The 54,938-nt window shown below is 72.5% G+C and carries 57 protein-coding genes (1 of these 57 only partly in view); 21 read left to right on the forward strand and 36 right to left on the reverse strand.

Annotation, left to right across the window (positions count from 1 at the left end):
* A protein-coding gene (locus AB0C12_RS26860) for a fructose-bisphosphate aldolase (RefSeq protein WP_360552511.1) crosses the window boundary here: on the forward strand, nucleotides 1–343 show its 3' end. It extends 551 nt beyond the left edge of the window; 343 of the gene's 894 nt are visible here — the last part of the coding sequence; the start codon falls outside the window, past its left edge; the stop codon is at nucleotides 341–343.
* Nucleotides 344–355: 12 nt separating this feature from the next.
* Nucleotides 356–871, forward strand: a complete 516-nt coding sequence (locus AB0C12_RS26865) for a flavodoxin domain-containing protein (protein ID WP_360552513.1) — start codon at nucleotides 356–358, stop codon at nucleotides 869–871.
* A gap of 19 nt (nucleotides 872–890) precedes the next feature.
* Here the strand turns inward: AB0C12_RS26865 and AB0C12_RS26870 are convergent, their stop codons facing one another.
* Nucleotides 891–1,889: a zinc-binding alcohol dehydrogenase family protein gene (locus tag AB0C12_RS26870; protein ID WP_360552515.1), complete on the reverse strand. Its 999-nt coding sequence runs from the start codon at nucleotides 1,887–1,889 to the stop codon at nucleotides 891–893.
* A 348-nt stretch (nucleotides 1,890–2,237) separates the two neighbouring features.
* On the opposite strand from AB0C12_RS26870, the gene AB0C12_RS26875 reads away from it, so the two are divergent.
* From AB0C12_RS26875 to AB0C12_RS26915, 9 genes are all read left to right on the forward strand, one after another.
* Nucleotides 2,238–2,459 (forward strand): DUF1918 domain-containing protein, encoded by a 222-nt coding sequence (locus AB0C12_RS26875; protein WP_360552517.1) that lies wholly within the window; start codon nucleotides 2,238–2,240, stop codon nucleotides 2,457–2,459.
* Entirely contained in the window at nucleotides 2,456–3,349 is an 894-nt protein-coding gene (locus tag AB0C12_RS26880; RefSeq protein ID WP_360552519.1) for a universal stress protein, read from the forward strand. Before AB0C12_RS26875 ends, AB0C12_RS26880 begins: the two co-directional genes overlap by 4 nt.
* Before the next feature lie 38 nt (nucleotides 3,350–3,387).
* Nucleotides 3,388–4,569: a hypothetical protein gene (locus AB0C12_RS26885; protein WP_360552521.1), complete on the forward strand. Its 1,182-nt coding sequence runs from the start codon at nucleotides 3,388–3,390 to the stop codon at nucleotides 4,567–4,569.
* 24 nt (nucleotides 4,570–4,593) lie between these two features.
* A complete protein-coding gene (locus AB0C12_RS26890) occupies nucleotides 4,594–5,583 on the forward strand; it encodes a nitroreductase (RefSeq protein ID WP_360552523.1) in 990 nt (329 codons plus the stop codon).
* A 139-nt stretch (nucleotides 5,584–5,722) separates the two neighbouring features.
* Nucleotides 5,723–7,393, forward strand: a complete 1,671-nt coding sequence (locus tag AB0C12_RS26895) for an NAD(P)-binding protein (RefSeq protein WP_360552525.1) — start codon at nucleotides 5,723–5,725, stop codon at nucleotides 7,391–7,393.
* Nucleotides 7,390–10,977, forward strand: coding sequence for a pyruvate:ferredoxin (flavodoxin) oxidoreductase (gene nifJ, locus AB0C12_RS26900; protein ID WP_360552527.1), 3,588 nt, complete (start codon nucleotides 7,390–7,392; stop codon nucleotides 10,975–10,977). The genes AB0C12_RS26895 and nifJ overlap by 4 nt, the downstream gene beginning before the upstream one ends.
* Nucleotides 10,974–12,119: an NAD(P) transhydrogenase subunit alpha gene (locus AB0C12_RS26905; RefSeq protein ID WP_360552529.1), complete on the forward strand. Its 1,146-nt coding sequence runs from the start codon at nucleotides 10,974–10,976 to the stop codon at nucleotides 12,117–12,119. Before nifJ ends, AB0C12_RS26905 begins: the two co-directional genes overlap by 4 nt.
* Complete coding sequence (locus AB0C12_RS26910; RefSeq protein ID WP_360552531.1) at nucleotides 12,116–12,412, forward strand: NAD(P) transhydrogenase subunit alpha; 297 nt, start codon at nucleotides 12,116–12,118, stop codon at nucleotides 12,410–12,412. Before AB0C12_RS26905 ends, AB0C12_RS26910 begins: the two co-directional genes overlap by 4 nt.
* Entirely contained in the window at nucleotides 12,409–13,824 is a 1,416-nt protein-coding gene (locus AB0C12_RS26915) for an NAD(P)(+) transhydrogenase (Re/Si-specific) subunit beta (protein ID WP_360552533.1), read from the forward strand. The genes AB0C12_RS26910 and AB0C12_RS26915 overlap by 4 nt, the downstream gene beginning before the upstream one ends.
* Nucleotides 13,825–13,845: 21 nt before the next feature.
* Here AB0C12_RS26915 and AB0C12_RS26920 read toward each other — a convergent pair whose 3' ends face one another.
* From AB0C12_RS26920 to AB0C12_RS26940, 5 genes are all read right to left on the reverse strand, one after another.
* Nucleotides 13,846–14,325, reverse strand: coding sequence for a GyrI-like domain-containing protein (locus AB0C12_RS26920; RefSeq protein WP_360552535.1), 480 nt, complete (start codon nucleotides 14,323–14,325; stop codon nucleotides 13,846–13,848).
* A 62-nt stretch (nucleotides 14,326–14,387) separates the two neighbouring features.
* On the reverse strand, nucleotides 14,388–14,903 hold the full coding sequence (locus AB0C12_RS26925) for a DsrE/DsrF/DrsH-like family protein (RefSeq protein ID WP_360552537.1): 516 nt from the start codon (nucleotides 14,901–14,903) through the stop codon (nucleotides 14,388–14,390).
* A 15-nt stretch (nucleotides 14,904–14,918) separates the two neighbouring features.
* A complete protein-coding gene (locus AB0C12_RS26930; protein ID WP_360552539.1) occupies nucleotides 14,919–15,233 on the reverse strand; it encodes a TusE/DsrC/DsvC family sulfur relay protein in 315 nt (104 codons plus the stop codon).
* Complete coding sequence (locus tag AB0C12_RS26935; RefSeq protein ID WP_360552541.1) at nucleotides 15,230–16,480, reverse strand: FAD/NAD(P)-binding oxidoreductase; 1,251 nt, start codon at nucleotides 16,478–16,480, stop codon at nucleotides 15,230–15,232. Before AB0C12_RS26935 ends, AB0C12_RS26930 begins: the two co-directional genes overlap by 4 nt.
* Nucleotides 16,481–16,528: 48 nt before the next feature.
* Nucleotides 16,529–17,425, reverse strand: coding sequence for a universal stress protein (locus AB0C12_RS26940; RefSeq protein ID WP_360552543.1), 897 nt, complete (start codon nucleotides 17,423–17,425; stop codon nucleotides 16,529–16,531).
* A gap of 226 nt (nucleotides 17,426–17,651) precedes the next feature.
* Here AB0C12_RS26940 and AB0C12_RS26945 point away from each other — a divergent pair, with 226 nt between their 5' ends.
* Genes AB0C12_RS26945 through AB0C12_RS26955 form a run of 3 tightly spaced genes read left to right on the forward strand, consistent with a single transcriptional unit; the run spans nucleotide 17,652 to nucleotide 19,927 of the window.
* A complete protein-coding gene (locus tag AB0C12_RS26945; protein ID WP_360552545.1) occupies nucleotides 17,652–18,800 on the forward strand; it encodes a hypothetical protein in 1,149 nt (382 codons plus the stop codon).
* Between the two features lie 45 nt (nucleotides 18,801–18,845).
* Complete coding sequence (locus tag AB0C12_RS26950; RefSeq protein WP_360552547.1) at nucleotides 18,846–19,484, forward strand: hypothetical protein; 639 nt, start codon at nucleotides 18,846–18,848, stop codon at nucleotides 19,482–19,484.
* On the forward strand, nucleotides 19,481–19,927 hold the full coding sequence (locus AB0C12_RS26955) for a hypothetical protein (protein WP_360552549.1): 447 nt from the start codon (nucleotides 19,481–19,483) through the stop codon (nucleotides 19,925–19,927). The genes AB0C12_RS26950 and AB0C12_RS26955 overlap by 4 nt, the downstream gene beginning before the upstream one ends.
* Here AB0C12_RS26955 and cydC read toward each other — a convergent pair.
* From cydC to AB0C12_RS26980, 5 genes are all read right to left on the reverse strand, one after another.
* Complete coding sequence (gene cydC / locus AB0C12_RS26960; protein WP_360552551.1) at nucleotides 19,896–21,560, reverse strand: thiol reductant ABC exporter subunit CydC; 1,665 nt, start codon at nucleotides 21,558–21,560, stop codon at nucleotides 19,896–19,898. The genes AB0C12_RS26955 and cydC overlap by 32 nt on opposite strands.
* Complete coding sequence (gene cydD, locus AB0C12_RS26965; RefSeq protein WP_360552553.1) at nucleotides 21,557–23,167, reverse strand: thiol reductant ABC exporter subunit CydD; 1,611 nt, start codon at nucleotides 23,165–23,167, stop codon at nucleotides 21,557–21,559. Before cydD ends, cydC begins: the two co-directional genes overlap by 4 nt.
* Nucleotides 23,164–24,186, reverse strand: a complete 1,023-nt coding sequence (cydB, locus tag AB0C12_RS26970) for a cytochrome d ubiquinol oxidase subunit II (RefSeq protein ID WP_360552555.1) — start codon at nucleotides 24,184–24,186, stop codon at nucleotides 23,164–23,166. Before cydB ends, cydD begins: the two co-directional genes overlap by 4 nt.
* 11 nt (nucleotides 24,187–24,197) lie before the next feature.
* Entirely contained in the window at nucleotides 24,198–25,589 is a 1,392-nt protein-coding gene (locus tag AB0C12_RS26975) for a cytochrome ubiquinol oxidase subunit I (RefSeq protein WP_360552557.1), read from the reverse strand.
* 211 nt (nucleotides 25,590–25,800) lie between these two features.
* Entirely contained in the window at nucleotides 25,801–26,691 is an 891-nt protein-coding gene (locus tag AB0C12_RS26980) for a slipin family protein (RefSeq protein ID WP_360552559.1), read from the reverse strand.
* Nucleotides 26,692–26,984: 293 nt separating this feature from the next.
* On the opposite strand from AB0C12_RS26980, the gene AB0C12_RS26985 reads away from it, so the two are divergent.
* From AB0C12_RS26985 to AB0C12_RS26995, 3 genes are all read left to right on the forward strand, one after another.
* On the forward strand, nucleotides 26,985–27,608 hold the full coding sequence (locus AB0C12_RS26985; RefSeq protein WP_360552561.1) for a hypothetical protein: 624 nt from the start codon (nucleotides 26,985–26,987) through the stop codon (nucleotides 27,606–27,608).
* A 244-nt stretch (nucleotides 27,609–27,852) separates the two neighbouring features.
* Complete coding sequence (locus AB0C12_RS26990; protein WP_360552563.1) at nucleotides 27,853–28,350, forward strand: nitroreductase/quinone reductase family protein; 498 nt, start codon at nucleotides 27,853–27,855, stop codon at nucleotides 28,348–28,350.
* 108 nt (nucleotides 28,351–28,458) lie between these two features.
* Complete coding sequence (locus AB0C12_RS26995; protein ID WP_360552565.1) at nucleotides 28,459–29,622, forward strand: site-2 protease family protein; 1,164 nt, start codon at nucleotides 28,459–28,461, stop codon at nucleotides 29,620–29,622.
* Here AB0C12_RS26995 and AB0C12_RS27000 read toward each other — a convergent pair.
* From AB0C12_RS27000 to AB0C12_RS27055, 12 genes are all read right to left on the reverse strand, one after another.
* A complete protein-coding gene (locus tag AB0C12_RS27000; RefSeq protein ID WP_360552567.1) occupies nucleotides 29,579–29,986 on the reverse strand; it encodes a universal stress protein in 408 nt (135 codons plus the stop codon). The two genes, AB0C12_RS26995 and AB0C12_RS27000, sit on opposite strands and share 44 nt — an antisense overlap.
* Nucleotides 29,983–30,609 (reverse strand): V-type ATP synthase subunit D, encoded by a 627-nt coding sequence (locus AB0C12_RS27005; protein ID WP_360552569.1) that lies wholly within the window; start codon nucleotides 30,607–30,609, stop codon nucleotides 29,983–29,985. Before AB0C12_RS27005 ends, AB0C12_RS27000 begins: the two co-directional genes overlap by 4 nt.
* Nucleotides 30,602–31,996 (reverse strand): V-type ATP synthase subunit B, encoded by a 1,395-nt coding sequence (locus tag AB0C12_RS27010; protein ID WP_360552571.1) that lies wholly within the window; start codon nucleotides 31,994–31,996, stop codon nucleotides 30,602–30,604. The genes AB0C12_RS27005 and AB0C12_RS27010 overlap by 8 nt, the downstream gene beginning before the upstream one ends.
* Complete coding sequence (locus tag AB0C12_RS27015) at nucleotides 31,993–33,729, reverse strand: V-type ATP synthase subunit A (protein WP_360552573.1); 1,737 nt, start codon at nucleotides 33,727–33,729, stop codon at nucleotides 31,993–31,995. Before AB0C12_RS27015 ends, AB0C12_RS27010 begins: the two co-directional genes overlap by 4 nt.
* The gene (locus AB0C12_RS27020; RefSeq protein ID WP_360552575.1) at nucleotides 33,726–34,244 is read right to left on the reverse strand and encodes a hypothetical protein; all 519 of its coding nucleotides are present in this window, start codon (nucleotides 34,242–34,244) and stop codon (nucleotides 33,726–33,728) included. The genes AB0C12_RS27015 and AB0C12_RS27020 overlap by 4 nt, the downstream gene beginning before the upstream one ends.
* Nucleotides 34,241–34,459 carry a hypothetical protein gene (locus AB0C12_RS27025; RefSeq protein ID WP_360552577.1) on the reverse strand — a complete coding sequence of 73 codons (219 nt, stop codon included), beginning with the start codon at nucleotides 34,457–34,459 and terminating at the stop codon, nucleotides 34,241–34,243. The genes AB0C12_RS27020 and AB0C12_RS27025 overlap by 4 nt, the downstream gene beginning before the upstream one ends.
* 2 nt (nucleotides 34,460–34,461) lie before the next feature.
* Entirely contained in the window at nucleotides 34,462–34,884 is a 423-nt protein-coding gene (locus AB0C12_RS27030) for an ATP synthase subunit C (protein ID WP_360552579.1), read from the reverse strand.
* Nucleotides 34,869–36,284 (reverse strand): V-type ATPase 116kDa subunit family protein, encoded by a 1,416-nt coding sequence (locus tag AB0C12_RS27035; RefSeq protein WP_360552581.1) that lies wholly within the window; start codon nucleotides 36,282–36,284, stop codon nucleotides 34,869–34,871. The genes AB0C12_RS27030 and AB0C12_RS27035 overlap by 16 nt, the downstream gene beginning before the upstream one ends.
* Nucleotides 36,271–37,203 carry a hypothetical protein gene (locus AB0C12_RS27040; protein WP_360552583.1) on the reverse strand — a complete coding sequence of 311 codons (933 nt, stop codon included), beginning with the start codon at nucleotides 37,201–37,203 and terminating at the stop codon, nucleotides 36,271–36,273. The genes AB0C12_RS27035 and AB0C12_RS27040 overlap by 14 nt, the downstream gene beginning before the upstream one ends.
* Nucleotides 37,200–37,649 (reverse strand): hypothetical protein, encoded by a 450-nt coding sequence (locus AB0C12_RS27045; protein ID WP_360552585.1) that lies wholly within the window; start codon nucleotides 37,647–37,649, stop codon nucleotides 37,200–37,202. Before AB0C12_RS27045 ends, AB0C12_RS27040 begins: the two co-directional genes overlap by 4 nt.
* A gap of 85 nt (nucleotides 37,650–37,734) precedes the next feature.
* A complete protein-coding gene (gene sulP, locus AB0C12_RS27050) occupies nucleotides 37,735–39,441 on the reverse strand; it encodes a sulfate permease (RefSeq protein ID WP_360552587.1) in 1,707 nt (568 codons plus the stop codon).
* Between the two features lie 7 nt (nucleotides 39,442–39,448).
* Nucleotides 39,449–39,937 carry an adenosine-specific kinase gene (locus AB0C12_RS27055; protein ID WP_360552589.1) on the reverse strand — a complete coding sequence of 163 codons (489 nt, stop codon included), beginning with the start codon at nucleotides 39,935–39,937 and terminating at the stop codon, nucleotides 39,449–39,451.
* A 162-nt stretch (nucleotides 39,938–40,099) separates the two neighbouring features.
* On the opposite strand from AB0C12_RS27055, the gene AB0C12_RS27060 reads away from it, so the two are divergent.
* A complete protein-coding gene (locus AB0C12_RS27060) occupies nucleotides 40,100–40,960 on the forward strand; it encodes a universal stress protein (RefSeq protein ID WP_360552591.1) in 861 nt (286 codons plus the stop codon).
* 242 nt (nucleotides 40,961–41,202) lie between these two features.
* Here the strand turns inward: AB0C12_RS27060 and AB0C12_RS27065 are convergent, their stop codons facing one another.
* The 5 genes from AB0C12_RS27065 to AB0C12_RS27085 all read right to left on the reverse strand — a co-directional run bounded on the left by AB0C12_RS27065 (nucleotide 41,203) and on the right by AB0C12_RS27085 (nucleotide 44,675).
* Nucleotides 41,203–41,652, reverse strand: coding sequence for a spore germination protein GerW family protein (locus AB0C12_RS27065; protein ID WP_360552593.1), 450 nt, complete (start codon nucleotides 41,650–41,652; stop codon nucleotides 41,203–41,205).
* 143 nt (nucleotides 41,653–41,795) lie between these two features.
* Complete coding sequence (locus AB0C12_RS27070; RefSeq protein ID WP_360552595.1) at nucleotides 41,796–42,086, reverse strand: hypothetical protein; 291 nt, start codon at nucleotides 42,084–42,086, stop codon at nucleotides 41,796–41,798.
* A gap of 44 nt (nucleotides 42,087–42,130) precedes the next feature.
* Complete coding sequence (locus AB0C12_RS27075; protein ID WP_360552597.1) at nucleotides 42,131–42,868, reverse strand: ABC transporter permease; 738 nt, start codon at nucleotides 42,866–42,868, stop codon at nucleotides 42,131–42,133.
* Between the two features lie 2 nt (nucleotides 42,869–42,870).
* Entirely contained in the window at nucleotides 42,871–43,611 is a 741-nt protein-coding gene (locus AB0C12_RS27080) for an ABC transporter ATP-binding protein (protein ID WP_360552599.1), read from the reverse strand.
* A gap of 179 nt (nucleotides 43,612–43,790) precedes the next feature.
* Nucleotides 43,791–44,675 (reverse strand): universal stress protein, encoded by an 885-nt coding sequence (locus tag AB0C12_RS27085; protein WP_360552601.1) that lies wholly within the window; start codon nucleotides 44,673–44,675, stop codon nucleotides 43,791–43,793.
* 271 nt (nucleotides 44,676–44,946) lie between these two features.
* On the opposite strand from AB0C12_RS27085, the gene AB0C12_RS27090 reads away from it, so the two are divergent.
* Nucleotides 44,947–45,201, forward strand: coding sequence for a hypothetical protein (locus AB0C12_RS27090; RefSeq protein WP_360552603.1), 255 nt, complete (start codon nucleotides 44,947–44,949; stop codon nucleotides 45,199–45,201).
* Between the two features lie 339 nt (nucleotides 45,202–45,540).
* Here the strand turns inward: AB0C12_RS27090 and AB0C12_RS27095 are convergent, their stop codons facing one another.
* From AB0C12_RS27095 to AB0C12_RS27115, 5 genes are all read right to left on the reverse strand, one after another.
* Entirely contained in the window at nucleotides 45,541–46,443 is a 903-nt protein-coding gene (locus AB0C12_RS27095) for a universal stress protein (RefSeq protein WP_360552605.1), read from the reverse strand.
* Complete coding sequence (locus tag AB0C12_RS27100; RefSeq protein WP_360552607.1) at nucleotides 46,440–46,658, reverse strand: DUF1918 domain-containing protein; 219 nt, start codon at nucleotides 46,656–46,658, stop codon at nucleotides 46,440–46,442. The genes AB0C12_RS27095 and AB0C12_RS27100 overlap by 4 nt, the downstream gene beginning before the upstream one ends.
* Nucleotides 46,659–46,782: 124 nt before the next feature.
* On the reverse strand, nucleotides 46,783–47,046 hold the full coding sequence (locus AB0C12_RS27105) for a thioredoxin family protein (protein ID WP_360552609.1): 264 nt from the start codon (nucleotides 47,044–47,046) through the stop codon (nucleotides 46,783–46,785).
* 25 nt (nucleotides 47,047–47,071) lie between these two features.
* Entirely contained in the window at nucleotides 47,072–48,127 is a 1,056-nt protein-coding gene (locus tag AB0C12_RS27110; RefSeq protein ID WP_360552611.1) for a permease, read from the reverse strand.
* 249 nt (nucleotides 48,128–48,376) lie between these two features.
* A complete protein-coding gene (locus tag AB0C12_RS27115; RefSeq protein WP_360552613.1) occupies nucleotides 48,377–50,677 on the reverse strand; it encodes a heavy metal translocating P-type ATPase in 2,301 nt (766 codons plus the stop codon).
* A gap of 562 nt (nucleotides 50,678–51,239) precedes the next feature.
* On the opposite strand from AB0C12_RS27115, the gene AB0C12_RS27120 reads away from it, so the two are divergent.
* Nucleotides 51,240–51,926, forward strand: coding sequence for a DUF2202 domain-containing protein (locus AB0C12_RS27120; protein WP_360552615.1), 687 nt, complete (start codon nucleotides 51,240–51,242; stop codon nucleotides 51,924–51,926).
* 32 nt (nucleotides 51,927–51,958) lie between these two features.
* Nucleotides 51,959–52,351 carry a DUF302 domain-containing protein gene (locus AB0C12_RS27125; protein WP_360552617.1) on the forward strand — a complete coding sequence of 131 codons (393 nt, stop codon included), beginning with the start codon at nucleotides 51,959–51,961 and terminating at the stop codon, nucleotides 52,349–52,351.
* A 51-nt stretch (nucleotides 52,352–52,402) separates the two neighbouring features.
* Here the strand turns inward: AB0C12_RS27125 and AB0C12_RS27130 are convergent, their stop codons facing one another.
* From AB0C12_RS27130 to AB0C12_RS27140, 3 genes are all read right to left on the reverse strand, one after another.
* Nucleotides 52,403–52,672, reverse strand: a complete 270-nt coding sequence (locus AB0C12_RS27130; protein ID WP_360552619.1) for a metal-sensitive transcriptional regulator — start codon at nucleotides 52,670–52,672, stop codon at nucleotides 52,403–52,405.
* 83 nt (nucleotides 52,673–52,755) lie between these two features.
* The gene (locus AB0C12_RS27135; RefSeq protein ID WP_360552621.1) at nucleotides 52,756–54,135 is read right to left on the reverse strand and encodes a HAMP domain-containing sensor histidine kinase; all 1,380 of its coding nucleotides are present in this window, start codon (nucleotides 54,133–54,135) and stop codon (nucleotides 52,756–52,758) included.
* Nucleotides 54,125–54,817 (reverse strand): response regulator transcription factor, encoded by a 693-nt coding sequence (locus tag AB0C12_RS27140; protein ID WP_360552623.1) that lies wholly within the window; start codon nucleotides 54,815–54,817, stop codon nucleotides 54,125–54,127. The genes AB0C12_RS27135 and AB0C12_RS27140 overlap by 11 nt, the downstream gene beginning before the upstream one ends.
* Between the last annotated feature and the right edge of the window lie 121 nt (nucleotides 54,818–54,938).

Below are 54,938 nucleotides of genomic sequence, written 5' to 3' on the forward strand. Positions count from 1 at the left end.
GCACTACGCGGCCCGCACCGCCAGCGAGCTCGGCGCCGACGTCGTCAAGGTGAACTTCCCGCACCCGGAGAAGCACACCGATGTGCCGGCCCCGTACACCGCGGACTTCAGCAGCCAGCAGGCCATCGACGCCGTCGTGCGCGCCGCGAACCGCACCATGGTGCTCGTGTCCGGCGGTTCCCGGGCCGGCGACGACGCGATGATCGAAAAGGCGGCGGAGTCCATGTCCGCCGGGGCGACCGGGCTCATCTTCGGCCGCAACGTGTGGCAGCGCGATCACGACGAGTCCCTGCGTTTCGTCGATCGGCTGCGCGAGATCCTCGCCAAGTACCCGACGCCCTGAGGGAGGATCGTCATGAAGGCACTCGTCGTCTATGAATCGATGTTCGGCAACACCGAGAAGGTCGCCCGGGCCGTCGCCGACGGACTCGGCGAGCGACTCGAGGTCACCTTGGCCGACGTCGGCACCATGCCGCGCGCCTTCGGCACGGATCTGCTCGTGGTGGGTGGACCGACCCACGCGTTCGGCATGAGCCGGCCGTCCACCCGGGAGCAGTCCGCTCAGCAGGGCGAGGTCCGGTCCGGCGCCGTCGACGTGGGGGTGCGTGAGTACCTCGACTGCTCACCGTCGCTGACGGGCATGTCCGCCGCCGCGTTCGACACCAGGATCGACAAACCGTTCCTGCCGGGCTCGGCCGCGCGCCGGATCCAACGGCATCTGCGCCGGCTGGGCTGCCACATCGTGCTACCCGCGCAGAGCTTCCTGGTCAGGGGGACGACCGGGCCGCTCGAAGTGCTTGAGGAGAAGAACGCCCGTCAGTGGGGCGCGTCGCTGGCGGCGACCGTCACGGCTGCGCGGCAGACGGCCTGAGCGGTGCACCGTCCAGCTCTCAGGCGATGAGGACGGCCGCGCCGTTGACGCGGTCGGCGGCCAGGTCGGCGAGGGCGATGCCGGCCTGCGCCATCGGGTACGGGTTCACGGCCACGGTCAGTCTGTGGCCGGCGGCGAAGCTGAGCAGCTCCCGGCCGTCCTCGCGGGTGTTCGACGTGACGCTGCGCAGCGTGCGCTCCTGGAACAGATCACGCTCGTAGTCGAGGGTGGGGATGTCACTCAGGTGAATCCCCGCCACGGCCAGAGTGCCGCCCCGCTCCAGTGCCTGCAGCGCCACCGGGACGAGGTCGCCGACCGGCGCGAACAGTACGGCGGCGTCGAGCGGCTCCGGCGGAACGTCGTACGCCCCGCCCGCCGACGCGGCCCCGAGGTCGAGAGCCAGCTTCTGCGCCTGCGGTGACCGGGTCAGAACGTGCACCCGGGCACCCTGCGCGAGAGCCACCTGCGCGGTGAGGTGCGCGGAGGCTCCGAAGCCGTAGATGCCGAGCCGCCCACCCGGCGGCAGCTCCGCGCGGCGTAGAGCGCGGTAGCCGATGATGCCGGCGCAGAGCAGTGGTGCCAGCTCAGCGACGGAGTATCCGTCCGGCAGGGCATAGGCGAAGTCCGCGGGCACCGTGGTGCAGTCGGCATAGCCACCGTCGGCATCCCAGCCGGTGTACCGCGACTGCGGGCACAGGTTCTCCGCGCCCGACCGGCAGTACCGGCAGGCCCCGCAGGTCTCGCGGAGCCAGGCGACGCCCACCCGGTCCCCCGGCCGGAACCCGGTCACGCCGGCCCCGAGCTCCAGGACGTGACCCACCACCTCGTGACCGGGCACGACCGACGCCCGGTGAACGGGCAGGTCTCCCGCGGCGACATGCAGGTCGGTGCGGCAGACCCCGCAGGCGTCCACCGCCACGAGCAGTTCTCCCGGTGCGGGCCGGGGCACCACCACGGGCACGCGCCGCAGCGCCTGCGAGAGGTCGGAACCCGGGGACCGCACCTGCCATGCCAGCATGATGACCGCTCCTTGCGCGCCGAGGGCCGTACGTATCGCTGTCGATGGTCGCTCGTGGTGGTCCCGCCGGACCAGGGCCACCCGGCCCGGCCGAGGCGGTCGGGCGGCGCCGCGGCAGCAGACCCGGCGCGGGACCAACGGCCCTGTCAGCAGGCCGCCGCGGGCGCGATGCTTTCCCTGACGCCCACCGGATGTCCATCAGCACCGCAGCGGCCGGGAGACAAGGACATGGCCTGCGGACCATCAGACCCACCGTCGTCAAGACGGGCACCGGCCGACACGGCGGGACAGCCGGTGGGCGTCCCGAGACCGGTACACGACCCGGATCGCATCCGCGGGAGGCCCGCCATGAAGGCTCACATCGGTGACCGGCTCGTCCTCGAGGGCACCCACCTCGGCGACGGCCGGCGGACTGCCGTCGTCACCGCCTTGCATCACCGCGACGGCACGCCGCCGTACGAGGTCCGGTGGCTCGACGACGGCCGGACCACGCTGATCTTTCCTGGACCCCAGGCCCGGATCGAGCCGGCCACGCAGCCGGGGACCCCGATGACGGAGCCGGGGTCATGACCGCCGTGGCCGGGGTCCCGGTCGTCGTGGGGGTCGACGGCTCCCGGCGCAGCCTCGACGCGGTCGAGGCAGCCGCCGCCGAAGCGGTCCTGCGGCACCGCCCGTTGCGCATAGTGCACGCGTTCGTCTGGCCCACCGTGGGCGTCGCGGTCTCGCCCGGGCTGGCCGGGCCGTCCCTGCAGGCCTTCCGTGACCAGGCGGAGGAGATCCTCGTCGAGGCTCGGCAGCTCGCCACGAAGGTGGCACCCGACACCCCCATCACCGCCCGGATCCTGAACGGCGGACCCGGTCAGGTCCTGCGGGACGAGAGCAGACAGGCGGTCCTGCTCGTCCTGGGCGACCGCGGGCTCGGCGGATTCACCGAGCTGCTGATCGGCTCCGTCGCCGTGCAGACGGCCTCCCACGGCGCCTGTCCCGTCATGGTCGTCCGCGGCGATCGGCACAGCGCCGGCCCGATCGTGGTCGGCGTCGACGGGTCCGCGGTCTCGTTGCGGGCCCTCGACCACGCCGTCGAGGAGGCAGCGCTGCGCGGCGCTGAACTGCTGGCCGTGCACGCGTGGACCGGTGACGCAGCCACCGAGCTCAACGACACCCTGCCGATCTCCTACGAGTTCTGGTCCGGTGACCAGGAGGAGAAGCGGGTCCTGGCGGAGGCGCTCGCCGGCGTCGCCCAGCGGTGTCCCGACGTGCCGGTCCGCCGCGAGGTGGTCAGGGGATCCGCCCGCCGCCTGCTCGTCGAGCACTCGCGGACGGCCCAGCTCGTCGTCGTCGGCGATCGCGGCCACGGCGGTGTCGCCGGGCTCGTGCTGGGCTCCGTGAGCCAGCACCTCATCCACCGCGCGGCCTGCCCGGTCGTGGTGGTCCGGCCGGCACCGCAGGACCGATCCTGAGCGGCGGGCCCGGCCGCGGCAAGCGTTGGAGGTGCACGATGTCCGATCAACCCACGATGCAGCTCCCACCTGAGCGGGAGCCCGGGCCCGGCACGGGGCACAACCGCGCACTGCGCACTGCCCTCATCGCCGCGCTGACCACCTTCGTCCTGGTCCTGCCGGTGGCTGTTCTCCTGTTGGTGCGCTACGGCGGCGACACCACCGGGCCGGGCACGTCCCAGCCGGCCACGCCCGCCGTCACCACCCCGCAGACCAGTGGCGGCAGCACACCCGCGGCACCGGCAACGACCTCGGCGCCCCGGCCACCGGACGGGCGCATCGCACTCGGCACGCTGCGCGAGGCCACCCTGACCATTCCCCGCTGGCCCGCCGACAACGTCCAGGGCCCGCACGGCAGGCTCCGCTTCCACCACGGCATCGTCAGTATCGCGCCGAAGCCGGCCGTCACCGGGAAACCACCGGTGGGCGGTGAGATCGTCATCCTCGCGGTGACCTACGGCGACCTCGACCGCGACGGCGCCGAGGAGACAATCGCCGAGATCGGCTGCCTGATCGAAGGCGGCAGCAAGCAACTGGTCGCCTTCGACCGCGACCCGGCCGGCCAGATCGTCACCATGGGGACCGTCGTCGCCACGACCGGCGAAATCCGGGACATCGCGTCCGACAGTGCCACGGTGCGCCGCGACGGCACGATCGCCGTACGGCTCAGTGATTATCAGCGCTGCTGTGACGACCGGACCCCGCAGGTCTGGCAGACCCGGGGCTACGGCTGGGACCACGGCCGGTTCCGGCAGGTGAGCGGCCCGGCGAGGCTGCCGGCCAATCCCGCGGTGACGCAGACCTCCCTGTCGGCCGGTGATCTGATTCTCGGACCCGCCGTCGACGGCTACCGGTACGGCACGGTGACCGTGACCCTCGCCCACCGATGGGGCGCGCGGCCCAGGCACCTGGTGGTGACCTTCTACCCCGAGGCCGGACTCGAACGGGCCGGCACGGCATGGCCGCCCGTCACGGCGCAGCAGGGCTCGTTCTCCGTGATCCTCGACCCACCCGCCGTACGGGGCTCGAAGACGGTGAGTTACGCCTTCCGTCGTCCCGCCGCGACACCCGGCGGCCACCTGGACATCGACGTCTCCGGACTCTCGGCCGGCAACGCGCCGCTGAGTGAGGCGATCCCGTTCGACAACATCGCCACGGCCGCGATCCGCACCGTGAACTGACGCCCTGAGGAAGGACGACCCGCCGTGTCTTTGTCCGCGCCGGCCCGCCGGCTGCGCGCAGCCGCCCGATCGGCGTTGCACGCGCCGTCGGTGTTCAACAGTCAGCCCTGGAGCTGGCGGATCAATGGTGACACCCTGCTGCTGTACGCCGATCGCAGCCGGCAGCTCCACAGCATCGATCCTGACGGCCGGCTGCTCATGATCAGCTGTGGTGCGGCCCTGCACCACGCCCGTACCGCTCTCGCCGCGGACGGGTGGAGCGCCGAGGTCGAGTGCCTGCCCGGCGCCGGTCATCCCGATCTGCTCGCGCGGATCCGCCTGGGCGCCGCCGTCCCGCCCGGCCCGCGGACACGCCGGACGGCCGGGGCGATCAGGCGCCGCCGCACCGACCGGCGGCCCTTCGGTGACCGCGCCGTCCCCGAAAACCTGCTCACCCGGCTGCGCCGCTGCGTCGAGCTGGAGGGGGCGTACCTGCACGTCGTGCGCCAGGATCAGGTGCCGGCCCTCGCTGTCGCGTGCGAGCACGCCGCCGGCGCGGAGCACGAGGATCCGGCCTACCTCGCCGACCTCGATCGCTGGACCGACCGGCCGGCCTGGCGGGGAGATGGTGTCCCGGCCGGGACCGCGGTGCGGCCGGCCCTGCGGCGGGTGCCGGTCCGGGACTTCGCACCCGGAGGAACCGCCGGGCTGGTGACCGGTACGGGCGTCGACAAGGGCGCCGCCTACGTCATCCTGTTCGGATCGGCGGACCAGCCGGGTGATCTGCTCCGCGCCGGAGAGGCCCTGTCGGCCCTTCTGCTGCTGGCCACCGCGGAGGGCCTCGCCAGCGCGACGCTCAGCGAAGCGGTCGAGGTGTCCTGGCCCCGGCTGTTGCTGCGCGATCTGCTGTCCGGGCTCGGCGAGCCGTACCTGGCGGTCCGGCTGGGCTACCGGGTGTCCGGCCAGCCGGTGCCCGCGACGCCGCGGCGGTTCCCGGCCGAGGCGATCAAGGTCGTGGCACCGCGGAGCGGCTGAGCGGCATGGACGGACGTGCGGGGGAAGGCCGCCTGGTGGCCGGCTCCGGGCGCATCGGCCCGGGCGGTCGCGACCATCGGCCCTCGCCGTGCCACGGCCGGGCGGCTCAGGCTGGTCGTATCCCGTCGAGGAGGTCCCCATGACCGCGGAGCGGCACGACGTGACACCCCTGCCGGACCTGTTGCACGGGCAGGCCCGCGGCGGCCCGGCCCGTGAGCGCCGACCGGTCTATCTGGACCTGCTGCCACCCTGCAATGCGGGTTGCCCCGCCGGCGAGAACATCCAGGCCTGGCTGGCGCCGGCCCGGAGCGGCGATCACGAGGCCGCCTGGCGCATCCTGGTGGCCGACAACCCGTTCCCGGCGATCCACGGCCGCGTCTGCTATCACCCCTGCGAGGACGTCTGCAACCGCGCCCACCTGGACAGCGCCGTCTCCATCCACGGGGTGGAACGTTTCCTGGGCGACCTCGCCATCGAGCGGGGCTGGTCCCTCGATCCGCCGCGAGCCGCGACCGGCCGGCGCGTGCTGGTCGTCGGCGCCGGTCCCAGCGGTCTGTCGGCGGCCTACCACCTGGCCCGGCTGGGGCACGAGGTGGAGATCCGCGACGCCGGCGCCGAGCCGGGCGGCATGATGCGGTACGGCATTCCCGCGTACCGCCTCCCCCGTGACGTGCTCGCCGCCGAGATCGACCGGCTCATCCGGATGGGCATCACGATCACCCTCGATCATCCGGTACACGACCTGGCCGTCGAGCGCCGCGACGGGGGCTTCGACGCGGTCTTCGTGGCGGTCGGCGCGCACCTGTCCAAGCGGACCGAGATCCCGGCCCGCGAGGCGAGCCGCATCCTCGACGCGGTGAGTTTCCTGCGCGACGTCGCCGCGGGCGAGCGCCCGGCGATCGGTCGCCGCGTCGCCGTGTACGGCGGCGGCAACACCGCCATGGACGCCGCGCGCGTGGCCCGGCGGCTGGGCGCCGAGGACGCGCTCATCGTCTACCGGCGTACCCGCGGCCAGATGCCCGCGCACGCCGAGGAGGCCGACGAGGCCGAACGCGAAGGCGTCAAGATCAACTGGCTGCGCACCATCCAGGCCGTCGACGGGCCGGTCGTCACCGTCGAGGTGATGGAGCTGGACGGGTCCGGCCGCCCCGTGCCCACCGGCCGCACCGAGACCCTGGCCGCCGACACCGTGATCCTCGCGCTGGGCCAGCGCGCCGAGACGGCGTTCCTGCACACCGTGCCGGGCATCGAGTTCACCGCGGACGGCACAGTCGTCGTGTCGGCGTCGTTCATGACCGGTTGCCCGGGAGTGTTCGCCGGTGGCGACATGGTGCCCGCCGAGCGGACCGTCACCGTCGGCGTCGGGCACGGCCGCAAGGCCGCCCGGCACATCGACGCCTACCTGCGCTCCGGAACGTTCACCGCGCCCGCCAAGCACCCCACGGCCGAGTTCGGACTGCTGCATCCCTGGTACTTCGGCGACTCCGGCCGCCGGCATCAGCCGCAGCGGGACCCAGCCGCCCGGATCACCGACTTCACCGAGGTCGTCGGCGGGCTGGACGCCGCGGCCGCGACGTTCGAGGCGGGTCGTTGCCTGTCGTGCGGCAACTGCTTCGAGTGTGACGGCTGCCTCGGCGCCTGCCCGGAGGACGCCGTCATCAAGCTGGGACCCGGCAACCGCTACCGCTTCGACTACGACCGCTGCACCGGTTGCGCCACGTGCTTCACCCAGTGCCCGGTGCACGCCATAGAGATGGTTCCCGAGCATCCGGGGCCGGCGGCGGGCACTCCCGAGGAGGCGACGACATGATCCGCCGCACGGTCGACGGGAACGAGGCCGCCGTGTCGGTGGCCTACCTGCTGAACGAAGTGTGCTGCATCTATCCGATCACACCGTCCTCACCGATGGCCGAGCTGGCCGACGAGTGGTCCGCCGCCGGGCGCCCGAACATCTGGGGGTCGGTGCCGACCGTCGTGGAGATGCAGAGCGAGGGTGGTGCGGCCGGTGCCCTGCACGGCGCCCTGCAGAGCGGCGCACTGACGACCACCTTCACCGCGTCGCAGGGCCTGTTGCTGATGATTCCGAACATGTACAAGATCGCCGGAGAGCTCACTCCCGCGGTCCTGCACGTGGCGGCCCGGTCGCTGGCCGCGCAGGGCCTGTCGATCTTCGGCGACCATTCCGACGTCATGGCGGTCCGCGCGACCGGCTTCGCCATGCTCGCGTCGGGCTCGGTGCAGGAAGCCCAGGATCTCGCTCTGGTGGCGCAGGCGGCGTCCCTGCGCACCCGGGTGCCGTTCGTGCACTTCTTCGACGGCTTCCGCACGTCGCACGAGCTCAACACGATCGAGGTGCTGACCGACGACGACCTGCGGGCGCTGGTTCCGGCCGAGCTGGTCCGGGCCCATCGCGGGCGCTCGATGTCGCCGGAGCGGCCCTTCATCCGGGGCACCGCGCAGAATCCCGACGTCTACTTCCAGGGCCGGGAGACCGTGAACCCGTTCTACACGCGCGTGCCGGACGCGGTTCAGGACGCCATGGATCAGCTCGGCGACCGCACCGGCCGCCGACTCGGCGTCGTCGAGTACTCCGGCGATCCCCGGGCGGACCGGGTCGTCGTCCTGATGGGATCGGGCGCCGAGACCGCCCGGGAGACCGCGGCCCATCTGGTCGCGGCGGGAGAACGGGTCGGGGTGCTCCAGATCCGGCTGTTCCGGCCGTTCCCCGCCGCGGCGGTGCTGGCCGCCCTGCCACCCGCCGCCCGCCGCATCGCGGTGCTCGACCGGACCAAGGAGCCGGGATCGCAGGGCGAACCGCTGTTCCTGGACGTGCTGGCCGCACTCGCCGAGAGCGGCCGGCCCACCATGCCCACGGTGATCGGCGGCCGGTACGGTCTCGGTTCCAAGGAGTTCACCCCCGCCATGGTCGCCGGCGTCTTCGCCGAGCTCGGCCGCGAACACCCACGACCGCGGTTCACCGTCGGCATCGTCGACGACGTCACCGGCGCCAGCCTGCCCTACGACGACGCACTGGACATCGAACCTCCGGACACGGTGCGCGCGGTGTTCTTCGGACTCGGCTCGGACGGCACCGTCGGCGCCAACAAGAACACGATCAAGATCCTCGGCGCCGATCCGCGGCTGCACGCCCAGGGCTACTTCGTCTACGACTCGAAGAAGTCCGGCTCGATGACCGTGTCGCACCTGCGCTTCGGTCCCGCCCCGATCCGAGCGCCGTATCTGGTGGGCAAGGCCGATTTCGTCGCCTGCCACCACATGAGTCTGCTGGAACGCGTCGACGTGCTGGCCCGGGCCGCGGACGGCGCGACGCTGCTGCTGAACTGCCCGACGCCGGCCGCCCAGGTGTGGGATGAGCTGTCCCTGCCCGTCCAGCGGCAGATCCTCGCCAAGCGCCTGACGGTGCACGTCGTCGACGCCGACCGGGTGGCCGAGGAGTCCGGCCTGCCCGGCCGCACCAACACCGTGCTGCAGACGTGCTTCTTCGCCGTCTCCGGCGTTCTGCCGTCCGGCGAGGCGATCGAGAAGATCAAGGAGAGCATCACCAAGACGTACGGCCGGCGCGGCACTGAGGTCGTCGCGAGAAACCACGCCGCGGTCGATCACGCTCTCGAGGCGTTGCACCGGGTGCCGGTGCCGGATCGGGCCACAGCCTCCCGTGGCCTGCCACCGACCGTCCCGGCCGACGCGCCGGAGTTCGTGCGGACCGTCACCGCCGCCATGATGGCCGGTCACGGCGATCAGCTACCGGTCAGTGCGTTGCCGGTCGACGGCACCTATCCCGGCGGCACCACCGCGTACGAGAAGCGCAACATCTCCGATTTGGTCGCCCGCTGGGATCCGCAGCTGTGCATCCAGTGCGGCAACTGCAGCTTCGTCTGTCCGCACAGTGTGATCCGGTCCAAGTTCTACGACCTCAAGGAGCTGGCCGGGGCACCCGACGGCTTCCCGTCCGCGCCGCTGGAGACCCGCGGTCTGCCTGATTCGCGGTTCACCCTGCAGGTCTACCTCGAGGACTGCACCGGCTGCGGCCTGTGTGTCGAGGCATGCCCGGTCAGCGCGCCCGCCGCGCCGGCGCGAAAGGCCATCAATCTGGCCGCCCGGGAGCCACGGCTGGACACCGGCCGCGCCGACATCGCCTTCTTCGAGACCCTGCCCACGGCCGACCGGACACGCGTCGATTTCGGTACGGTTCGCGGCGCCCAGTTCCTGCAACCGTTGTTCGAGTTCTCCCTGGCCTGCGCGGGATGCGGCGAGACGCCGTACCTGAAGGTGATGTCGCAGTTGTTCGGCGACCGCCTGATGGTCGCCAACGCCACCGGCTGCTCCTCGATCTACGGTGGGAACCTGCCGACGACCCCGTGGACGCACAATGCCGAGGGTCGGGGGCCGGCCTGGTCGAACTCGCTGTTCGAGGACAACGCCGAGTTCGGGCTCGGGTTCCGGCTCGCCGCTGACCTGCACCGGGACTTGGCCGCCGATCGGCTGCGCCGGCTGCGTGACCGGCTCGGCCCCGACCTGGTCGACGCGATCCTGTCGGCGCCCCAGCAGCGCGAGTCCGAGTTCGCCGCCCAGCGGACCCGCCTCGCGGAGCTGAACCACCGGCTCACCGGCCTGGACGACGAGCCGGCCGTCGTCGATCTGCGCAGTGTCCTGGATCATCTGGTACGGCGCAGCGTGTGGATCGTCGGTGGTGACGGCTGGGCGTACGACATCGGCTCGGGCGGCCTCGACCACGTGCTGGCCACCGGGCGTGACGTCAACGTCCTGGTCCTGGACACCGAGGTCTACTCCAACACGGGCGGCCAGATGTCCAAGGCCACCCCGCTCTCCGCGGTCGCCCGGTTCGCCGCCGGCGGCAAGACAACGCCCAAGAAGGACCTGGCGCTGCAGGCCATCGCCTACGGCAATGTCTACGTCGCACGCATCGCCATGGGTGCCGACCCGCAACAGACGCTGACGGCCCTGCGAGAGGCCGAGGCGTACGACGGGCCGTCACTGATCATCGCGTACAGCCACTGCATCGCCCACGGCATCGACATGCGGGACGGCATGAACCAGCAGCACCGGGCCGTGGCCACGGGCTACTGGCCGCTGATGCGTTACGACCCTGTGCTGCGGGCCGCGGGCCGGAATCCGTTCCTGCTCGACTCGCCGCGGCCGCACCTGCCCCTCACCGAGTTCACCGAGCGTGAGCTGCGCTTCCGGCAGCTGCGGGGCAGCGATCCGGCGGAGGCGCGGCGGCTGGCCGTCCTGGCCCAGGAGGCCGTGGACCAGCGATGGCAGGTGTACGAGGAGATGGCCACCCGCGGTCCCGAGCACTTCCCCGCCGACGCCCGGTCGGTCCGACCCGCGCAGCCACAGGAGGCACCATGACCACGACGATCGGCGTCGTCCGGGAGACCGCCCCCGGGGAACGCCGGGTGGCGCTCACCCCCGACGGCACCGGGCGCCTCACCACGAGCGGCTTCCAGGTCCTGGTCGAGAAAGGCGCAGGGCAAGGGGCCTGGTTCGACGACGACGAGTACGCCGCCGCGGGTGCGACGGTGTGCACACGCGATGACGTGTTCGCCGACAGCGACGCCCTGCTGTGCATCGACGCGCCGCCGGAGCCCGGCGCGCTGCACACCGGCCAGTTGCTCATCGGTCTGCTCTCCCCGCTCACCGAGCCGGACCTGATCCGGTCGCTGGCCACGGCGGGCGTGACGGCTGTTAGCCTCGACCTGCTGCCCCGCACCCTCGGCCGGGCCCAGGCGATGGACGCGCTGACCTCGCAGGCGAACGTCGCCGGATACAAGGCCGTCCTGCTCGCGGCCGCGGCGTACGCCGGCTACTTCCCGATGTTGATGACCGCCGCCGGAACCACCCGGCCCGCGCAGGTCCTCGTCCTCGGTGCCGGGGTCGCGGGACTGCAGGCGATCGCCACCGCCCGTCGGCTGGGTGCCCTGGTGACCGGCTACGACGTCCGGGAGGCGGCCCGGTCCGACCTCGCCTCCACCGGTGCGACGGTGCTGGACCTTCCGGGACCGGCCGGGACCGGCACCGGCGGCTACGCCCGCGAGCTCACCGGGTCCGAGGCCCAGGCGCAGCAGCAGGCCCTCGATGCCGCCGTCGCCCGGTTCGACGTGGTCGTCACGACCGCGCAGGTGCCGGGGCGGCGCCCGCCGGAGCTCGTCTCACCGGACGGCCTGGCCGCCATGCGACCGGGCTCGGTGGTGGTGGACCTCGCGGCGGGCCCGCGCGGCGGCAACGTCGCCGGGTCGGTCCCGGACGCCACGATCGTCACCGCCCGTGGCGTCACCGTGATCGGGGCGGGCAACCTGCCCGCCACCGTGCCGCACGCCGCCTCGACCGCGTACTCGCGCAATGTGTGCGCTCTGCTCGCCTGCCTCGCCCCGGGCGGCGTCCGCACCGTCGACCTCAGCGACGAGGTGCAGGCCGCTGTGGTCGTGACCCACGGCGGCCGGATCATCCACCCCCTCGTGCCGGGGGTTCTCGACGAGGAGGTCACCCCATGAGTCCGCTCCTGCTGGCCGACATCACGGTTTTCGTACTGGCCCTGCTGGTCGGCTTCGAGGTCATCAGCAAGGTCCCGGCCACCCTGCACACGCCCCTGATGTCCGGTGCGAACGCCATCCACGGCGTCATCCTCGTCGGCGTGATGATCCTCGCGGCCACCACGACGACCACGGTGGGATATCTGCTGTTGCTCATCGCCGCGGCGTTCGCGGCCATGAACGTGGTCGGCGGCTACATCGTGACCGACCGGATGCTCGCCATGTTCCACGCCCGGCGGGAGAGCCGGTCATGAACACCGTCGACACCGTCGTGCACCTGGTCTACCTCGCCTGCGCGACGTGCTTCGTGCTCGGCCTGCATCTCATGAACGCACCCGCGACGGCCCGCCGCGGCAATCAGCTGTCCGCCGCCGGAATGGCCACCGCCGTCGCCGCCACCGTGGTGGTGCTCGCCCGGCAGCACCGGATCACCGCCGTCGCCGTCGTGGTACTCCTCGTCGGCGTGCTGGGCGGCGCGATTGCCGGTCTCGTGACCGCACGCACGGTCAAGATGACCGCCATGCCGCAGCTGGTCAGTCTCTTCAACGCGGTCGGCGGCGGCGCCGCCGCGCTGGTCGCCCTGGGCGATGCCGTCGAGCGCAGCGACGTGCCGGCGGCCCTGCCGCTGCGGACCACCACGACGATCGTGCTGGACCTGTTCATCGGCGGGCTCACCTTCAGCGGATCGCTGGTGGCCTCCGGCAAGCTCGCGGGCAAGGTGCCCGGCCGGCCGGTCGTCGTCGCGGGCGGCCGCGGCCTCGTGGTGCTGCTCGGTCTCAGCGCGGCCGCGGTGGCCGCGCTGTTCCTGACCGGGCACGGCGGCATCGCGGCCCTGTCCGGCGTCACGATCGCCGCGCTCGCGGTGGGCGTCCTGGCCACGCTGCCGATCGGTGGCGCCGACATGCCGGTGGTCATCTCACTGCTGAACGCGTGCACCGGAACGGCCGTCGCCATGGCCGGCTTCGTCCTCGGCAGCACCGTCCTGATCATCGCCGGCGCGCTCGTCGGGGCGGCTGGTGCCATTCTGACCAAGTTGATGGCCGACGCCATGAACCGCTCGATCACCGCGATCGTCGCGGGCGGTTACGGCACCGGGGACGAGCAGACCGGCGGACCGGCGACGGCCGCGCACGGCACGGTCCGGGAGACCACCGTCGACGACGCCGCCGTGCAGCTCGCCTACGCCGGCAAGGTGGTGATCGTGCCGGGGTACGGCCTCGCCGCGGCACAGGCTCAGCACGAGGTCGTCGCCCTGGCCCAGGCACTGAGTGAGCGCGGGGTGGAGGTGAGCTACGGCATCCATCCGGTCGCCGGGCGCATGCCGGGCCATATGAACGTGCTCCTCGCCGAGGCGAACGCCCCGTACACCCAGCTCAAAGACCTCGACGAGATCAATCCGGAGTTCGCCCGGACGGATGTGGTCCTGGTCGTGGGGGCGAACGACGTCACCAACCCGGCCGCGCGCCGGCCCGGCAACCCGGTCTCCGGGATGCCGATCCTCGACGTGGACAAGGCGAAGAGCATCATCGTCGTCAAGCGCTCGCTCGGGCACGGCTATGCCGGCATCGACAACGAGTTGTACACCGATCCGAAGACCGCGATGCTCTTCGCGGACGCCAAGGTCGGCCTCCAGGCCCTCATCACCGGTCTGCACGCCTATGCCTGAGGCCGGCCGCCGCGGCGTCGATCAGCGCAGCGGGTAGACGACCCGGGTGCGGTACTCGCTCTCAGCCACCGAGCCCGGCCCGACCAGGTATTCCTCCCACATCATGGCCGGCGGCAGCAGCTTGCGCCGGGCGAACCAACGGCTCAGCTCCGCGTAGGTCTGCGGCAAGGTCTCGTAGGAGCCGACGTGCACCGCGCGGGCCGCCGGGCCCGCGGGCAGGACCTCGCGGACCAGCGCGTCGGTGGACGTCGGTGCCTCGGCCACCGGGAATCCCACGGTCACCTCGAAATGGCCGGCCTCCTCGTTGCGGTACACCGCGACCGGCGGGCCGGCCGGGTGCGTGCCCGCCCGGGCGAGCTCGCCGGCGACGGCCGGGACGGCCCGGGCGAAGAATGCGCCCAGCTCCGTCAGGGCCACGCGCTGACGCAACCCGACCACCACGCGCGGATCCAGGGTGACTCGTTCGACGCCGTCCACCGGGTGATCCGTGACGGCGTTCAAGCCTGACGGGTGCACAGTGACCTCCTCCGGGTCTCCGATCCTCGTGACAGGGCGCCCGGCTCTCAGATGAAGAGCAGCTGGGCGCCGTCGGTCTTCTCGATGAAGTCGGCCGCACTGATGATCGCTTCCACACCCTCGTACAGGTCGGTCTCGTGCAGATGCATCATGTCCGCGGACATGCGGCAGGCCCACAGGTGGCCACCGGAGTCGACGATCTGCGCGAGGAAGTCCGGGACGTCCGGCACTCCGACGTCGTGGATCTGCTTCCTCATCTGCCGGGTCGCCATGGCTGTCACTCCGGGCAGGCCGCCGAGGCCCTGCGGGACGTGCGTGGCGGTGTTGCCGAGCATGGTGAACTTGAGATCGGCCATCCGGGACTTCGTGATCATGTCGAAGCCCCAGAACGTGAAGAACAGATGGGTCTCGACGCCCTCGCCGAGGGCGGCGTTGGCGAGGATCAGCCCGGGGTAGGCCATGTCCAGGTTGCCCTTGGAGCAGATGATCGCCAGCTTGCGGCCGGCGGTGGCGCTGTCACCGAAGTCGGGGATGATCGCCGACGCGGTGGTCTCGGATGTCATGGCGGTGCCGTCCTCTCACACGCAGCCGTGCGGCTTGGGCAGACCGGCGACGTAGGCCATCTTCTTGGCCGGCTTGCCGGGGAACAGCTGGAAGAGCTGCTTGATGGGTATACCGGCGAGCGTGGACACGCGGCGCAGCGTGGCGGTCTCGCCCTGAGCCGGGAAGTCGTCGCGCAGGAATCGGATGGCCTTCCAGTGGGCGTCGGTCATCTCGATGCCGATCATCGCGGCCAGCTGCCGGCCCAGCGCCTCGTCCCACTCGGCGTACTCGGTGAGGAAACCCTCGGCGTCGACGTGCACCCGGCTCTCGCCGATGGTGGCGACGGTCATGACTGCCCCTCCTTCGCGGGTTGGTGTTTGCCGGCCATGGACATGTGCGCCGGCAACGGGATGCGGCGCCCGCGCAGCAGCAGGTGCCAGTAGATCCAGCGGAACGCGAGCTTGCCCCAGTGGTTGCGGGCGTTCTCCCGCAGCAGCCCGAACGGTCCGATGATGGGCAGCGGATAGGTGCCGGTCAGCGGTTCGGTGTCGTAGTTGAAGTCGATCAGCAGACCTTTGCCGTCGCCGGACTCGATGAAGCAGTTGGCGTGCCCGTCGAAGCTGCCGGTCATCGGCTCGCCGGCGAGGTGCCGGCAGAAGTCGTCGGTGAAGACCTCGACGGAGAAGTGCGCGACCGAGCCGGCCTTCGAGGTGGGGATGTCGTTCGCATCCCCGAGGGCGAAGACGTGCGGGTGCCGGGTCGACTGGAACGTGTGCCTGTCGACCGGGACCAGATTCAGTTCGTCGCCCAGCCCGGAGCGGCCGACGAAGTCGGCGCCCATGTTCAGGGGCACGGTGACCAGCAGGTCGAACGGGACCTCGCGCTCGTCGTACGAGATCAACGCCTTGGCGTCGTCGTCGATGCGCTCGACGAGGAAGTCGGGCTCGACGGTGATCTTCCGCTCGTCGAGCATCGTGCCGAGGTGCGCGGCGGCGATCGGCTTGGTGAAGGCACCGGGCAGCGGCGTCACGTAGACGATCTCGACCCGGTCACGCATACCCCGCCGCCGGAAGTACGCGTCGGCGAGGAAGGCGAACTCCAGCGGAGCGACCGGGCACTTGATCGGCATGTCGGTGATGTGCACGACGAGGCGACCGCCGTCGAAGTTCTCCAGGGCCGTGCGCAGGGCGGTCGCTCCCTCGAGGGTGAAGAAGTCGAAGATGCTGTGCCGCCACTGCGGGCCGAGCATGCCGGGAGTCTGATCGGGACGCGGGGACACCCCGGTCGCGATGATGAGCTCGTCGAAGGGCAGCTCTCGCTCGTCGCTGAGCACGACCGTTCCCGCTGCGACGTCCACCCGGGCGATGTCGCCGAGGACGAGGTCCACGCCGTCGGGCAGGAACCGTTTGCGGGGCTTGACGAGGTCCGTGCCGCGATAGGCACCGAACGGGATGAACAACAGTCCCGGCTGGTAGACGTGTTTGTCGTCCCGGTCGACGACGGTGATCTGCCAGCTCTTGCGATCGAGCCGGCGAACCAGCCGATTGGCCACCATGGTGCCGGCGGTGCCGGCGCCGAGGATCAGGATCCGCTTCATCGCGTACCTCCCTACGTGATCGACGGTAGGCGGGCCGGTGGCTGCCGCTCAGAGGCGGAGGTCCTCAACCGTCGGGACGTCCTCGTGCGGTACGACCAGGACGGGCCGGTGGGAGTGGTGCAGCGTCGCCATCGCCACAGAGCCGAGCAGGATCTCGCGCACCGCGGACCGGCCCCGGGAACCGACGGCGATCACCGCCGCCGCCTGGGTCCGGGCGTACGTGACCAGCGCCTCGGCAACGGCGGACGACGAACCTCGGTGTGGACCGTCGAGGTGGACCAGGGTGACCTTGCCGCCGACGTCTTCCGGGACGCCGGCCGGTTCGGGCCCCGTCGGGTCGGCGGAGACGAGCAGGAGTTCCCGGGCCGGGAAAAGGCGTCGCGCCGCGGCGCAGGCGTGGCGTGCCCCGGCCGATCCGTCCCAGCCGACGACCACGGGCCCGTCGGGCAGGGCGGCCGCCTCGACCAACAGCAGGGGGTGCGCGACGACGAGCGCGGGACGCGGGGTGTAGTGCACCGCCATGTCGGACACGCTGCCGAGCAGGGCCTTGGCACCGCCCAGCCCACGTGACCCCAGCAGGATCAGGTCGGTGTCGAACTCCAGGGCGAGCTGGCCGAGCTGAAGTCCTTCCCCGCTGTAGACGCGCCGCACCAGCGGCTCGGCCGCCCACCCGGCGGCCCGGGCCAATGTCACCCCGTTGGCCGCCAGCCGCCCGGCCTCACGCTCGCCCTCGCGCTCGACCGCCTCGACGAACTCGTCGATGTGGCGGGTGCCCGTCCACAGCCGCCGGCGCAGGGGCTCGCTCGCGAAGGGCGGCGTCCACAGGTGGGTGATCCACGCGTGGGCCTCGGGGAACAGCGCCGAACCGGCGTCGATCGCCGCGCTCGCGTGCGGTGAGCCGTCGTATCCCACGAGGATGCGGATCTGCTCGGGTGCGGTCGTCATCGGCCGGCTCCTTTCCGTCTCCTTCCAGCGTGGTCCCGTCCACCGCGGACGACGCGGGTCTTGTGGCCCCCGGCGGCCGCCCAAGGTCCCGGAAATCCACGAGCCGCTCCTCCATGAGGACGTTCGGCCCTGGCCCGGCACCGCAACAGCGGCGAAGGGTGCAGGTACGAACTGCGCGGCCTCCGCCGCCCGGCCCAGCGCCGTGCCGACGGACGAGGAGGTACCGATGAATCTGATCCGGAAAGTGAGCGTCACTATGGTGGTCGCCGCCGTGACGGTGGCCGCAGCGGTTTCCCCGGCGGGCGCCGCCGCCCCGGCTGCGGCCCCGTCGTCGCACGTCGGCACCGGCCGGCTCATCCGATTGGATTCGCTGGGCGGCGGTGACTGCTGGGGCGGCGGGATGAACAAGCGCGGCGACATGATCGGGTCGAGCCTCGACGCCACCGAAACCTGGCAGCCCGTGGTGTGGTGGCACGGTCAGCGTGCCCCTACGCCTCTCGGTGTCCGGCGCGCGTCCGCCCTCGACATCAACAACAGAGGTCACGTCCTGGGCAGCTTCTGGGACGGTGGTCTGTTCCTGTGGCGCCACGGAAAGGCCACCCGCATCCGGCCGAGCGGCGGAACCGAGCTCGAGGCGGCGGCCCTCGACGACCGCGACCAGGTCGTCGGTACCGCCTCCGACCGGAACGGCACCACCCGCGCCTTCCTGTGGCAGCGCGGACGCCTGACGGAGCTGCCTGTGCCCCGGGCGACGAACAGCACCGCGAAAGGCATCAACAATCACGGTCAGGTCATCGGTGTCGTCACGCAGCGCGAGACCTCCGTTGCGCAAGCCGTCCTGTGGCAGCGCGGCCGGATGATCCGGCTCGGCACCCTCGGCGGCACCGGCAGCACCCCGGTGGCGATCAACGACCGAGGTCAGGTGATCGGACACAGCGACGTCAAGGGGTCGTCCGCCGAACACCCGTTCCTCTGGCGACGCGGCCGCATGACCGATCTGCTGACCGGCACGACCGCCGCCACCGCCGGTGTGCACGCCCTGAGCGACACCGGATTGATCGCCGGCTCGGCGAGCTGGAGCAACGGGGACTCACGGCCCGTGTTGTGGCGGGCCGGTCGGATGGTCGACATCGGCCTGCCCGGCCACGTCGGTCTGGCCACGGCCATCAACGACCGCGGTGACGTCGCCGGTTCCACGTGGGCCGATCCGCAGAGCATCGCCGTGCCGTTCCGGTGGCGCAACGGGCACACCACACTCTTCCCCGAGCCCGTCGGGGACATCGAGTTCCATGTCACCGGCATCGACCGCCACGGCACCATCGGCGTGGCGCAGGAGACCACCCGTTCCGGACTCAGCGTGCTGCGATCGGCCTGAGCCGAGCGAACGCACGATGTCGACGGGGAATCGAGGCGGACGGCCATGATCATCGAACCGGGCCTGCGGGCCGCCGAGGTGTCGATGTACTGGCTGCCCCTCGGCGCCGGCGGCCACGTGGTGCGCTGGAACGGCCGGTTGTACGAGGCGTTCGCCGCGCGGCGCGCGCATCGACCGGCTGCCGATCTCTACCACTGCGCACTCGATGTCGCCGTCGACACCGACCGCTACGTCATCGAGATGGCACCGGTCTGGGCCACCCGCACCACCGGCCGTGGCGTCGTTCGGCAAGGCCCGGTCGGGCTGGCCTGGCTGGGCCGGTTCACCGCCTTCCGGTACGAGATCCGGCGGTGGCGCGACGGCGTCATTCCCGATGCCGCCGAGGCCGTCGACAGTCCGTGCCTGGCCGGCGACGATCCCGCCCGCGCACGGCACCTGCTCGAACTCGTACCGCAGGCACCGGCGGCCACCTGGGGGCGGGACGAGCTCGGGACCGGCGAGATGTGGAACTCCAACTCACTGGTCGCCTGGCTGCTGGCCCGGAGCGGGCACGACATGACCGGGATCCGGCCGCCGGCCGGCGGCCGCCTTCCCGGCTGGCGGGCCGGCCTGGTCCTGGCGGCCCGGCAGATCCTCACGGCGCGGCGCACTGCCGCGACAGACGTTGACCGGAGGCCGTCATGATCACCAAGTCCGCACGCAGGCGGCCGTCACGGGCGGCCCGCTCCTTCGGCTACACCATCGCGGTGGTCCTGAATGCGATATTGCTTCACCTGGTCAACGTCAATCCCGGCTGGGACGCGGTGCCGGTTCTGACCGAGGACACGAGCCAGGTGCTGTTGCTGGTCAATGTGTCGCTGGTGGCGGGCATCGTGGCCAACGTGGTGTACGTGCTGTACGACCCTCCGCGCTTCAAGGCGCTCGGGGATCTGGTCACCACCAGCATCAGCCTGGCGGTGCTGCTCCGGATCTGGGTGGTGTTCCCGTTCGCTATCGACGCGCGGGAATGGACGCTGCTCGCCCGTACCGTCCTGGTCGTCGCGATGGTGGGCACCGCCGTCGCCATGCTCGTGCAGGCCGTCACGGCGACCGGCCTCACCGGCCGCTCAGCATCGCGGCCCGCCTGAGGTGACCGTCGGCAGTCAGCGTGACCACCTCGTCGACCGTCGTCAGGTCGTCCGTGCGGTGGGTGATCAGCAGCACCGTACGGTCGCCGGCCGCCGCCAGCAGGTCGCGGGTCAGCGCCGCCGCCGTCTCGTCGTCGAGGTGTTCGGTCGGTTCGTCCAGGATCAGCACCGGCGGGCCGGCCAGCAACGCCCGGGCCAGGGCGAGCCGCCGCCGCTGCCCACCGGACAGGGCCAGGCCGTGCTCGCCGACCAGCGTGTCGAGCCCGTTCGGCAGGGTGTCGGCCCAGTCCAGCAAGCGGGCCTGCCCGAGCGCCGCGCGCAGGTCGTCCGGCGTGGCCCGCGGCCGGGCGATGCGCAGGTTCTCGCCGATGGTCGTGTCGAAAAGGTACGCGTCCTCGCTGAGGTAGCCGACAACCCGCCGTACCTGCTCGGGCGCGAGCGTGCGCAGGTCGATCCCGTCCAGGGTGACCCGGCCCGATCGAGGGTCGAGGAAACGCACGAGCAGCGCCGCCACGGTGGATTTTCCCGATCCGCTCGGCCCGACCAGCGCGACGCGGCTGCCCGGTGCGAGCGTCAGGTCGACGTCCCGCAGCGCGGTGTGCCCGGGTGCCCAGCCCGCGGTCACGTTCTCCAGGCGCAGCGTGTGCGGGCCGACGGGCACGTCGTCGGGGTCGGTCACGGTGGTCACCGGTACGGGCGCCGCGAAGATCTCGGCGAGCCGGCCCAGGGCTGCCCGCGCCCCGGCCCAGCGTTGTGCGGCCAGGGGCAGGGCTCCGGCGGTCTCGAACACGGCCGGCGGGGTGAGCACGACGACGGCGAGAAGCTCGCCGGAGAGCTGACCGCCGCGCACCGCCACGGCCCCGGCGGCCAGCCCGACGAGCAGGCACAGGCCGGTGCTCAGGGCGGTGACCGCGGCGGAGACGCCGGTGGCGGTGGCGGAGCGTTGCTCGGCGCGGCGCAACCGGGCGTCCACCTCGTCGAGCCGGGCCAGCTGACGCCGCACCGACCCGTACGCGGTCAGATCCGGCAGGCCGTGCAGCAGGTCGACAGTCGCGGTGGCCAGCTCGCCGCGCAGCGGGGCGAGCCGGCCGTCCGCGCGGCGCGCGGCGGCGGACTGCAGCAGCGGCACGACGATGCCGGTGAGGATCAGCGCCGCGGCGAGGGTGAGACCGGCGACCGGCAGCAGCGTGCCGACGAGCGCGACGGCGCCGATGCCGACCAGCGCCGCCACGGCGTAGGGCAGCAGGACCCTGGTCACCAGATCCAGCACCGCGTCGACGTCGGCGACGAGCCGCTGCACCAGGTCGGCGCGGCGGAAGTCGGCGAGCCCGGCCGGGGCCAGCTTCTCCAGCCGGGTGAACACCCGGACCCGCAGCGCGCCGAGGATCCGGAAGGCCGCGTCGTGCCCGACGAGGCGTTCGAGGTAGCGCAGCGCGCCGCGGCCGATCCCGCACGCGCGGACGACGACGATGGCGACCATCAGGTGCAGGACCGGTGGGTGCAGCGCGGCCCGCGAGATCAGCCAGGCCGACGTGGCCATCAGGCCGATGCCGGCGCCGGCCGCGCCGACCCCGGCCAGTACGGCGAGCAGCAGACGGCCCGTGGCGGGCCGCAGGACGGCGAGCAGGTTCATGCCGCCACCGCCGCCGGGGCGAGGCTGATGACCCGGTCGGCCAGGGCGATCAGCTCCGGGCGGTGAGCGGCGATGACGACGGTACGGCCACGGGCGAGCTCCCGCACCGCAGCCATCACCCCGGCCGCGGTGGCGGCGTCGAGATTGGCGGTGGGTTCGTCGAGCAGCACGATCGGGGCGTCGCGCAGGAAGGCGCGGGCCAGCGCGATCCGCTGCCGCTGCCCAGCGGACAGGCCGGCGCCGTCATCGCCGAGCAGGGTGTCGTGGTCGTCGAGAAAAGCGTCCACCCCGGCCAGGTGGGCGGCCCGGGCCACGTCCCCGTCGGCGCCGAGGGTGATGTTCTCCCGCACCGTCCCGGCGAACAGGTGCGGGCGCTGCGGCACCCAGGCGATCCGGGTCCGCCACGCGTCGAGATCCACCGACGACAGTGGCACTCCCCCGATGGTGACCCGGCCCGACGTGGGCCGGACGAAGCCGAGCAGGACGGCCAGCGCGGTGGACTTGCCGCAGCCGCTGGGCCCGGTGAGGGCGACGATCTCCCCGGGCTGGATCAGTGCCGAGAGCCGCAGGGCGTCACCGTCGCGTCCGGGGTACCGGACGGCGACGTCCTCGAACGCCAGCGTGCCGGTCGGCGGGGCGGTGCAACCGGCCGCGGGGACGGGCGCCTCGAGGATCTCGAACGCTTCCGTGGCGGCGGCGAGGCCCTCCGCGCTGGCGTGGTAGTTCGCGCCCACCTGGCGCAGCGGCAGGTAGGCCTCGGGGGCCAGGATCAGCACGAGCAGCGCGGTCGCCAGGTCCAGGTGACCCGACACCAGCCGCAGCCCGATGCCGACCGCGACCAGCGCGACGGACAGCGTGGCCAGCAGTTCCAGCACCAGCGAGGACAGGAACGCCGTCCGCAGGGTGCGCATGGTGAGCCGTCGCTGGTCCGCGCTGATCCGGCGGATCGTCCCGGCCTGGGCGCGGGCCCGGCCGAACAGCTTGAGCGTCGGCAGTCCGGCCACGACGTCGAGGAAGTGGTGCGACAGCCGGCTCAGCAGCCGGAACTGCCGGCGGTTGGCGGCCTCGGTGTGCAGGCCGATCAGAGCCATGAAGACCGGGATGAGCGGCAGGGTGAGCGCGATGGTCGCGGTGGCGACCAGGTCGGCCGGCAGCAGCCGAGCCAGGACGATCGCGGGCACCAGCGCAGCCAGCACCAGCTGCGGCAGGTACCGCGCGAAGTAGGCGTCGAGCGCGTCGAGGCCCCGGGTGACCAGCGTCGTCACCTCCCCCGTACGGGCCGGCTGGTCCGGTCCCAGCGCGGCCAGCCGGGCCAGCAGCCCGCGACGCAGTTCGGACTTCACGCCGGCGGCGGACCGGGCGGCGGCGACCTCCTGGGCCCAGGCCACGAAGCAGCGCCCGGCCACCACGACAGCCAGCCAGCCGAGCACCGGCGTCAGCTCGGCGACGTCGGCGCCGTCCAGGAACACCGCCGTGATCCCGTACGCGAGCAGTGTCGCCTGCGCGACGATCAGCGCGGCCAGCGCTACCCCGAGGGCGACCGTGACCGCCAGGTACGCCCGCGCGGAACGGGCGTACCGCAGCAGCCGCGGATCGAGCGGCCTCACACCGGTTCCCGGGTGGCCGGCGGCGACGTCGGGATGTGCTCGACGGTGAGCCGCTTGCGGAAGACCCAGTACGTCCAGCCCTGGTAGGCCAGCACGATCGGGGTGAAGACGACCGCGACCCAGGTCATCACCTTCAGCGTGTACGGCGTGGAGGACGCGTTGTCCACGGTCAGGCTGTTGGCCGCGGCGATGCTGGAGGGCATCACGTCCGGGAACAGCGTCACGAACAGCGCGAACACGGCGAGCACGAGGGTGGCGCCGGTGGCCAGGAAAGCCCAGCCCTCACGGCGTACCTGGGTCGCGACAGCCGCCCCGATCAGGGTGAGCGCGGCCACGGCCGAGAGCAGCCAGCCGGCCGGATCGTGGTGGTCGACGGCCGTCCAGAGCAGGAAGCCGCCGGCGATCGCGATCGCCGGACCGGCGAGCAGGGCGGCGAGCCGCCCGGCGCGCTCGCGCATCTCGCCGCCGGTCTTCAGGGCCAGGAAGACGGCGCCGTGCAACGTGAACAGCGTGAGGGTGGTCAGTCCCCCGAGCAACGCGTACGGGTTGAGCAGGTCGAAGAACCCGCCGACGTACTCGTGATCGGCGTCCAGGCGCACGCCTCGGACGATGTTGCCGAACGCGACTCCCCAGAGCAGCGCCGGCACCAGGCTGCCGCCGATGATGCAGTAGTCCCAGCGGCGCTTCCACACCGCATCGTCGCGCTTGCCGCGGTACTCGAACGCGACACCGCGCAGGATCAGCGCGACGAGGATCAGCAGCAGCGGCAGGTAGAAGCCGGAGAACAGGGTCGCGTACCACTCGGGGAACGCGGCGAAGGTCGCGCCGCCGGCGACCAGCAGCCAGACCTCGTTGCCGTCCCAGACCGGACCGATGGTGTTGATCAGCAGGCGGCGTTCGCGGTCGTCGCGGCCCAGCACCGGCAGCAGGATGCCGACGCCGAAGTCGAAGCCCTCGAGCAGGAAGTAGCCGGCCCACAGCACCGCGATGAGGCCGAACCAGACAGTGGTGAGTTCCATCTCGGGCTCTCCTAGTAAGCGAACGCTAGCGGACGGTCTGCGTCCTCGTCGGCCGGTGGTTCGACTTCCGGGGCGCCGGCCCGGGCGTATTTGAGGAACAGGCCGACCTCGATGACGGCCAGGACGCCGTAGAGGGCGGTCAGCACGATCAGCGAGGTGGCGGCCTCACCGGTGCTGACCGACGGTGAGCCGCTCTCGGCGGTCTTGAAGACGCCGAAGACGGTCCACGGCTGGCGGCCCATCTCGGTGAAGATCCAGCCGAACGAGTTGGCCAGCAGCGGCATGCCGACGGTGGTGATCGCCGCGATCCAGAGCCAGCGGCTCGCCGGGGTGCGGCCGCGCCGGGTGGCCCAGAGCGCGAGCAGCGCCACCACCATCGCCAGTCCGCCGAAGCCGATCATCAAGCGGAACGACCAGTAGGTGACCGGCACGTACGGCCGGTAGTCGCCGGGACCGTACTTGTCGGCGTACTGCTGTTGCAGGTCGTTGATGCCCTCGACCTCGCCGGACGGGCTGCCGGTGGCCATGAACGACAGCAGCGACGGGATGCGGACGCTGGCCACCTCCTCGCGTCCGTCGAGCGAGCCGATGGTGAACAGCGAGAAGCTCGCGGGCTTGGAGGTGTCGTAGAGCGCCTCGGCGGCGGCCATCTTCATCGGCTGCTGCTCGGTCATGATCCGGGCCTGCAGGTCGCCGGTGATCAGCACGCCCAGCCCGGCGATCAACACGACCCAGGCACCGAGTCGCAGACCCGGTCGGAAGATCTCCTCCTGGTTGCGCTTGCGCAGGTGCCAGGCGCTGACCGCCAGCAGCAGGGCGCCGGCCGTGAGGAAGCAGGCGGTGATGGTGTGCGGGAACGTCACCAGGGTCGTGGAGTTGGTCAGGACGGCCCCGATGCTGTGCAGCTCGGCCCGGCCGGTCCCGGCGTTCACCTCGTAGCCGACCGGGTGCTGCATCCAGGAGTTGGCGGCCAGGATGAAGTACGCCGACAGCAACGTCCCGATCGACGCGAGCCAGATCGTGGCCAGGTGCAGCCGCTTCGGCAACCGGTCCCAGCCGAAGATCCACAGTCCGAGGAACGTCGACTCCAGGAAGAAGGCGAGCAGTCCCTCGATGGCCAGCGGCGCGCCGAAGATGTCCCCGACGAAACGCGAGTAGTCACTCCAGTTCATCCCGAACTGGAACTCCTGCACGATGCCGGTGACCACGCCCATCGCGAAATTGATCAGAAACAGCTTGCCCCAGAACTTCGTGGCCCGCAGGTAGTGCTCCTTGCCGGTCCGTACCCAGGCGGTCTGCAAGCCGGCGACGAGCGCCGACATCCCGATGGTGATCGGCACGAAGATGAAGTGGTACACGGTGGTGATGCCGAACTGCCATCGGGCCAGATCGAGCGCGTCCACGGGAATGTCCTTTCCACGGCTGCGCTCGATTCTGCGGATCTCCCGCGCCGGGGCCTCAGGGCCGAAGGTCCCGTCTTGAGGGAAGGTCGTCCCGTCCTGTCCCGGCCGGGATCGGGGCGGCCCGCTGCGGGGACCTGGCTGTCGGCCGGGTCCCCGCTCGCGTACCGGCATCCGGCGCTGCCCCTGCCTCAGAATGCCGGCAGGCTGCCGGTCACTGCATCGGCGCGAGGGCGGGACCAGCACTGCCGTTGAGCATCGCCGGTGCCTGCGGCGCCGGTTCCGAGCCGCGTTCGACACCGCCGGAGTCACGGGCCCCGCCGGCGTCACGGGCCGCATCGCCCTCACGGGCGAGGAAGGCGCCGAGCTCGCCGATGGTGCTCATCAACGGGGCCGGGAAGACGACGGTCGAGTTCTTGTCGACCGCGATCTCGACCAGCGACTGCAGGTTCCGCAACTGCAGGGCCAGCGGATGCGCCATCATCGTGTCCGACGCGTCGCCCAGCGCCGCCGCGGCCAGCGACTCCCCCTCGGCGTTGATGATCTTCGCTCGCTTCTCCCGTTCGGCCTCGGCCTGCCGGGCCATCGCCCGCTTCATGGCCTCGGGCAGCTGGATGTCCTTCAGCTCGACCAGGGTGACCTCGACGCCCCACTCGACGGTGGTGACGTCCAGGATCTCGCGGATGTCGGCGTTGATCCGGTCGGTCTCCGACAGGGTCTCGTCCAGGGTGTGCCGGCCGACGACCTTGCGCAGGGTGGTCTGCGCGATCTGGTTGATGGCGGCGTGCACGTTCTCGATCGCGACCACGGACTTGACCGCGTCGACGACCCGGAAGTAGGCCACGGCGGACACGTCCACGCTCACGTTGTCCCGCGTGATGATGCCCTGGGACTGGATCGGCATCGTCACGATGCGCAACGACACCCGGCGAAGCACGTCGATGACCGGGATGATCACGCGGAGGCCGGGCTCCCGGACACCGATGACCCGGCCCAGCCGGAACAGCACTCCGCGCTCGTACTGCTTGACGATGCGCAGGGCCAGCGCCAGGACGACGAGCAGCACGGCGCCCACGATGATCAGTGTGGTGGTGAGGGTGTTCATGAGGGGCTCCTCCGGCACGTGCGGTCCGGAGGACCCGCTGTCCGGCGGCCCGCGCCTGCCTGTTCCCACCGTCCGCCGTCCGGCGGACCGCGACCAGGGCCGAAGGTCACAGGGGCCCCTTACCCGGCGTCCTCTCAGGTCCATCGGCCCTGGTGGTCGTTCGTGGACACGCCAAGACTGCGGGGAAGCGCCGGGCACGCCGGCTGTCAGCACCGGCACCACGCCCCTCGAGTGCCGAACGGCTCCGGGAAGTCCCGGCATCAACGTGTACGCCCCGTCAACGGAGGTCAGCGATGTCGGACACCACCTACCCGCAACGCAGCTCGATCGGCGACACACCGCAGAATCCCGCCGGCACCCGCGGCCGGCGCCCGCTCGATGCCGTCCCGGAGTCGGCCTTCCTTCAGCCGGAAGATCTGGCCGGCGCGGAGCCGCGGGCGGTCACCGACGAGTTCGGCCGTCACCTGCGCCCGCCGCTGCCGTGCGGCCCTCGCCGCTACCCCAGCCTGCTGCTGCGACAGGCGGAGGGCACGGTCCTGATCGACTTCCCGGTCGCGGAGTTCCACACCACGCTGCTGGAGCACGTCATGACCTTCCGGGGCGCCACCGCGGCGGCCTATCTGCGGGATCTGCGCGTGTCCGTGGGCCGCCAGAGCGGCTGCACCGACGAGACCGGACGGTGGACGGTCGAGGAGGTCGGCACCACCGAGCCCCGCTCCCTGCTCATCCGCCTGCGCCAGGAGTTCGAGGATCCGTCCGGACAGCCGGCCGGCAAGGACTCGTACCTGTACGTGGCCCGGACCGGCCGGGTGGTCGTCGTCGTGGCCGACCTCGGCTGGGAGATGGGCTCCGGCCGCCTGGACACCGTCCGCGGTCTCGCGGCGGCGGCTCTGCGGCGCGCGGGCACGGTGCGGTGACGCCGAGGCGGTCGACCGCCGGCCACCGGGCCGCGGCGACTGTCGCGGATCGCCTGGACGGCCTCAGCAGGCGGTATCCCTTGATCTCGGTACACGGCTGCCGCGGCTCTTTCCGCCGCGGCAAGCCGACGCTCACGCCGGGCGTGCTCAGCGGCGCCCGGGGCCCGGGGACGGACTTCCGGCCCTGACCTTTCCCGCACCCTCTCGTCAGGATCGAGGGGACACCGTTCGAGAGCGGAGGCCGATGATGGAGACCCAGCCGCGGGACCGGCGACCGGGCCGGATCAGCCGATGGATGTACCGGTCGGGGCGGCCCAACCGCCTGGCCTCGATGATGAACAAGGTCGGCGCCCTCGTCGCCTCGGCGGGGCTGTGGCGCAGCCGGATGGTGACCCTGGAGGTTCGCGGCCGGCGTACCGGGCGGCCGGTCTCGCTGCCCCTGGTGCCCGTCGACCATCAGGGCGAGCGGTACCTGGTCGCGATGCTCGGCACCGGCACCGCCTGGGTCGCGAACGTCCGGGCCGCCGGCGGAGAGGTGGTCCTGCGCGCCGGACGCCGCACTCCCGTGCATCTCGAGGAGGTCGACGTGGCGTCGCGTGCGCCGATCCTGCGCCGCTACCTCCAGGTGGCACCGGGGGCGCGCCCGCACATCCCGGTCGACCGGCGGGCCGACACGGAGGCATTCGAGCAGGTCGCCGCCCGGTTCCCGGTGTTCCGCATCCAGGCGGCGGCGAGAACCTAGTCACAGACCTCCCGATCAGGTCGGTCGGCCCTGGCGGCGCGGGTCGGATGCGGCCATCGTCGTGGTGAGGAGGCGGTCGCCATGCGCCAAACCGTCAGGCTGGGCCGGATGCAGGGGATTCCTGTGGGCGTGCACTGGTCGGTGCTCGTGGTGCTGATGCTGCTGGCCCAGGGTCTGGCTGTCGTCGTGCTGCCGCGGGCGGCGGGCGGCTACACCCCGGTCGCCTACTGGTTGGCGGCCATCGGTTTCGCGGGGCTGTTCGCCGCGGCGCTCCTCGGGCACGAGCTCGGCCATGCGCTCGCCGCCCGGCGCTACGGCGTACGGACCCGTGCCGTGACGCTCTGGGTGCTGGGCGGCGTTTCCGAGCTGGAAGACGAGCCGCCGCATCCGCGTGCCGGTCTTGCGATCGCCCTGGCCGGTCCGCTGATCAGCCTGGGCGCGGGCTTCGCGTTCGCCGCCGGCGCACTGCTGATGTCGTGGAGCGGCGCGCACCTGCTCGCGGCCGGGTTCGGCTGGTTGGCCGTCGGCAACGCGCTGCTGGCCGTCTTCAACCTCTTGCCGGGCGCCCCGCTGGACGGTGGCCGGGTGCTCGCAGCCGTCGTCTGGCGGGTCAGCGGCGACCGCTCGGTCGGCCGGCGCGCCGCCGCCCGGGCCGGCGTCGTGCTGGGTCTTCTGCTGGCCTGCGCCGGAGTCGCCGTCACGGTGGCCACGGGTGATCTGGGCGGCCTGTGGCCGGTGCTGATCGGCTGGTATCTGATCACCGCCGCCCGCGCCGAGGAGGCGGCCGTACGGCTGACCGGCGCCCTGACCGGCGTCAATGTGGAGCAGGCCATGTCGGCCCCGCCGGTCTGCGGATACGCCGGAGAGAGCGTCGCCGTCTTCGTCGCCGGCACCGTGACGGCGTTCCCGCACCGGGCCTATCCCGTCGTGGACCTCGACGGCCGGCTGGCCGGACTGGTCACTCTCGATGGTCTGGCCGCGTGCCCCGTGGCCCGGCGCGGCCTCGTCCGCCTCGCCGACATCGCCGTGCCCGCGTCGCGGATACGGGCGGTGGAGCCGGGGACTTCGCTGGTCGAGGCCGCCACACTGCTGAACGATCCGTACCGCCTCGTGGTCGTGACCGATCGTGGCCGGCCGTGCGGCGTGCTGACCGCCGCCGACATCCTCCATTCGATGGACATCGCTGACCTGGGCGGAACGCCGGAGCGTACTGCTGCGCGCCTGAGCCCTACCGGGCGTGACGGCCGGACGGGCCGTGCGGCACCACCATGACCGGGCGATCGGCGAACTCCAGCACGTGCCGGGTGTGGTGGCCGACGTACGGACGGCCCGTTCCGGTCGAGTCGGACCGGCCGATCGCGATCAGATCGGCGTCGTACGCCTCGGCCTGCTCCAGGATGGAGGAGGCCACGGGACCGGTCACCACGACCCCTTCGCACGGTACGGCCGCCTCGGCCGCGAGTCGCCGCACATGGCGCAGCACCGGGTCGGTCGTCTCCCCGGCGCCTGCCGCAGCGTGCCGCGCGACGACGGTCCGGACAGACGCGCCGCAACAACCGGCGAGCTCCACACACACCCGGGCCGCCGCGAACGCCGCCGGGGAGTCGTCGGCCGCCAGCAGGATCCGGGCGATCACGGCGCACCCCCCGATCCGGTACGACCGGCGGCCCACCGCAGCTGCACCGCCTCGCTCCGTTCGGCCTCCTCCAGCCGCTCGTCGAGCCCCCGGAGGGCGGACTCGAGACGCGGGATCCACCGGTCGGCGATGGCGTGCAGGCGCCGCCGGGTCTCCCGGGTCTCGGTCTCGATGATCCGGCACGCCGCGGTGGCGGCAGCGTGCTCCACGGCGGCGCGCAGGGCACGCCCATGGGCCACCGTCGCCTCGATCAAGGCCGCGGTGCCCGGGCTCCGCGATCCGGCCGGCTCGGCGGGCAGCGCGCACACCGCCTCGCCGGGATAGCGCACCCCCATCACGGCATCCCAGGTGAGGGTCACCTCGGCCAGGTGTTCCGCGGTGCCGAAACGGATCTCGCGCTGTCCCCCCAGGACCGCGGCCCGCGTGAGCCACAGATCCGCCTCCCGCTGCACCGCGATCCAGCGCGTACGGGTGCGGTCAGCGGTCAGGACCAGGCGCTCCCGCTCCGTACGCAGGACGTGCAGCTTGTGGTCGAGCAGGGTCGCCGCCCGGCGCGCGGTCGCCAGGCGATCACCGAGCCACAGCCGGCCCGCGCGCCCGGGCGGCACCCGCAGCTCAGCCATGGTCGTCGCCCCCGGTCAGCGGCACGTGGCGGGAGTCGAGCAGGGCCGGTGCCACCATCGTCAGCTCCCGCCGCGGCAGCAGCGACAGGACCCGCCAGGCGCGATCCAGAGTCTGTTCGATGCTGCGGATCTCGTTCGCGCGCTGGTCGACGAAGTCGCGGCCGAACGCCTGCTCGAAGGCGAGGTAGCGCCGGTCGGTGGCGCTCAGGGCCGCGGCACCGACCAGTTCCGCCAGCTCCCCCACCTGGCGGGCCCGGGCCAGCGCGGCCAGCAGCTGGGCCGCGACATCGAGGTGGTCGTCGCGGGTACGGCCCGGCCCGGCACCGTGACGCATCAGCCGGGACAACGACGACAGTGGTTCGACCGGTGGGTACACGCCCCGGGCGGACACCCCGGCGGAGAGCACGACCTGGCCCTCGGTGATGTACCCGGTCAGATCCGGGATCGGGTGCGTGATGTCACCGCCGGGCATGGTGAGCATCGGCAGCACCGTCACCGAGCCGGGCCGGCCACGGATACGGCCACAGCGCTCGTAGAGGGAGGCCAGGTCGCTGTAGAGGTAGCCCGGGTACGCATGCCGGGCGGGCACCTCGCCGCGGGCGGCCGACACCTCGCGTACCGCCTCGCAGTAGCTGGTCATGTCGGCGGCCACCACGAGGACGTGCCGGCCGAGAGTGAAGGCGAGGTCCTCCGCGACGGTCAGCGCGATGCGGGGCACCAGGATGCGTTCGACCACCGGGTCGTCAGCGGTGTTCAGGAACAGCACGAGCTCCCCCGCGGCGGAGCGCTCCTCCAGCGCGTCGCGGACGACGTCGGCGTCGGCGTGGGTCAGGCCCATCGCGGCGACGACGACACAGAAGGGCTCCCCGCCCGCCGTGGCCTGGGCGGCGATCTGGGTGGCGAGCTCCAGGTGGGGCAGGCCCGCGACCGAGAACACCGGCAGCTTCTGCCCGCGTACCAGGGTGGTCAGGCCGTCGATGACCGATACGCCGGTCAGGACCGGGTCGGTGGGCGGCTCCCGCATGGTCGGGTTGAGGGGACGACCATTGACCGGTGCGGTGCGGGCGGCCAGGACCGGTGGCCCACCGTCGATCGGTTCGCCACGGCCGTTGCAGACGCGGCTGAGCCAGCCCGGGCCGACCGGGATGCGCAGCGGGCTGCCGTCGAAGGTGGCGGCGGTGCCGACCCGCTGGATCCCGCCGGTGCCCTCCAGCACCTGGACGACGGCCAGATCCCGGTCGACCTCGAGGACCAGGGCGTGCCGGTTCTCGCCCGAGGGCATGCGGATCCGGGCGAACTCGTCCCAGCCGACCCCGCTCACCCCGCGCACGATCAGCAGCGGTCCGCGGACCTCCACGACGTCCGAGTATTCGACGGCAGTGCTCATGTCAGCTCCCGCACGTTCGTCAGCACAGCGTCGCGTCGCGCCCGGATGCCGGCGAGATCGTCCTGCGCGGTGTCGTCGCGCGCCCGCAACAGCGGGGAGAAGTCCAGCTCCTCCACGACAGTGGCCGGCACGCCGGAGGCGACGCGTTCCTCGCCGGCGGTGAGGACGTCGAACACAGCGTCGATGAGCGCGGCGGATCTGTCCGGCGGGCAGTACGCGTCGTGCGGTGACAGGGCGCTCTGCTGCAGGACACCCTCGCGCAACAGGCGCCCGGCGAGCATCACCATGCGTTCGTGGCCGGGCAGGGCGCCGACCCCGACGAGCTCGGCCAGGTCCGCGAGCCGGTCGGCCTCGGCGAGGACAGCGGCCATCCGGGCCCGGCGGGCGGCCCAGCCGGGATCACCGTGGCGGGCGTACCAGGCGCCCACCGCGTCGGCGTCGCGGGAGTACGAGCCGCTCCAGGCGACCGCCGGATAGTGCCGGGCGTAGGCCAGGTCCCGGTCGAGCATCCACAGCGACCGGACGAAGCGCTGCGTTCCGGCGGTGACCGGTTCGGTCATGTCGCCGCCGGGCGGTGACACGGCGCCGATGATCGAAACCGATCCCTCGCTGCCGCTCAGTGTGCTGACCCGGGCCGCTCGCTCGTAGAACGCCGCGAGGGCCGAAGCCAACCCGGCCGGATAGCCCTCCTCCGCGGGCAGCGCACCGGCCCGCGACGCGAACTCGCGGACCGCCTCCGCCCATCGCGAGGTGGAATCAGCGATGACCAAGGCGTCGTGACCCATGTCCCGGAAGTACTCCGCGACCGTGACACCGGTGTAGATGCTCGCCTCCCGCGCCATGATCGGCATGTTCGAGGTGTTGGCGACGACCACCGTGCGCTCGGCCAGGCGGCCTCCGGTCCGCGGATCCGTGAGCCGATCGAACTCCGCCACCACGTCCGCCATCTCGTTGCCGCGTTCGCCGCAACCGACGTACACGATGACGTCCGCGTCGCACCACTTGGCCACCTGTTGCAGCAGCATCGTCTTGCCGGTGCCGAACCCGCCGGGCACGGCGGCGGTACCGCCCTTGACGATCGGGTGCAGAGCGTCCAGAACCCGCTGGCCGGTCCGCAACGGGGTCGGCACGACCTGGCGCTCACGGTACGGCCGGGGACGGCGCACCGGCCACCAATGAGCCATCGCGATGTCCGAGCCGTCCACCCGGACGACCGGGGTGTCCGCACGGTAGCCGCCGCGATCCGCGATCCACTGCACCTGTCCGCTGACACCGGTCGGCACCAGTACCTTGTGCCGGACCGGTCCCCCATCGCCCACCGTGCCCAGCAGCGTGCCGGGGAACACCTGCTGCCCGGCTCGGACCGCTGGATCGAACGGCCAGGATCGGCTCCCGTCCGCACGGGAGGCACCCGGTTCGAGCCAGACACCGGCACCCACCAGAGGGCGGAGCAGTCCGTCGAAGACGCCACCGAGCAGGCCGGGACCGAGCAGTGCCGAGATCGGCCGGCCCAGCGCCCGGACCGGATCTCCGGGGCAGACCCCGCCGGTGTATTCGTAGGCCTGAAGGGTCACCGTGCCCCCGCCGTGTCCGGAGGCATCGGTGCGCATCGACACGACCTCGGCGGGCAGGCGACGGGCGCCGATCTCGACGAGCTCCGCCATCGCCGCGCCGGTCAACCCGTCCGCTTCGACGAGCGGGCCGTTGACGCGCCGCACCGTTCCGGTCGTCATGGCTGGTCCGTCCCGGCCACGACCGGATCCACCGCGCGATCGGCGAACGCGATCAGCGACAGGTCGACGCGGCGGGCACCGGATCGTCCGACGACTCCCCCGCCCGGCGCCTCCACGATCTCGGCGCCCGGACCGAGCAGGCGGTGGACCTCCGCGGTGAGGGCTGCCCGTACGGCCGGGTACCCGGGTTCGTCCCGGATCCGCAGCACGGCGATCCTGCTCTGCCGGCGCAGCTGCTCATAGGCGTCACGGCGGGCCCGCAGCGTGCGGGCGCGGGCCGTGCGCCGGGCCCGCGACTGCTCGGTCGCGTACCCGGCCTCGGCGTCGGCACGGCCGGCGTCGCGCGCGGCGGCGATGATCTCCTCGGCCCGGCTGCCGGCCGCCGTGAGTGCCTCGGCCGCCTGGGCGCGGGCCTGCGCCACCCGCAGGTCCGCCTCCTGCCGGGCGGCCGTCAGGACGGCGGTCCGCACCGGGGTCAGCGCCTCGGACAGGCTCTCGTCGGCCCGCGGGGTCATGTCATCACCACGATCAGCGGAGCGCCGGTGCCGTCGAGGCGCCCGTGCAGTGCCGCCTCCGCCGCGCCCGTCAGCACGACGACGCCGACGTCGGGGGGCAGGGTCGTCCAGGCCCGCCGCACGGCGCCCGGATCCTCGGCCACGCGGATCAGCGCACCCGCGAGCCCGTAACCCTGGACCGCCGTCCGGGAACCGATCACCGCGACGTGGCTCATCGTCAGGCCTTCCCGATCAGGATGATCGACACGATGAGCCCGTAGATGGCGATGCCCTCGGCCAGCCCGACGATGACCATGGCCCGGCCGAAGAGCTCGGGTCGCTCGCTCATCGCGGCCAGTGCGGCCGCGCCGGTGTAGGCGACCGCGATCGCGGCGCCGATCGACGATCCCGCGACCGCGATCGCCGCGGCGAGCAGCGCCGTCCCACCACTGCCGGTGGCAGCCTCAGCCGCGGTGACCGGCGCCGCCGCGGCCGGCCCGGCGGTCAGCGTCACCGCCGTGAGCGCGGCGGCGGCCACCAGCACGGCGACGTCGGCGGCGGCCAGGATCCGGATGCCCGCCCGCCCTCGGCGGCGGATCAGGGCCAGGGCGCACGCGGCGCCACCGATCAGCGCGGGCAGGGCAATCAGCCAGGCGGACATGGCGCATCTCCGATCGTGTCGGTGGGTACGTGCCAGGGGCGGAACGGACGGCCCGCCCCCTGGAACACCCGGGAGAACAGTTCGTAGTACTCCAGCCGCAATGCCTGCACGCCGGCGACCAGCGCCTCCAGCGAGAACGCCAGAGCGTTGCCGACCGCGAAGACGGCGACGGCGGCCACCGCACCGGCGACGCCCCGCTGCCACAGCCCGGCCGTGGCGGCCCAGACGATGCCGCTGAGCACGGCATGGGTCAGCCCGAACGCGGCCAGGCGGGCGAACGAGACGGCGTTGGCGCCGAGCCGGATGACCACGTCAAGGGTCTCCATCAGCGCCTGGAAGGTGCCGGACACCCCGCCGCCGGCCTCGGCCAGGAGCCCGGCGAAGGCCAGGACCAGGCCGGTCAGCGCGAGCAGGACGGCGATCAGGGCGAGCCATCCCAGCGTCAGGTACCAGGCGGCCACGCCGAGGCCGGCCGCCAGGAAGAGAGCGCTGCCGGCCAGCCCCGACGGCGCGGTGAGAGCGACCGGCCAGCCGCTCTCCCGGACCCGGTTCACGGTGCCCAGCGCGTACGCGCCCGCCAGGAGCACGGCCCCGAGGCCGACCCCGGCCAGCAGCAGCGGCACGGGATGGTCCATCGGGGCCAGCCAGAGCGTGGGCACCAGCCCGGTCGGGCCGAAGCATTCGCCGTACAGCAGGCCGAAGAGCATGCTGAACAGGCCGGCCCCGGCCACGAACCGCCAGTACGGCTGGAGCCGGGCCAGCCGCTGCGGACGGGCCCGGCGGATGGCGAGCGCGCCGAGCACCAGCAGAGCCCCGTGCCCGACGTCGCCGAACATCGCGCCGAACATCACGACGTAGGCCAGCCCGGCGAGCACCGTCGGATCGACGTCGGCGTAGGGCACCGTCGTGTACGTGCTGACGAGGGGTGCGAGGCCTGCGCGCAGCGGGTCCGGTGAGGTCGCCGTCGGCGGTTGGATGCCCCGTGGGGCCGGCAGTGACGCCACCGCGCCACCGAGGTCCGCGAGCCGAGCCGCGAGTGCTCCGATCCGGTCCGACGGTGCCCAGCCGAGCAGGGCCGCGACGTCGTCGCGACGCACCGCCTCGGCGGCGTGCCCGGCCAGCTGAGCCTCGCCGGCGAGCAGATCACTGCGCCCGGCGCGTTCCCATTGTTCGAGGTCAGGACCGTGTTGCGACAGTCGTGCCGGGCCGGCCGGCGCGGCCGTGCGCTGCAGACGTCGCATGGCCTCGCCGGCCGGCGCATCGCCGGGGGCCAGGACGCGCTCGAACTCGATCACCCCGGCGTCGGCCACCCGGACGAGGACCTCACGCAGACGCGACTGCGGTGCCACCAGGGCGACCCGGGTCATCGGCGTCGGGCTCAGCGCATCACGCCAGCGCATCCCACACCTCCCGGTGGGCGCCACCCCTTGCCGCCAGCTCCAGCGCAGCGCTCACGAGCCAGGCGTCGGCGGCCAGCACGGCGACGGCTCCGAGCGGCCGCTGCCGATCGAACGCGGGACGCAGCAGGAGCGTCTTGCCGTCGCGGCGCAGCCGGGCCCACCATCGCGTCTCCGCCCGCCACAGGTCAGCGGTGCTCGTCACGTCGTCCAGGGCCCACCCGGCCGCAGCGGGCAGCCGCTCGGCGAGATCCGCCAGGCCGGTCGAGCCGATCCAGCCGGCGCCCAGCAGCTTGCCGGCAGCCGCCGCGGCGGCCTCGGGCAACGGTCGCTGACGTGCGACGTGTTCGCGCGCCACCAGCAACGCGACGGCCCCGGCCGCCCACGATCGGGCGGGTTCGACGCCGGCGCTGACCCGGACCGCCCAGGACACCCGTAGCCACGTCGAGATGGCCCGGGGCGAGTCGGCACCGGGGTCCCCCCAGGCGGAGGTGGCGAGCGCGGTGCGCAGTTCGACCGGCGAGGTGGTCCCGGACAGTCGTGGCCAGGCCGTGGCCAGGCTGCCCAGCCGGAACGGCGGCACGCCGGCGTCGAGCGGGCCGGCGGCGAGACCACGCAGGTGCTCGTCGATGTTCGCGATCTCGAACCAGGCGGCCAGCAGCCGGAACAGCTCGGCGCCTTCGGCGGGCAGCCAGCCGGCCAGCACCCGCAGGTTCCACAACGTCGTCGAAGCCACCGCGCGCTCCGCGGTGGCGAGCTGGTCGCCGGTGCGGACCTCCCGGCCGTACGGCGAGCGGGCCAGGATCTCCAATGCCTCGGGCAGCCCGGGACAGGCGGCCAGTTCCCGGGCCGCGGCCACGCCCATTCGCCGGCGTGCCATCGCGGTGGCCCGTACGCTCCCGGCGACCCATCCGGTGGTCATGGCGCGGACCCGGTGCAGAGCGCCGTGATGTCCCGCCGGACCTGGTCGACAACCTCGTTCACCAGGACGGGCAGTTGTTCGGCGGCGCGACGGGTGATCTGCTCGGCAGCCGTCCGGGACTCCGCCTCGATCGCTGCCACGTCGGTCTCGGCCCGCTCGCGCAGCCGCGCCGTCTCGGTCGCGCGGGCCGCCTCGGCCGCGCCGCGTGCCTGGGTGACTGTGCCCGCCGCCCGTTCGCGGGCCTCGTCGAGACACCGCTGAGCCTCGGCGGCGCCCGCAGCCCGCAGGCGCTGCCCCTCGGCGGTGGTCTCGGCCAGCGCGGCGAAGACCGGTTCGAGCTCCGCGGTCACAGCGGCACGCGGGTCGACGGGCATCCCGGCCGCGCCCGGTGCACCGGGCGCCCCGGCGGCCCGGAATCTGCTCAGCAGATCACGCAGACCAGGCATGGCGGCGCTCCTTCCGGGACCGACGATGCCAGCGTTGCGCCGCCCCGGTCAGGGCCACACAGCCCGGGACGGCGGGACCTCCGGGTCAGTGCCGACCGGGATCCGGATGGGCGTCGCACCAGCGCCGGTACGCGCTGACTGCGGTGGGCAGGGTCGGGAAGATCCGCTCCGTCCCGACGGCGGCGATGAGCCCGTAGCCGTTCAGCGCGGCGAGGAGGTCCTGCTTCACCCGGGCCAGCGCGAAGACGATGCCGCGGCCGGTCAGCTCGGCCCGGAGCTCCTCCAGCGCGTCCAGCCCCGTGCTGTCGACCTCGACGTTGGACTCGACGTTCAGCACGAACCAGCGGACCGGATCCGGCTGGTCCGCGACCGCCGCCAGCGCCCGCCGCCGGAAGTCCTCGGCGTTGGCGAAGAACAGCGGCGAGTCGTAGCGGTAGACCACCAGCCCGCGCACGGTGGTGGCCTGCGGATAGTCGTCGACGTCGTGCATACCGGCGAGGTCCGGCACGAAGCCCTCCACGGCATCGTGCGGGCGGGCCACGCGGTGCAGCATCTCCGCGACGGACAGACCGACGGCCAGCAGCACGCCGTAGAGGATGTCGAAGACGAGCACGCCGACGAGGGCGGCCAGCGCGAGCAGGATTTCGCTGCGCCGGAACGCCGCCAGCCGACGGAACGCGGCGATGTCGATCAGGCGGGTGGCGGCGTACACGACGATCGCGCCGAGCGCGGCGGTCGGGAAGCGCGCCAGCATCGGCCCGGCGAAGACCAGTACCGCCACCACGCAGGCCAGGGCGACCAGCGAGTACACCTGACTCCGCGCGCCGGACGCCACGGCCAGCGCGGTGCGGCTGCCGCTGCTGCTGATCGGGAAGCCGCGCAACAGCCCGGCGCCGAGGTTCGCCGCGCCCAGCGCCAGCAGTTCCTGGTTCACGTCGACGGGGGTGCCGCCGCGGGCGGCGAAGGCCCGCGCGGTCAGGACCGTGTCGGTGTACCCGACGACGAGCACACCGACCGCGGGAAGCAGCAGATGCCGCAGGTCGCCGGAGTCGGGCAGAGCCGGGGTGGGCAGCCCGCCCGGAACGGTCCCCACGACGGCCAGGCCGTGCCGTTGCAGGTTGAAGGTCACCACCGCGAGCGTGGCCAGCATGACCACGACCAGCGGTGTCGGCAGGCGTGGGTAGCGCCACTGACCGAGGAACAACAGTCCCAGCGCGGCAGCGGCGAACGACGCGGTGACCGGCTGCAGGTCGCCCAGATGGGCCGCGAACGAGGCGAGCTCGGCGGGGATACCACCGCTGTCGACCGGCACCCCGGTCAGCTCGCCGAGCTGACCGACGATCATCGTGACCGCGACCCCGGCCAGATAGCCGACCAGGATCGGCTTGGACAACAGGTCGGCGACGAACCCGAGACGCGCGGCGAAGGCCAGCACAGACAGCAGGCCCACCAGGATGGCCAGGGTGGCGGCGAGCGCCGCGTGGCGGGCCGGGTCACCGCCGGTGAGCGGGGCAACCACCGCCACCGTCATCAACGCCGTGGTCGACTCCGGACCCACCGACAGGTTCCGCGAGGAGCCGAGGAAAACGTACAGCGCCAGCGGCGCCAGGATCGCCCACAGCCCGGTCACCGGCGGCAGGCCGGCCAACGTCGCGTAGGCCATCACCTGCGGGACGAGATAGGCGGCCACGGTCAGTCCCGCGAGGAGATCGCCGCGCAGCCCGGTCCGGTCGTAACCGCGCAGCGCCTCCAGCCCGGGCAGCAGCCGTTGCGGTGATCGTGGTGTACCCATGCCCGGACTACTGCTTGTAGCCGAGCTCACGCAGCAGGACGCGGCGTCGCGCCACGTCGGCATCGGTTTCGATCCCCACCGGCGACCGTCCGTCGAGCACGGCCGCGATGCCCCGGTTCGGGCCGGCGGCCGCCACGACAACTCCGACCGTGTCGGCGGTGGCGCACCAGATGTTGGACACCTCGGGTACGTCCTTGACCGCGTTCAGCGCGTCGGCCGGGTAGCCGCCGCGCAGCATGATCACGAAGCTGTGTCCCGCTCCGATGGCCTCGGCGGCGGCGCAGGCGCTGCGCTCCAGGTCCGGGTCGTTGCCCGAACGCCGGATCAGGCAGTCGCCGGACGCCTCGCAGAAGGCGATGCCGAAGCGGAGATGGACGCTGATCCCGACCAGTGCCTCGTGCAGGCCCTCCACCGTCTTGACGAAGTGGGCCTGCCCGATGATGACGTTGGCGTCGGCCGGTGTGTCCACGCTGACCAAGGCGAACTCGATTGTCATGACTGCCTCACCCGGCTCCAGTCTCTCGCGCCGGGCGTGCTCCGGGACAGGGCCGAAGGTCGCCATCCGCGTGGATTCTCCCCTCGAATACGGTCCATCGGCCCTGCTCGCGGAGCACAGCCGGGGCAACGATGGACAGATACAGCGGAGGAGGTGAGCGAGATGAGATCGTCATCCGTGCTTCCGGTGGTCGTCGGCGTCGACGGTTCGGAATCCAGCATGTCGGCGGTACGGGCCGCCGCCGCTTTCGCTTCGCGGTACGGTCTGCCCCTGCGGGTCGTGCACGTCTTCAACTGGCTGCCGGACAGCCCCCGGCAGGCCGACCCCCAACCCGGCACCACCGCGCACGAGCTGCTCGAGCGCGCGGTGGCCGCCGCCTCCACCGTCGCCCCGGACCTCGCCGTCAGTACCCGGCTCCTGGAAGGGGCGCCCGGCTCGACGCTGCTGCGGCAGGCCCGCACGGCCTCTCTGCTGGCCGTCGGCGACGGCGGATTGTCCGGCCACGTCTGCCTTCCCACGCAGGCCGGCGCGGTGCACGTCGCCGCCCGCGCCTCCTGTTCGGTGCTGGTCGCCCGGGCCAGGCACCCGTTCGGCGGCTCCGTGGTGGTCGGCGTCAACGGATCGCCCGCTTCCGAGCAGGCCCTCGACTTCGCCTTCGACACCGCCGCCCGCCGCGGCACGGACCTGCTCGTCGTGCGAGCCGTGCCGACCGCGGACGATCCGGCCGGCGACCGGCTGCCCGACCTCGCCGAGCTCGTCGCCGTCCGGGAGGACAAATATCGCGTTCCCGCCCGGGCCCGGACGGTGCCGGGTGACCCGGCAACGATTCTGATCGCCGCATCACAGGGAGCGAGTCTCCTCATCGTCGGGGCCCGCGGGCAGCACGCCTACGGCGGCCTGCTCGGATCGGTGTCCCAGACGGTGCTGCACCACAGCTGCGCTCCCCTCATCCTGGTCCGCGGCCTGATCGCCCCACCGCCGGACCGGTACGCGCAGAGTCCGGTCGCCGCGGCGACCGGCTGACGCCGTCCCTGTCCCCCGGTTCCCGGCAGACGGGCCTCACCTCGGCGGCCCCGCTCGGCAGCCGGCCCAGCTCGGCAGTCAGCCGACCCCGCAGCTCCCGCCGGACGTCCTCGACGGCCGGCAACACGACGGGCACGAATCCGTGGCGCCGCAGGGGCGTACCGGGAACGTGGCCAGCCATGGCCGAATTCCTCTCGACGTGTCGATGAGCCGCCGGCTCGGAGGTCCACCGGCCCTCGATGTCACCGCCTGGGAAGCACCCGGCGGGCGAGGCGGGCGGCACGCCGCTGCCCGGGAAGCGACCGCGCGCCCCGGTGAGTGGTGCCGCCCCGGGCGGCGATCACGGCCCGGACGACGAGCAGGGCGGTGACGGCGACGATCTGACCTCCCATGATGATCCGGTTGACATCGACGGCCGGCCGCCAGCCGACCTTGCCGTCGCGCAGCACGAACACACCGAGCGGTTTGGCCGACATGCCCAGGCCTCCGCCGGTGCCACCGTTCTCCTGACCCGGTCCCGCGGGCCCGGTGCCACTTCCCCCACCCGCGCCTCCGCCGATCCGGGCCACCGGGAGCACGATCGTCTCTCCCTGAGTGATGGGGGCGCCGAACACCTTGCCGACCGAGACGGTGTCGACCGCCTCCCGCAGGGTGTCCAGGATGCGTGCGTCCTTGGTCGTCGTGACGGTCATGGCCACCAACGCCTCTCATACTCTCGTCGCGGTGGAAGCCGGGGATCGGCCCCCGGATCCACAGTGCTGCCGGACGCCCCGCCGAAACAGGGCCGAAGGTCCGGTGTCCGGCCACGACGTTCAGCGCCGGGCGCCGCACCGGTTCACGGCTGCCGCGCGAACAGATCCCGCACCTGGTGCCCCACCCGGGTGAACGTCGTGTCGAGGGCGTCGGTGAGCAACCGGCCGACCTCGCGGACGTCCTCGCGAACAGCGTCGTCCTGCACGGCGTTACCGGCGGCCTTGAACGCTTCGTCGACATCTGCCCGTAGCCGGCCCATCGCGTCCCTGACCTCCTGGTCGTCGTCGACCTGCTCGACATGCAGTTTCAGCTTGAGAGCAAGGGCTTCGACCCGGTCCGCCAGCTCCTGCCAGCGGGAGGCTTGTTCGGTCATCGCATTCTCCGTCCTCGAATCCTGCTTCGGCGAAGGTCTCGGTGTCAGGGTGAGCGCCGCCGCAGGGTCGCCGCGCCCAGCATCAGCGCGATCACCGCCGCCCCGACGATGATCACCAGGTCGCGCCACATCCGCGGGGTGGCCGCGGGGTGCGTGCCCACCTCGGTCAGGGCCTCGACCGCGTACGACATCGGCAGCACGTCGCTGATCGCCTGCAGCCAGCCCACCATCTGCTCACGTGGCACGAACAGCCCGCACAGCAGCACCTGCGGCAACACCACCGCCGGCATGAACTGCACCGCCTGGAACTCACTGCGCGCGAACGCGCTCACGAACAGCCCCAGCGCCATCCCGAGCACGGCGTTACCGACCACGATCAGCCCGACCAGCCAGGGGCTGCCCACCGTGTCCAGGCCCAGCAGCCAGTACGCCAGCGCCGACACCACCGCGGCCTGCACTGCGGCGGCCGCGGCGAACGCGATGCCGTAGCCGAGCAGGATGTCGAGTCTGCCGATCGGAGTGGTCAGCAGCCGCTCCAGGGTTCCGCTGGTCCGCTCCCGCAGCATCGCCACGCTCGTCAGCAGGAACATCATGGTGAAGGGGAAGACACCCAGCATCACCAACGCGACCCGGTCGAACATGGCGGGCTGGGCGTCGAACATGAACCTCAGCAGGGTCAGCAGCACAGTCGGCACCACCAGGATCAGCGCGATCGTCCGGCGGTCGTGCCGCAGCTGGCGCAGTATCCGGCCCGCGGTGGAGAAGGCGACCTGTACGGACACGGCTAGACCGCCTCCCTCGACTGCTGGTCCTGCCCGTCGCCGGCCAGGACCATCCGCAGGAACGCCGTCTCCAGGTCGCTGGTGCCGGCCGCGCTTCGCACGGCATCAGGGGTGTCGTCGGCGATCAGCCGGCCGTCACGGATCAGCAACAGCCGATCGCAACGTCCGGCTTCGTCGAGCACGTGACTGGACACCAGCAGCGTGGTGCCGGCCTCGGCCAGAGCGTGGAACCGCTGCCACAGATCCCGGCGGACCACCGGATCCTGGCCCACCGTGGGTTCGTCCAGCACCAGAAGTTCGGGCCGGCTCAGCAGTGCGCAGGCCAGCGATGCCCGCGCCCGCTCCCCGCCGGACAGCGCTGTCACCAGGTGGTCGGCGACCGCCTCCAGCCCCACGTCACGGACCGCCTCTTCCGCGGTGGTCCGGGAAAGCCGGTACAGGGAGGCGAAGTAGCGCGCGTTCTCGCGTACGGTCAGGTCCGCGTAGACGCTCGGCGCCTGCGTGACGTACCCGATCCGGCGCCGCAGATCCGGCGCACCCGCCGGCTCCCCCAGCACGGTGACCGTGCCGGCGCGCACCTTCTGCACTCCGACGATGCACCGCATCAAGGTGGTCTTGCCGCTGCCGTTGGGGCCGAGCAGACCTGTCACGCTGCCTCGCCGTACGGCGAAATCCAGGCCGTGCAGCACTCGGCGTCCGCCGCGGTCGACCACCAGCCCGTCAACCTCGATCGCGCTGTCCATCATCCCTCCCGTCGGCCGGGCCGCAGCTCCGGCGCGACCCGTGGCGCGCCGGTGACCTCCCGGACGGGGGCATCCGGCGGACGACCGGCCCGGCTTGGAGTCTGCCCGGTGCGGACCGGCGTGCGCAGGGCCGAAGGTCCCGGCCGAGGCCGCGGTGTGTCGCCGGCGGAACGGCCCGGTCAGGCCCGGTGGACGTCCCCGCGCGCGATCATGACCGGGCAGGCGGCGTGGTGCAGCAACTGAAGCCCCACCGAGCCGAGCAGCATCCCGGCGACCGGGCCCAGCCCGCGACTGCCGACCACCACGAGGCGGGCCCGCTGCGACGCGGCCACCAGCGCCCTGGCCGCGTCCGCCCGGCTGACCAGCTCCTCGACCTTGACCTGCGGATATCTCAGCCGCATCGGGCGCACGAGCTCGGCCAGCAGCCGGCTCTCCTGGGCCAGCCCCTGCTCGAGCCACAGGATCGACGGCGCGATGTCGGCGGCCCACGGCGGCGCGGGCCGCAGGAACGCCCGGATCGCCTCGAGTGGGCAGGCCTCGGCTGCCGCCTGGTCGAAAGCGCACTCGAGCGCCACCGCACCAGCGGCCGCGCCGTCCACACCCACGGCGACAGGGCCGGGCAGGGTGTCCGGCTCCCCCCGCACGACGACCACCGAGCACGGAGCACGGGTCGCCACAGCGTGCCCGACCGAGCCCAGGAGGAGGCCGGCGAAGCCGCCGTGACCGCGATTGCCCACCACGACCAGTGCCGCGTGACGAGCAGCACGCAGCAACACCGGTCCCGGTTGCCCGGCGTCGACGCGGCGGCGGATCGTGATGAACGGTGCGACGGCGCGGGCGGCCAGTTCCGCGTCCTCGGCGATCTCCGCGGCCCGCCCGGCCGCCAGCTCGGCGAAGCCCGGCGCCGGCAGATGAACGTCGGCGGACCAGCCTTCGTCGTAGCCGTGGACGATCACCAGATCCGCGCCTCGGAGACGGGCCTGTGCGGCGGCCCACCGGACCGCGGCCAGCGCCTCGCTCGAACCGTCCGTACCGACAACGACGGCCGGCGCCTCGACGCTCATGGTCCGTCTCCCCTCCCGAAGAATCTGCCCGCCGGCTCCATCGAAGCGTGGCGACGCGTTCCCACCCAGAGTCGTTCGGCCCACGGCGCCTCCGCGTCCGTGACGCACGATGACCGCAGCTGACCCGTGTCCCGTGTCCCGGTCGGACGGGACCAATGGCCGCAGCGGCGACACGAATCGCCCACCTATGCTGCGGAAAGGCGGCGCGGAGCGGACCTCTCCGCCCGGAGGAGCAGGCGCCCGCGTCGAGCCCGGCCGGAAGGGTGGCCCGATGGGAACCGACGACAGGCAGCGACAGTTCGACCAGATCATCGCCCGGCTGACCGCCGACCATCCCTCCCTGACGGGACGACGACGCCCGCCACGCCGGACACTGGTCACCGTCGCGGTGGTGGGTGGGCTGATCTGGGGACTGCTCTCCGTGGCGATGGTCGCCTGGGGCACCGCCGGGGTGGTGTTGACCTGCGCCCTGGTCGTCCTCTTCGGCGCGGGGATCGTCGCGGAGGAGTACCGGCGACGCCACTGACGCCGGGGCGGGGACATGCAGTCACACCCGTGTCCACAGCCGCGCACCGGCGAGCGGGACGACCAGGCTCCACCACGTCACGACGGCGAACGGCACCGCCCCGGTCAGCAGCAGCCCCCGCGCCGCGGTTGCCGCATCCGAGCCACGGCGACGGCCGTTCCACTGTGCAGAGCGGTCGGGCCCCGACTCCGGTCCCGGTCCACGCGCTCGCTGATCTGGTTCATGTGCCACATCGCAGACCGATGATCCGTCGCTCGTCCGCCCGGTGGGCCGGCATCACGGTTCCGGCGGTCCCCACTGTGCGGGCGCCGGGCTCGGCCGGGCCGTCGTCGATCCCGGTCAGCTCCCGACAGTGCCGGACTGCGCGGCATTGCGGACCACGACGAGCGGGCAGGCGGCGTGATGCACGAGGTACTGGCTCACCGAGCCGAGCAGCAAGCCGGTGAAGCCACCGCGTCCACGGTCGCCGACGACCATCAGCTGCGCGCCGGCGGATCGTTCGGCCAGGATGCGGCGGGCCGGGCCCTCGATCATCTCCCGGCGCACCACCAGGTCGGGTTGACGTTCGCCCAGTCCCGCCACGGCTTCGGCGAAGACCCGCTCCTCGATCGGTCCAGCCGCCCAGTTCTCCCAGCTCATCGGCAGCTTGTCGACGAGTTCAGCGCTGTCGCCGGTGCTCCAGGCGTGCACCGCGAGCAACTCCGCCCCGCGCAGCGCGGCGGTTCCCGCGGCGAATTCCAGCGCCCGCATCGACGTTGCCGATCCGTCGATCCCCACCACCACCGGACCGTTCGTTCGCCGTTCGCCCCGGATGACCATGACCGGGCACAGACTGTGCGAGGCTGTCTGCACCGCCACGGAGCCGACCAGCAGCTGGGCGAGACCACCGGCACCACGGTCGCCGAGGACGATCAGGAACGCGTGCCTGCTCTCGGCCCGCAGCGCCGCGACCGGCGACTCATCGACGATCACAGCCGTGACGGCCAGCTCGGGCCGGGCCTTCAGCGCGATCGCTTCCGCCTCCCGCAGTGCTGACAGCGCACGCTCGCGGGTGACGCGGCGTACCGGCTCGGACATGTCGGGGGTCAGCGCGGCGCTGACCGGCGGCCAGGCGAACGCGTGGACGATGCGCAACGGCCGGTTGCACAGAGCGGCCTCCGCCGCAGCCACCTCCACCGCGGCGAAGCTTCGGGCCGAGCCGTCCACGCCGGCCACGACGGGCGCCCCGGCCAGCGTGGTCACGGTGCCACGTCCTCCGGGCGGGCCGGCTGGACCGAGGGCTCGATCCGGCATTCCGCGCCCGGGAAGACCAGCGTCGTCCGGCCGTCCTCGAGCCACCTCACCTGGTACGGCGGCGCGCCGTCGGGGTGGGTGATCTCGGTGATGATGCCGGTCCGGCGGTGATCGCCGAGGTGCGTTCCCTCGATAATGATCTTGTCACCGACATGGGCGTTCATGGTCCCTCCCCTGGCCTTGCGCTGTTGCCACCAGGATGGTCCGCCGCGTGACCGGGGAGCAGAGGCTTTCGTCCCTCGGCGGGCCGGGACTTCGGCCGTTGCGAGGCCCGCACGGTCGGGGCGGTCAGGGCCCGTCGTGCCGGGCGCCGGGCGCGCGGTGACGGAGGACGTCACGGATCCAGGCGGCGGTGGGCACCCGTCCCGAGACGACGACCTTCTCGTCCACCACGAGCGCCGGCGTCGCCGTCACCCCGTAGCCGACGATGGTGGGATAGTCGTCGACCTTCTCGATGGTGGCACCCACGCCGAGCGCGTCCACCGCTTCGCGGGTCCGGCGTTCGAGGGTGGCGCATTTCGCGCAACCGGGGCCGAGCACTTTGATGATCACGGTGATCTCCTTCGGTGTGACGGGATCAGGTCAGGACGGCGTTGAACAGGTAGCCGACGGCCACGATCCCGGTCCCGACGACCGCGACGAACGCCGCCAGCAGTTGCGGCTTGAGAACGCGGCGCAGCAGGATCATCTCCGGCAGGCTCAGGGCGACGACACTCATCATGAAAGCGAGCAGGGTGCCCATCGGCAGGCCCTTCTCGTGCAGCGCCAGCACGACCGGCATGACACCGGCGGCATTGGCGTACAGCGGGATGCCGACCACGACGGCGACCAGCACCGCGAAGACGTTGCCACGGCCCGCGTAGGTGGCGAAGAACGATTCGGGGGCCCAGCCGTGGACCGCCGCGCCGACGCCGATGCCGGCCAGCAGGTACGGCCAGATCTTGCGCAGGATCGTACCGACCTCTTCCACACCCATCTGGATGCGCTGGTCGAAGCCGAGGCCCTCGGTGGAGTCGATGATCTGCCCGCCGAGCCGGGTCTCGAACACGAACGGTTCCACCCACCGCTGCGCGCCCAGCCGGCCGAGGACCCAGCCGCCGGCGATCGCCAGGGTGAGCCCGGCGGTCACGTAGAGGGCCGCGATCTTCCAGCCGAACATGGCGAAGAGCATGCCGACGGCGATCTCGTTGACCAGCGGGCTCGCGATCAGGAAGCTGAGGGTGACCCCGATCGGCACCCCGGCGGCGACGAAGCCGATGAACGCCGGGACCGCGCTGCAGGAGCAGAACGGGGTGACCACGCCCAGACCCGCCGCCAGCACGGTGCCCGCGCCCGCACGCCGGCCGCCGAGCAGTGCCCGGGTCCGTTCGATGCTCATGTACGAGCGCAGCACGGTCACCGCGAAGATGATCCCCACCAGCAGCAACGCGATCTTGATGCTGTCGTAGAGGAAGAAGTGGATCGTCTCGGTCGATCTCGCGGCCGGCGCCAGGCCGAACAGGTCGTACAGCAACAGATCCCAGATCCACCCGTTGACCCGGTACGCAGCCGCCCACGCCGCCGCGGCCAGGGACAGCACGACCCAGCGGCCGCGGGTGGAGGCCGGTAAGCGGCCGACAGCGCGAATGCTCACCTCTTCATCCTCTGCGTCGTGGTCGGCAGCCCACAGGGGCAGACGTCCCGTGCGGACAGGACCGCGGGCAACCCTCAACCAGGTGGTGACGGCCCCGGCGGGGCCGGCAGACTGGTCCGGTAGAGACGAGTACGTGGTCGCGCCAGGTGCGACCGGTCAGCTCGACCCCGACCCGACGCGGCGGCGTCATCGGTGATCGTGATGGTGCCGAACTGCCCGCCGCCGGGGAAGCGGAGGCGACCGACCTGATCATGGCGTCTGCGGATCGGGGACCAGGCTGAACGCGCCCTCCTCTTCCTGGGCGTTGTGCAGTCGCAGGATCGCATAGAGCCCGTAGAGCAGCCGGCGTACGTCGGTGACGTCCTCGGCGTCCGCCTGCTCGACGAGATCGTCCACTGTCCGGCGCAGGCGCCCGATCTGGTGGTCGATCTCGGCGTGGGTGCGGCTGAGCCCACTCGTCGTCTCGGCCCCGCCGAGCGCTCGCGCCATGATCGGCAACAGCTCGGCCTCCTCGGCGCGCTCGTGCGCGAGCAGCCGCACCTCGAGGTCGTCCAGCAGCGCGCGCACCGGTCCCAGGTCGTACGGCGGCAGGTTCAACGCGTCGGCTACGGTGCGCACCTGCTCGACCAGCGGGCGCACCTCACGGTGCTCGGCGTACAGCCGCCGGGCCGTGGCACGGTCGGTGGCGTTCATCGTCACGGTGTGCGACCGCCCGGGCAGCAGCGCGGTCAAGGCGATGGCGATGGCGGCGACGTCGATGCCTTCCTGCAGCAGCGCGCCGGCGGCCGGGGACAGGTGACCCGCGGCCGCCACGATCATCGCCGCGGCCGAGAGCCCCATCCCGGTCAGGACCGCCATCAGCGCGATGACGCGGCAGCGCCGGGCGATGAGGATGGCGTCGGCCAGCGCGTCGATCCGGTCGACCGTGAGTACCACGTCGGCGGCCTCGGCCGACGCGGTCGCTCCGCGGGCCGCCAGGGCGACGCCGACCTCCGCCGCCGCCAGCGCGGGCGCGTCGTTGATGCCGTCGCCGACCATGACGGCCGGCGCCAGCCGCTGCTCGGCCCGGATCAGGGCCAGCTTGTCGCCGGGGTCGCAATCGGCGTGCACCGCATCGACCCCGACGACCCGTCCCACGGCCTCGGCCGTGTCGGCCCGGTCGCCGGTCACCAGCACGACGCGACTGATCCCGGCCCGGCGCAGCGCGCGGACCATGCGAGGTGCCTGGGGCCGTACCGGATCATCCAGCAACAGCACTCCCGCCGGCACGTCGTCGATCGCCGCGAACACCGTCAGCGAGCCGTCGAGCGCGGCCCGCCTGCGGGCCTGGCGCATCCACGCCGGCATCGGATCGGGAACGATCCACGCCGCCTTGCCCAGGCGGACCCGGTGGCCGTCGACCAGGCCCTGCACCCCGTAGCCGTGGCGCTCCTGGACCTCCTCCGGCGGCGACAGCCGCAGGCCGCGGTCATCGGCGGCGGTGACGATGGCCCCGGCCAGCACGTGGGCGGAGCTCTGGTCCAGGCCGGCGGCGAGGCGCAGCACCTCGCCGGCCGGCAGCGGCCCGTTCGCGGGAGTCACCACATCGGTGAGGACCGGCCGTCCGGCGGTCAACGTGCCGGTCTTGTCGAACAGCATGACCCGCCCCGCGGCCAGCCGCTCCAGGGCGCCGCCGCCCTTGACGACGACGCCGTTGCGGGCCGCCCGGGAGATCCCCGACATGATCGCGATCGGCACGGCCAGCAGCAACGGGCAGGGTGTGGCCACCACCAGCACCGCCACCGCCCGTACCGGATCACCGGTGACGGCCCAGGCCGCGCCGGCCAGCAGCAGCGTCACCGGGACGAAGGCCACCGCGAACCGGTCCGCGATCCGCACGGACGGCGCGCTCGCCGCCTGCGCCTGCTCCACCAGGCGCACGACGCCGGCGTAGGTCGACGCCTCGGCCGTCGCGGTGGCCGTCAGGCGCACCGGTCCGCCGGCGTTCACCACCCCGCTGCGCACGTCCTCGCCGCTCCGGCGCTCCACCGGCAACGGTTCACCCGTCAGCGCCGACTCGTCGAGCACCGCCGGGCCGAGCAGCCGCCCGTCGACCGGCACGATCTCACCGGAGCCGACCACGAGGCGGTCACCGATCACCACCTCGGCCACCGGCACCTCAACCGGCCCCGACGCGGTGTCCCGCCGGGCGGTGCGCGGGGCCCGGGCCACCAGGGTGCTGAGCTCGCGTCGGGCCCGGGCCGCGGCGCGCGCCTCCAGCAGCACGCCGCTTGACAGCATGACCGCGATCACGGCGCCCGCGAGAGCCTCGCCGACCCACAACGCACCCGCCAGCGCCAGCCAGGCGATCACGTCGACGCTTGCCTCGCGCCGCCGTGCCGCCCCGATCAGCACCGCCGTCGAGTACCCCAGGCCGAGCAGCGTCGCGGCGTTCCACAGCGCGCCCGCCACATCCGGGGCATCGGCCGCCGCGGCCACCGAACCGATCAGCACCAGCAGGAGCGTCGCGGCGAACAACGCCTGCTCCCGTCGCTGCCACCACCGCCGCATACCGTCCTCCCCACGTCGCCGCTTCACCTCCACGGTCGGACATCGCCCGGGTCACCGGCAGGGCCGCACGGCCCGGACCGCGGCACCGTCGGTCCGCCCGGCATCGGTTCACGTGACGGCAACGGTGATCTCCGGCTGATGAAGCAGCGTGTTGGGCACGGTGCAATGGCTCGCCACGGCGGCGAGGGCCGCCGTTCGCCCCGGCGGGAAGCCGGCCGGGGTGCAGCTCCGTCGGGGTCGGTGCCGGATCGGCGCCGCCCGATCCGGCCGGTTGATCCACCCGGAGGCGGTGGTCCCGGACGGTGATCTCGTACTCCTCACCGCCGACATGATCGACCGTGAGACGGCCGGTTCCGGGGGTCGTGGTGCTCGTCACGTTCCACCTCCCGTCGGGGAGCGGCGGCATTCCGGCCGATCCGATACCCCCAAGGGTATTTTGCGGCGTCGTAGTGATCAGGGCGTCCGGCCGCTCGGGTTTCTCCACACCGCCTCCACACGGGATACACCCCGTCCGCACCGGCGCGCGCGACGCTGCCGGAAGAGATGAGACGAGGGAGGAACCATGAGAGCCACCACTTCACGCCGGATGGCCGTACTGGTCACGGCCGGCGCACTGGGCCTGGGTGGCATCGCGGCGGCGGGACCGGCACTGGCCGGCACCGACGTCTTCACAGCGACCCGGGCCGTCATGGTCCGGCCGAGCCCGCGCGGCCCCAGCGATACCGGCATGGGCGCCGGCATGGGTGCGGGCATGGGCGCCGGCATGGGCGCGGGCATCTGCTTCGGCACCGGTGTGAGCGCCGCCCAGGGCACCTTGACCACCCGGCAGAAGACCACTCTGATCGCCATGGCACAGGAGGAGAAGCTCGCCCACGACCTCTACGTGAGGTTCGCGGACAAGTATCCGGTCCCGCTCTTCGGGCACATCGCCGCGGCGGAGACCCAGCATCTGAACGCCGTGCGCAGCCTGGTCGCCCGCTACGGGCTGACCGACCCCACGGCCGGCACGGCCGACGGAACGTTCAGCGACCCGGCGGTGCAGGCCACCTACGACAGGCTGCTCACCCGTGGCACGACCGGGCGAGCCGCCGCCCTGCAAGTGGGCCAGGAGGTGGAACGCACCGACATCGCCGACCTGCAGAAGGCGCTCGGCGGGCTGACCGCCCCCGACGTCACCCAGGTCTACCAGCACCTGCTGGCGGCCTCGCAGCACCACCTGACCGCGTTCACCGCGTGGGCGACCCGGTAACCGGTTCCGGCACAGAGAGGCGATGACAGGCGATGACCTATGCCATCACAGTTCGCGTGGCGGCGCCGTTCGCGGAGACGGTCGAACGGGTCCGGACGGCGCTCGAGAAGGAGGGCTTCGGGGTGCTCACCGAGATCGACGCGCGGGCGACGCTGCGCGAGAAGCTCGGCGAGCAGATGGAGGACTACCTCATCCTCGGCGCCTGCAATCCGCCGCTGGCCCACCGGGCGCTCGGCGTCGACCGGGAGATCGGCCTGCTGCTGCCCTGCAACGTCGTGGTCCGGGGGGACAGCCCCGGCACAACGCTGGTGCAGGCCCTTGATCCGCAGACCATGGTGCAGATCACCGGACGGTCTCAGCTCGCGGAGGTGGCCGACGAAGCCACCTCCCGGCTGCGGGCGGCGCTGGCCACCCTCGGCAGCTGAACAGGAGAGCGCCGGCAGTCCCGCACGGGACCGCCGGCGCGCAGCCGAACGTCAGGCCAGCGACAGGAAGAGCTTCTCCAGCTGCGCCACGTCGACGCTCGGCTCCTCACCGTTCTCCTCGGCCTTCACGCACTGCCGCAGACCACTCGCGATGATCTTGAAGCCGGCGCGGTCGAGAGCACGGGACACGGCGGCGAGCTGGGTGACCACGTCGGCACAGTCGCGGCCGTCCTCCAGCATCGCGATCACACCGCGGATCTGCCCCTCGGCGCGCCGCAGCCGCTTGACGACGTCCCCGAGAGCGTCCTGGTCGATCTCCATGCCGTGTCCTCCCGATCATCTCTTCCCGCTGAACGATACCCCTCCGGGTACGAACGCCCGGTCGGGTGCTCAGGCGACGTCGGTCACGACCGCGTCGCGGTTGAGGGTGGCCGGCTGGTGGACGCCAGCGGCAGACGAACGGTGACAGTGGTCCCCGAGCCGTCCCCTGACGCGGCTGTGACCGTACCCGCGTGGGCGGTGACCAGCTCCCGCACGATCGCCAGGCCGATCCCCGAACCCGCGACCTCCCGGCCCCGGTCGCCCCGCCAGAGCCGGTCGAAGACGTGCGGAAGATCCTCGGCCGCGATGCCCGGGCCGGTGTCGGCCACCTCCAGCGCCGCCTCGGGACCGTCGGCGTACCCGCGCAGGCTCAGTCCGTCGCCCGTCCGGCAGTAACGCGCCGCGTTGGTGAGCAGGTTGACGACAACCTGGTGCAACCGGTCCGGATCTGCCCGCACCGCCAGCGCGCCGGTCAGGTCGGTGTGGACACGCAGACCGGCCGCTTCGAGCTGAGGGAGCTGGGAAGCGAGCGCGGCGCGGGCGATCGCCGCGAGGTCGGCCTCGGCCGGACGCAGCGACAGCGCCGCGGACTCCGCGGCGGACAGGTCCGCCAGGTCGGCAACAATGCGACTGAGACGCAGCGTCTGGTCGTGCAGGGCTCCCAGCCGTTCCGCGTCCGGCGCACGCAGGCCGTCGCGCAGCTCCTCCAAACCGGCCTGCAGCCCGGCCAGCGGTGTGCGCAGCTCGTGGGCCACATCGGCGGACAGCCTGCGGCGTACGGCTTCCCCGCGGACCACCTCGTCGGCCATCGCGTCGAACGCCCGGATCACCTCGCCCACCTCCCCCGGCGCACCGGCGCGGCTGCCGGCCCGGGCACTGCGCTCCCCCGCGGTGAACCGCCGGGCCGCGCCGGCCAGGGCCAGCAGGGGACGGGTGAGGCGCCGGGTCACGAATCCGCTGACCGCCAGCGCCACCAGCAGGGCCACCGCGGCGGCACCGGCCACCCAGGACCAGGCGATCCGCCGCGCCCCGGACACGTCACCGGCGAAGCTGACCCGGGCGGTGCCGACCCGGGCGCCTCCCACCCGGACCGGCGCTTGCGCGACGTGCCCGGCAGACATCATCCGGGCGCCCATCCCGCCCATGCCACGACCGGGCCACACCATCGCGCCGCTGCTGTCGAGCACCACGAGGTGGCCGTCGGCGGCCTCGGCCAGGCCCGAGGCGTCACCGAGATCGACCGATGCCCAACCACCGGCGGCGAGGTAGGCAGTGGCCACCGCCGCGGCCGCGCGATCCGCTGTCCGTTGCTGATCCGCGTGCCGGGCACCGGTCAGCCCCCGGTCGGTGGCGATCAGCGCCGCGAGGGTGAGGACGAGAACCGAGGAGAGCGCGACGACCAAGAACGCGACCAGCAGCCGCCGGCCCAGCGGGCTGCGCAACACTGTCAGCTTACTCGTCACGCGACCACCCCAGCCGGTAGCCGACGCCGAGCACGGTCTCCACGATCCGCGCGGCGTCCGGGCCGAGCTTGTGCCGCAGATTCTTCACGTGGGAGTCGATCGTGCGTTCATAGCCCGCGAACTCGTACCCGCGGACCCGGTTGACCAGCTCGTAGCGCGAGTAGACCCGGCCCGGCGCCGAGCACAGGGCGGTCACCAGGCCCCATTCCGTCGGTGTGAGGTCGAGCACGACACCATCGAGGCGGACCTCGTGCCGCGCCTCGTCGACCTGCAGCCGACCGGCCCCGTAGGAGGTGACGACCCGCTCGGCCTGCGCCCCGCGCGTGCGGTGCAGGACCGCCTCGATGCGCAGGACCAGCTCGGTCGGACTGAACGGCTTGGTCACGTAGTCGTCCGCGCCACGGCGCAAACCGTCGATCCGGTCCTCGACGGCGCTGCGGGCCGTCAGCACCACCACGGGCACCTGCCGGCCGTCACGCGCGGCGGCCAGCACAGTGAGGCCGTCGATGTCGGGCAGACCGAGGTCGAGCACCAGCACCGCCGGGTCGGCGGTGTCGAGCAGCCGCAGCGCTTCGGCACCTGATCCGGTGGTGTGGACGGCGTGCCCGGCGCGTTCCAGGTAGCGGCGGACGAGGTCGCGTATCTCGCGGTCGTCCTCGACTACCAGAACCGGGCGCGCCATCACCACAGCCTTCTCCGGCATGACGGCCTTCGGTCAGGGCCGGAAGACCCTCGTCGCCTGTCGAGTGGCGGTTGGGCTGCGACCGGCGATCTTCGTACGGGCCCCCTCGTATCGAGTGTTC

This window comes from Actinoplanes sp. NPDC048967, assembly GCF_040649415.1.
Taxonomy (GTDB): domain Bacteria; phylum Actinomycetota; class Actinomycetes; order Mycobacteriales; family Micromonosporaceae; genus Actinoplanes.

Excerpts from the sequence above, each read along its gene's own strand:
- AB0C12_RS27015 (WP_360552573.1), bottom strand. The coding sequence starts at position 33,729 with ATGACGACCGGAACGGTGCGGCGCGTCAACGGCCCGCTCGTCGAAGCG.
- AB0C12_RS26990 (WP_360552563.1), top strand. The coding sequence starts at position 27,853 with ATGATGGAGACCCAGCCGCGGGACCGGCGACCGGGCCGGATCAGCCGA.
- AB0C12_RS27085 (WP_360552601.1), bottom strand. The coding sequence starts at position 44,675 with ATGAGCGTCGAGGCGCCGGCCGTCGTTGTCGGTACGGACGGTTCGAGC.
- AB0C12_RS26915 (WP_360552533.1), top strand. The coding sequence starts at position 12,409 with ATGAACACCGTCGACACCGTCGTGCACCTGGTCTACCTCGCCTGCGCG.
- AB0C12_RS26950 (WP_360552547.1), top strand. The coding sequence starts at position 18,846 with ATGATCATCGAACCGGGCCTGCGGGCCGCCGAGGTGTCGATGTACTGG.
- cydC (WP_360552551.1), bottom strand. The coding sequence starts at position 21,560 with ATGAACCTGCTCGCCGTCCTGCGGCCCGCCACGGGCCGTCTGCTGCTC.
- AB0C12_RS26865 (WP_360552513.1), top strand. The coding sequence starts at position 356 with ATGAAGGCACTCGTCGTCTATGAATCGATGTTCGGCAACACCGAGAAG.
- AB0C12_RS27020 (WP_360552575.1), bottom strand. The coding sequence starts at position 34,244 with ATGACCCCGCGGGCCGACGAGAGCCTGTCCGAGGCGCTGACCCCGGTG.
- AB0C12_RS27005 (WP_360552569.1), bottom strand. The coding sequence starts at position 30,609 with ATGGCTGAGCTGCGGGTGCCGCCCGGGCGCGCGGGCCGGCTGTGGCTC.
- AB0C12_RS26925 (WP_360552537.1), bottom strand. The coding sequence starts at position 14,903 with ATGACATCCGAGACCACCGCGTCGGCGATCATCCCCGACTTCGGTGAC.
- nifJ (WP_360552527.1), top strand. The coding sequence starts at position 7,390 with ATGATCCGCCGCACGGTCGACGGGAACGAGGCCGCCGTGTCGGTGGCC.
- AB0C12_RS27010 (WP_360552571.1), bottom strand. The coding sequence starts at position 31,996 with ATGAGCACTGCCGTCGAATACTCGGACGTCGTGGAGGTCCGCGGACCG.
- AB0C12_RS26985 (WP_360552561.1), top strand. The coding sequence starts at position 26,985 with ATGTCGGACACCACCTACCCGCAACGCAGCTCGATCGGCGACACACCG.
- AB0C12_RS27035 (WP_360552581.1), bottom strand. The coding sequence starts at position 36,284 with ATGCGCTGGCGTGATGCGCTGAGCCCGACGCCGATGACCCGGGTCGCC.
- AB0C12_RS27120 (WP_360552615.1), top strand. The coding sequence starts at position 51,240 with ATGAGAGCCACCACTTCACGCCGGATGGCCGTACTGGTCACGGCCGGC.
- AB0C12_RS26895 (WP_360552525.1), top strand. The coding sequence starts at position 5,723 with ATGACCGCGGAGCGGCACGACGTGACACCCCTGCCGGACCTGTTGCAC.
- AB0C12_RS27100 (WP_360552607.1), bottom strand. The coding sequence starts at position 46,658 with ATGAACGCCCATGTCGGTGACAAGATCATTATCGAGGGAACGCACCTC.
- AB0C12_RS27065 (WP_360552593.1), bottom strand. The coding sequence starts at position 41,652 with ATGACCGTCACGACGACCAAGGACGCACGCATCCTGGACACCCTGCGG.
- AB0C12_RS26885 (WP_360552521.1), top strand. The coding sequence starts at position 3,388 with ATGTCCGATCAACCCACGATGCAGCTCCCACCTGAGCGGGAGCCCGGG.
- AB0C12_RS27140 (WP_360552623.1), bottom strand. The coding sequence starts at position 54,817 with ATGGCGCGCCCGGTTCTGGTAGTCGAGGACGACCGCGAGATACGCGAC.
- AB0C12_RS26980 (WP_360552559.1), bottom strand. The coding sequence starts at position 26,691 with ATGAACACCCTCACCACCACACTGATCATCGTGGGCGCCGTGCTGCTC.
- AB0C12_RS26955 (WP_360552549.1), top strand. The coding sequence starts at position 19,481 with ATGATCACCAAGTCCGCACGCAGGCGGCCGTCACGGGCGGCCCGCTCC.
- AB0C12_RS27040 (WP_360552583.1), bottom strand. The coding sequence starts at position 37,203 with ATGACCACCGGATGGGTCGCCGGGAGCGTACGGGCCACCGCGATGGCA.
- sulP (WP_360552587.1), bottom strand. The coding sequence starts at position 39,441 with ATGGGTACACCACGATCACCGCAACGGCTGCTGCCCGGGCTGGAGGCG.
- AB0C12_RS26905 (WP_360552529.1), top strand. The coding sequence starts at position 10,974 with ATGACCACGACGATCGGCGTCGTCCGGGAGACCGCCCCCGGGGAACGC.
- AB0C12_RS27030 (WP_360552579.1), bottom strand. The coding sequence starts at position 34,884 with ATGTCCGCCTGGCTGATTGCCCTGCCCGCGCTGATCGGTGGCGCCGCG.
- AB0C12_RS27070 (WP_360552595.1), bottom strand. The coding sequence starts at position 42,086 with ATGACCGAACAAGCCTCCCGCTGGCAGGAGCTGGCGGACCGGGTCGAA.
- AB0C12_RS27090 (WP_360552603.1), top strand. The coding sequence starts at position 44,947 with ATGGGAACCGACGACAGGCAGCGACAGTTCGACCAGATCATCGCCCGG.
- AB0C12_RS27060 (WP_360552591.1), top strand. The coding sequence starts at position 40,100 with ATGAGATCGTCATCCGTGCTTCCGGTGGTCGTCGGCGTCGACGGTTCG.
- cydB (WP_360552555.1), bottom strand. The coding sequence starts at position 24,186 with ATGGAACTCACCACTGTCTGGTTCGGCCTCATCGCGGTGCTGTGGGCC.
- AB0C12_RS26940 (WP_360552543.1), bottom strand. The coding sequence starts at position 17,425 with ATGACGACCGCACCCGAGCAGATCCGCATCCTCGTGGGATACGACGGC.
- AB0C12_RS26875 (WP_360552517.1), top strand. The coding sequence starts at position 2,238 with ATGAAGGCTCACATCGGTGACCGGCTCGTCCTCGAGGGCACCCACCTC.
- AB0C12_RS27045 (WP_360552585.1), bottom strand. The coding sequence starts at position 37,649 with ATGCCTGGTCTGCGTGATCTGCTGAGCAGATTCCGGGCCGCCGGGGCG.
- AB0C12_RS27055 (WP_360552589.1), bottom strand. The coding sequence starts at position 39,937 with ATGACAATCGAGTTCGCCTTGGTCAGCGTGGACACACCGGCCGACGCC.
- AB0C12_RS26945 (WP_360552545.1), top strand. The coding sequence starts at position 17,652 with ATGAATCTGATCCGGAAAGTGAGCGTCACTATGGTGGTCGCCGCCGTG.
- AB0C12_RS27025 (WP_360552577.1), bottom strand. The coding sequence starts at position 34,459 with ATGAGCCACGTCGCGGTGATCGGTTCCCGGACGGCGGTCCAGGGTTAC.
- AB0C12_RS26930 (WP_360552539.1), bottom strand. The coding sequence starts at position 15,233 with ATGACCGTCGCCACCATCGGCGAGAGCCGGGTGCACGTCGACGCCGAG.
- AB0C12_RS27125 (WP_360552617.1), top strand. The coding sequence starts at position 51,959 with ATGACCTATGCCATCACAGTTCGCGTGGCGGCGCCGTTCGCGGAGACG.
- AB0C12_RS26870 (WP_360552515.1), bottom strand. The coding sequence starts at position 1,889 with ATGCTGGCATGGCAGGTGCGGTCCCCGGGTTCCGACCTCTCGCAGGCG.
- AB0C12_RS27130 (WP_360552619.1), bottom strand. The coding sequence starts at position 52,672 with ATGGAGATCGACCAGGACGCTCTCGGGGACGTCGTCAAGCGGCTGCGG.
- AB0C12_RS26880 (WP_360552519.1), top strand. The coding sequence starts at position 2,456 with ATGACCGCCGTGGCCGGGGTCCCGGTCGTCGTGGGGGTCGACGGCTCC.
- AB0C12_RS27080 (WP_360552599.1), bottom strand. The coding sequence starts at position 43,611 with ATGGACAGCGCGATCGAGGTTGACGGGCTGGTGGTCGACCGCGGCGGA.
- AB0C12_RS26910 (WP_360552531.1), top strand. The coding sequence starts at position 12,116 with ATGAGTCCGCTCCTGCTGGCCGACATCACGGTTTTCGTACTGGCCCTG.
- AB0C12_RS26935 (WP_360552541.1), bottom strand. The coding sequence starts at position 16,480 with ATGAAGCGGATCCTGATCCTCGGCGCCGGCACCGCCGGCACCATGGTG.
- AB0C12_RS27115 (WP_360552613.1), bottom strand. The coding sequence starts at position 50,677 with ATGCGGCGGTGGTGGCAGCGACGGGAGCAGGCGTTGTTCGCCGCGACG.
- AB0C12_RS26995 (WP_360552565.1), top strand. The coding sequence starts at position 28,459 with ATGCAGGGGATTCCTGTGGGCGTGCACTGGTCGGTGCTCGTGGTGCTG.